The sequence below is a fragment of the Glutamicibacter sp. NPDC087583 genome (assembly GCF_044743685.1).
GTDB lineage: Bacteria > Actinomycetota > Actinomycetes > Actinomycetales > Micrococcaceae > Glutamicibacter.
Genome location: NZ_JBIUWY010000002.1, coordinates 513,459 through 571,129 on the forward strand (window position 1 = coordinate 513,459; position 57,671 = coordinate 571,129).

Below are 57,671 nucleotides of genomic sequence, written 5' to 3' on the forward strand. Positions count from 1 at the left end.
TGATGGGCATGAGTCAATCCTCCGGCCAGAAAGGGGTGGCCGCTACGCCATTTACAGGCAGTTGAACCTATCCTTTCGGATAGTGTCTGGTCCCCCGAGCTGCGATACACTCGCCTGCATGAGCATTCTGGACTCCTCTTTCGTCCCTGGCCTGCAAGCTGCCGAACCGGCACCAGGGGTGCTCGAATCGATCGCGCTGCTGGCCACGGCTGCGCTGCCGCAGATCGCCGTTCGCCTGCGTGATGCTCTGGCTCCGGAAATCCGTTGCGCGGCCCTGGCCATTTTCACCGAGGAGTGCACCGATAGGCCCAGGAAGCTTGCCGGCGACCAGCGCATCACGGATCTGGTGGGCATTGCGGAACTGGATCGGATCCGCGGTTCCCATCCCGGTGAGAACCGCTGGAGCAAGCGTGCCCAGATCGGCGGTGCTCCGCGGGAGATCCTCGCCCTGCGCTACCCGCCCAGCAATGCGCTGCTGGTGCTCATCGAGCCCCGCCCCGCCGGTGGACAGCCAGAGATGATCGGATACCTGTGGAATCTGGCCGCCAACCGTATCCGCGAGAAGGTGGCCGATGCCCCTCCGTCCTATCTGCGCGAATCGCGCGCGGTCTCGGCAGAGCGGGTCCGGGTCACCGGCGAGCTGGTGGAACAGTATGCGACGAGCCTCGATATCCTGCTGGCGACCTTGCGCTCCACGCAATTGGACGATGCGGCCGCGCGCGTTGCCGCCATCGACCTTGCGGCCAAGATCCTGGTTGGGCTCAAGACCGTGGATGACCGCACCAATAGCATCGTGGAGGAACCGGTCGCTTCGGCTTTCACCCGCTTGCGCGATGACCTGCGCCCGTTGACCAATTTGGGCGGTGTGGACCTGCAATTCGTCGAGCCGCCCAAGAACGGCAGGGCGCTGCCCGGAGAGGTGGCCCATGCCGCCCGGGCCATCGTGCGCGGCCTGGCCCTGGCGATGATGGAGCAGGAAGACATCCAGCGGATCCGGGTGCAGTGGAACTGCGACGGCGAGAATTTGCTGATCAATGTCCGCGACGATGCACGCGGCGGCATCGATCCCTCCGCGGCGGCCTTGGACCGCCTCGTGCGGCGTGTGGAGGCGCTGAACGGACTGATCGAGATCGAGGTCATGGGCGGATGGGGCACGGAGGTCGCGGTGCGGCTCCCGCTGGATGCCCCGCCGTCGGCCGTGGCGGAAATCGCCGAATGGAGCCTGGGCGGCCGGGAATTCGAGGTCCTGCAGCTCCTGGCAGCGGGGCAGCGCAACCGGGCTATTTCGCAAGCGCTGGGGATCAGCGAGAACACGGTGAAATTCCACGTGCGCAATCTCTTCAAGAAGATGGGCGTCAGCTCCCGCGCCCAAGCTGTCGCGCTGGCGCACAGCCATGGGGTGGCCAGCTCCACGTAGCCTGCCGGCATTGATGCTGGGCTTGGCGATAACCAGGACTGGGGGGGCAAAAACGGGTGCTGGAAAAATGCAGTAGTCGAGCCCTCATCGCTTTGGCCCTCCGACGGCTGGCCGCGCTCTTCGCCATGATCCGTGGCGTGTCATTTCATGTTGTTCCGGAGCAGGAAATTGCTCCACGGTCTCCAGCCACGGCCCGGCGTCCATCGGGTAAGCAATGGCAGGCATCATCCCGACGGTGATTCCAAGCTCTAGCAACTATGGGCAACGAGGTGCAGGATAGATTCCATGGATCCACAAGATGCTTTGATTCTTCCTGATGTCGCCGCTTGGCGCGCGTGGCTCGACGAGCACGAAGAAACCAGCGATGGCGTTTGGCTGGTAGTGGCAAAGAAGGGAACGACTTCCCCCACGTCGCTCGCTGTCGCACAAGCATTGCCCGAGGCGCTTTGCAGCGGATGGATCGATGCCATCCGTCGCAAACGCGATGAGACGACCTTCCTCCAGCGCTACACTCCCCGCCGGAAGAACTCTGTCTGGTCCCAGAAGAACACTGAATTCGCCCAGGAATTGATTGATCAAGGACGCATGCGGCCACGGGGCTTCGCGGAAATCCAGAAGGCCAAGGAAGATGGACGGTGGGAGCGTGCCTACCAAGGCCAGGCCACCGCCCAGGTTCCTCCGGATTTGCAAGAAGCGCTGGATCGCTCGGCCGTGGCGGCCAAGAACTTTGCGGCCTTGAAATCCCAACCGCGCTATCACATCCTGCATCAGCTGATGATTGCCCGAACGGAGAAAACGAGGACTGCCCGCTTGGCACGGTTCGTTGCAGAACTTGAGCAGGGTCCAGAAGGCTGATCCTTGCTCCGGTAGAGCAATACGCGGCCGGCGCTACTGTGCGCTAGCTCTTGGAACGGTAAATCGCTTCGGCGATCATTGCGCCTGCTTGCAGAATCGCTGCCGCGAGAATAAGCAGCGCCGCTGCAGTCGCTCCTCCAAGAATCAGCATGATTACTCCGACAAGGCCCAAGGTCCAGGCAATGAACATTGCTCCTGTAGTCATTCCCAGTCCGGCCTGCCGGGTTTTCTTCACGCTCTGAGTCATATCGCCAGTTTAGACGCAGGGCTGAGCTCTGGGGAAAATGGTTTCGGGAACTGATCATTTTCGCGGGGGCCTTGGTACCGTGGAATTCAACGCCCGGGCAACCCCGGCAAAATCTCATCTCACGATTGGACTCATGGTTTGCGTGTATTAGTTCCGTGGCAGAGCTTGGTCGACAGCATGCAGATTCCCGGGGTCGAAACCGTCTTGTGGAATATCAATGATGGCGAGCCTCCAGCAGCTGATGTGCTCGTTACCGAGCGGCCGCTGGATCCTGCGCATCGCTCGCGAGTCAGCAGAATCCCGGGGCTCAAGCACGTGCATCTGCTATCCCTCGGCTACGAGTGGGTGCTGGGGCATCTCCCCGGCGAAGCAGTCTTGTCGAATTCCCGCGGCGCGGTGGAAGACTCCACCGCTGAGCACTGCCTCGCCCTGGTACTGGCCGCATTGCGCGAGCTCCCTGCGGCCATGGCCTCGCAGAAAGAGCAGGAATGGCCTCGCTTGTGGACGTCCTCGCTTTTCGGCTCCAATGTCGTGGTGCTCGGAGTGGGCGGTGTTGGCGCAGCCACTATTGAACGGCTCAAAGCTTTCAAACCAGCCAGAATCACCGGAGTCGCCAGTTCCCCGCGAATCCTGGATGATGGCACCAATGTCGTCGCCCTGCGCGATGCAGCTGAGCTCCTGCCTGAAGCCGATGTCGTCATCTGCACTCTGCCGCATACACCCCAGACCCAAGACCTTATTGATGCAGCATTCCTCCAGCGCATGCGCGACGGCGCACTGCTGGTGAATGTCGGCCGCGGCCCTATTGTGAACACCGCAGATCTGCTCGACGAGCTGCGCTCGGGACGCCTGCGCGCGGCTTTGGATGTGACCGATCCCGAGCCGTTGCCCACGGGCCATCCCTTGTGGACCGCGCCGAACTGCATCATTACGCCGCATATGGCTGGTGATACCTCGGAATTCATGCGGTTGGTGTCGGATTTGGCGACGCAGCAAGTTCAGCTGCTATCCACCGGTTCGGCACCGCACAACATTGTTCGCCGCAACCTTGGCTAGGCCCTGCTTGCCGCCAAGGAATGCTCGACAATTTCATGAACCTTGTCGACGGTAACCGGAGCCAGGGTAACGCCGAGGGGTCCATGCCCCGCGGCTACTGTCAGGTTCTCGTATTTGCGTTGCCCAATGATCGGCACGCCGCTTGCAGTCATCGGCCGAGCGCCCTGCCAACGGCTAAGTTCCGGCAAATGCCTAAGCTCTGGCAGCAATGCTTCCGCGCCCTGGCGCAGGGCTGAAATATCCGAATCCGCTGGCACTGCATTGCTCATGCCGCCAAAACGCATTCCACCGGTAATTCGCACACGTCCAGGCATTGGACTAATGACCACATGATCTTCCATCCCCATCAAGGCACGGCTAACCAAGCGGTCCTGATCTTCCAGAGTCACCGACCAGCCGTATCCAGGCTCAACTGGCACACTGACTCCCAAGGCCTTGCCGGTTTCACGGCTTGAGGCCCCCGTTGCCAAAACCACGTGTCGCGCCGAGACCCTCCCGGAATCAGTGATCAAGGTGTGCAGGTTGGATCCGGTAGCTTCGTGGTCGATGACCTGACCGGCCTAACATCTTCAAGGGCACTGGGATGTCCTGGCAAGATCTGGTGGTTGCTGTCGGCGTTCACGAGCACTTCACCAATTAGGCGACAGCGAACAGGGATCCCGTACCGTTGGGCAGTTGCGCATGCATGCGCGACTGCCACGGCACTGGACGTTCGTCGCCCCGAAACGAAGTTACACCAATTCGCGTGGCTTCTCTTGCTCGATCGCCTAGGCTAGTTCATACGATGGAAACTAGAGCACAGACACATCAGACCGGCGGCCGCGACCGCGCGATCGCCGAACGGAATCGCACCGGTGAAGATGAGTTCCGCGTAGACATTGAGCGCATCCGCTTCTCCCCGTACTTCTCCCGGCTGTCCTCGGTGACGCAGGTAATTCCCCAGGCGGGTTCAGGCACCCTGGTCCATAACCGGTTGACCCATTCGCTCAAGGTCTCCGCGGTGGCGCGTTCCATTGCAATCAGCCTCAGAAGGAGTGACGAACCTACTAGGCGACTTATCTCCGATTTGGGAGGGTGCGACCCGGTAGTTGTCCAAGCAGCGGCAGCGGCCCACGATCTGGGCCACCCGCCCTTCGGGCATCTGGGAGAGCAGGAACTCGACCGGGTCGCCCGCGATACCTTGGGGCTTCCTGATGGGTTCGAAGGCAATGCACAGACCTTCCGGATCCTGACCGCCCTCGATAGCTGCGATGCCACACCGCGCGGCATGAACCTGACTCGCGCGGTTCGCGCGGCTGTGCTCAAATATCCCTGGACGCGCAATGAATGGCGCAGCCAGGCCCCGGTCGCCCCGGAATTGCTCCCCCGCGGCGTCGGCGCGAATCCGGCTGCTGGCGCCATGAAGTATTCGGCCTACGATATCGAGGCCGAGGAAATGGACGACGTCCTGTCGGTCTTCCCGGGCATCGGAAAATACCAGCAGACGCTGGAAAGCTCGGTTATGGATATCGCAGACGATATCGCCTACGCGGTTCATGACCTCGATGATTTCTATCGAGCTGGCATATTGCAATACACCAGCGTCTCCGCTGAACTGCGGGCGTGGCTGGATCAGTCCGTGCGCTTCCAAGCCCTGAAGGCTCCAGAGCTGGACCAGCGGCAACCGGGCCATGCGCTGGAAATTACGTGGCGCCATGTCCTGGCCAAGGATCCCTGGATTGCCAATCCTGAAGCATTCCGCGCCTCGGTGCAACGGGTCGGCCATGACCTCGTCGATGGCTTGCTCGCAGTTCCCTACGACGGCGGCCTGCAGGCGGACCGTGCGGTTACCGCCTTCACCCGGCGATGGATTGACCGGTTGCAGGAATCGATCACCGTTGAACGCACGCCTAATGTGCGCAGCGGCCATATCCGCTTGAGCGATGAAGCATGGCATGACGTCGTAGTACTCAAGTTCGTCCATGCCCGCTTCGTCTTGGACCGTTCAGACCTGGCGGTATACCAGCGTGGGCAAACGCGAATTATCCGTTCCCTGGCAGAAGGCTTCAACACCTGGCTCAATGATCCGGAGGATGCAGGGCGCGCACCGCGACGGTTGCTGGACTCGGTGGAAGCTACCACCGAGGAATACCGCCAGCTGCGCGAGAGCACCCCGGAGCTGTTCTCGCAGTCCGGCCCGCAAGAGATCCAACGGCTGGGCCAGGCCCGGGCCATCGTCGATTACATTGCTTCCTTCACCGATGCCCAAGCCGTCTCGTTGAATTCGCTGCTAACCGGCACCTCGGACAATCTCTGGGAAGCCGGCCGCGGACTCTAGCGGCCGGGTGCGGCATGTTTCATGCCGCGAGAGCCTGCTGTGACAGCTCCTCGAGCACGATCTTCATCATCATTGACTGTGTCAGTTGCGGATTGATCCGGGCGCTGAAATGCCGCGACATCAGGATGGCCATCCGGTTGGCCGCTTCGTTGTGCCGATTTCCATCGTGCCCTCGAACCCAGCGGGCTCGGGTGCGCCCGGTCCGAAGTTCAAGACTCTCGCGCAGCTCATGATGCACCTTCACAGTGCGCTGCCGTTCTTGCACAAGATCATTGACCGCTTTCACCAGGGCACGGCTGTCGCTGAAAATGGTCAGGTCCGAATCGAGCGGGGCGTGGGTCAGCGCCAGCAGGGCGCCTGTGGTTTCTGCCAGCAAGGTGTCCTGGACGTAGTGCTTCGGCGAAATCGCGCAGGCCCAATGGCCTTGCGAGGTCACCATCGCTCCAGCGCTGCGGAACTTCCTGTTCCGCGGCACCGAACCGTCTGTATAGGCAATGACTGGAAGGTTCGCCGTGTAGTCCTGTACCAGCGGGGCCAGCGCCTGGCTATTGGCCTCGTTGGCAACGCCCAGATCCAGCCCGAATTGCCACGACGGATTGAGGCAGAAAACGGGATTCATCGATAATTCTGCCATTCCGAGGTCGTCATAGTCCGGGACCAACAGGTCGATCGATGACGGCTGCGAGATTTTGCAGGTACCGGAGAACTCCGCGATAGCCTGCAGGATGGCCTGGTCCAATTCCCCGTTGACAGCAGTACCCGTGAGAGTCAGCAATGGACGGTTCACGAAATCGCACAAGGTCAGTGCAAAATCGAAGTGGAGACCGTGCGTGCTTCGCTGGGCGAGGTGCTTTTCCCCGACAATCCGTTCCGCAAATGGAACGTACTGCTGCTTCTTCCCGTGGGCATCTCGAATGAACGCTGAACGTTCGAGAACGGCGATCAGCCGTGAAGGCTGCGGCTGCCGCTGTACGCCGGCCAATCTCCGCACTCCATCCGGTTCGAGCGCAATGGGCATCTGCGGACGTGGAACTGGCACCAGCATTGAGATTCCTCCTGCCTGTTTTGTAGATGTCAGGCGATCCTATCGACTGTCACCTACGATTTAGCCCCGGGCCCGAATGTTCTGGTGGGGGCACCTGGTGAGGATATCGCGGACTTCGGTTTCCATGGACCCGCCGTATTACCTCGCCTGGTAGCCAGCGCCGGTCTCGAACAGGCCGACGCGAGCCAGCAGCAGATCGCTCGACAGGATCTTGGCCGAGATGGCAAGTTCCACCATCGGGAACAGGTCGGCCAAGTAGTCGCGCGGCGCGAAACATATTGAATAATGGATTCTTTTGCCAAAAGGATTCACTGAGGAATACTCCCCGCAAGTCAAACTCCTGATCCGGCATATCCGTTCAAGCAAGGCATTTATCTGCCGTGTTAAATTCATTGATCGCCACTCATTTTCACGAGTGGCGATCAATGGCATCGGTTCAATGACCGAGGCCTGAAGTTTACCGAGGTCTGAAGCTTAGAGACCCAGGCTGCGGATAAGTTCTACCAAGGCTGCAAGAAGTTCGCTCAACATCAAATTACCTCATTCATTTTCGTCTTATCTATGTTTCGTGTTGGTACGAGTGACTCGTTCCGACACGTATAACACTAACTCGACATAGTTCTGACAAGAGCAAATTTAGAGAATATTAGAAACTTTTTACACGGATGCAATGAACGATTTACATTAGAATTCTTGACTGCCGTACCAGCGACTGCTACTTGCCGTTTGGTAACCAGCTCGCATTGACTCCGACTTGCCCTATGGATACTGGCCTGCCGCCAGAATTCATGCAATCACTCACCGACCTTATTGGCCCGGGCAATTTCCTGATAACGGAATTAACCTGTCCACTGTCAGCGCCAGGGAATTCAGGAATAAACGGCGAAAATCGCAAGAAACCCGGAAAATGATTGTCCAGTTGCTGCCGCGCTAGTGGAACAACCAACGAGGAACTGACGGCCCGGGGCATCTCCACATGCAGTCAATCCCGATGTTCGGCATCCATAGCTTCATCGCGCGTTAAAGCAGCTGACCCCAATCCTCACTGAGGATTGAGGCCAGCTGATTGGCTGCAAGGACTACTTGGTCAGCAGTTCAAGAGCCTTGTTCAGGGTTGCGCTTGGGCGCATGGCCGCTGCGGTCTTGGCTTCGTCTGGGCGGTAGTAGCCACCCAGCTCGACAGCCTTGCCCTGCACCTCGGCAAGCTCGGCAACAATGGCTTCTTCATTCTCGCCCAGTGCCTTGGCAACTGCGGAGAAGGCCTCAGCCAGTTCTGCGTCCTTGTCCTGCTTGGACAGCTCTTCAGCCCAGAACTTGGCCAGGTAGAAGTGGCTGCCGCGGTTATCCAGCTCGCCAACCTTGCGCTTAGGCGACTTGTCTTCCAGCAGGAAGGTGCCAGTTGCAGCGTCGAGGGTATCGGCCAGCACCTGGGCGCGGGCGTTGCCGGTGGTCACTGCCAGGTGCTCGAAGGAAGCACCCAGTGCCATGAACTCGCCCAGCGAATCCCAGCGCAGGTGGTTCTCGTTGACCAGCTGCTGCACGTGCTTCGGAGCCGAGCCGCCGGCACCGGTCTCGAACAGGCCGCCGCCAGCCAGCAGCGGAACGATTGAGAGCATCTTGGCCGAAGTGCCCAGTTCCAGGATCGGGAACAGGTCGGTCAGGTAGTCGCGCAGCACGTTGCCGGTCACCGAGATGGTGTCCTCGCCCTTGCGGATGCGGTCGATCGAGTACTGGGTCGCCTCGACCGGGGAGAGGATCTCGATGGTCAGGCCCTCGGTGTCGTGCTCCTTGAGGTACTCGTTGACCTTGGCGATCAGCACTGCGTCATGGGCGCGGTTCTCATCGAGCCAGAAGACAGCCGGGGTCTGGGAGGCGCGGGCGCGGTTCACTGCCAGCTTCACCCAGTCGCGGATGGCTACATCCTTGGTCTGGCAGGCGCGCCAGATGTCGCCAGCGAAGACCTGGTGCTCGATGAGCACTGCATCGTTCTCGTCGACGATCTGCACGTGGCCGTTGCCAGCGATTTCGAAGGTCTTGTCGTGCGAGCCGTATTCCTCGGCCTTCTGCGCCATCAGGCCGACGTTCGGCACGGTGCCCATGGTGGTCGGGTCGAACGCGCCGTTGGCACGGCAGTCGTCGATGGCGACCTGGTAGATGCCTGCGTAGGAGGAATCCGGGAGAACGGCCAGGGTGTCTGCGGTGTTGCCCTTGGCATCCCACATCTTGCCGCCCAGGCGGATCATGGCCGGCATCGAAGCGTCGACAATCACGTCCGATGGAACGTGCAGGTTGGTGATGCCCTTGTCGGAATCGACCATGGCAACTGCCGGGCCCTCTTCCAGGCCCTTGGCGATCAGCTTCTCCACGCCGGCGCGCACCTCGTCGGACAGTTCGTCCAGGCCGCCGAGGATGGCTGCCAGGCCGTTGTTCGGGTTCAGGCCAGCTGCCGCCAGCTCGTCGCCGTAGGTTTCGAACAGCTCGGAGAAGTAGGCCTTCACCACGTGGCCGAAGATGATCGGGTCGGAGACCTTCATCATGGTGGCCTTCAGGTGAGCCGAGAACAGCACGCCCTCTTCCTTGGCGCGGGCCACGGAGTTCTTCAGGAACTCGGACAGGGCCGCGGCGTGCATGACGGTGCCGTCGATGACTTCGCCGGCCAGCACGTCGAAAGGCTTCTTCAGGACCTTGACTTCGCCGTCTTCGCCGACGAAGCGGATCGAGATCTTCTTGTCCGCGTCGATGACTATGGACTTCTCGTTGGCAGCGAAGTCGTCAACGCCCATGGTGGCCACGTTGGTCTTCGAATCAGCGGCCCACTCGCCCATGGAGTGCGGGTACTTGCGAGCGTAGTTCTTCACGCTCAGTGGTGCACGGCGGTCCGAGTTGCCCTCGCGCAGGACCGGGTTCACAGCCGAACCCTTGATCTTGTCGTAGCGTGCGCGGACGTCGGTCTCTTCATCCGAGGTCGGGTTATCCGGGTAGTCAGGCAGTGCGTAGCCGGCAGCCTGCAGCTCGGCGGTGGCAGCCTTCAGCTGCGGGATCGAAGCCGAGATGTTCGGCAGCTTGATGATGTTTGCATCCGGGGTCTTGGCCAGGTCGCCAAGTTCTGCCAGAGCATCACCGATGCGCTGCTCTTCGGTGACATAATCCGGGAAGGTAGCGATGATGCGACCAGCCAGCGAGATGTCGCGGGTCTCAAGTTCCACACCGGCGGTCGAGGCGAAGGCCTCCACGATTGGCAGGAACGAGTGGGTCGCCAGCATAGGCGCTTCGTCGGTGTGGGTGTAAATAATCTTTGCCATAGGTGTGGCGTCTCCCTGAACGTCGTGCGGAAGCGGTGTTACCGCCCTGAACTCAACGTTCCAAATCTACCTGATTTTGCTCTGCACCACACTTTGCGGCAGCGGGAAATACGCGCGGCAACGCCGTTTATTCACCGAAATGCCGGGCTGGACAGCCTGCAAGCAGTTCGTCACATTTAAGTTAATCAGCGATAACTCAACAGAGTTATTCGCTATTCGGCTCTTCCGCCGGCCAGCGCTTCGAGATTCGCCATGGCCTCATCGAAGAGCTCAACTGGATCTGCAGGCTCCCCGGCGCGTTCCGCCTGGCCGAAGCTCTGCCAGGCCACGCGCCAGAGGGCGGCCAAGGCTTCGCCAATCATCAAGGCGGGCATGGCCGGCACCAGCCCGCGGCGGAGCAGCTCCTGCGAGGTGGCAGCGCAGAAGGCTTGATCTTGCCGGGTGATGGCCAATAGCAGCTTCGGCTCCGTGGCAATCAACCGGGAAATGCGGCGGTATTCATTGCCGCGGATCTCGGCAACAAGGATCCGGCGGCATTCGTTGGCCAGCAGCCGGAAAATCTGCGCGCTCGTGGAGCCGTCAGCGATGGGGCATTTGGTCACGGCCTGGATCAATTCATGCTGCGCCGGCACCATGGCCGCTTCCCTGGATTCGCAGTAGCGGAAGAAGGTCCGCTCGGAAATGCCGGCCCGGGCAGCGATCTGCCCCACCGTCACCGATTCCAGGCCATGGAGTTCCACCAGGTCCAGGGTTGCTGCCCGGATGGACTGGATCGTTGCCTCTTTGCGTTCCTCGCGAATCCCCATGGCGCTCTCCGATGCTCCGGACTGCCTGTGCTGCGCAGGCCTCGTCCACCAAAATTGTTTCCTGTCACAGTCTGACAGATTCGCTTACGAAAAAGTGGCAGAGTGTGACAGTATTTAGCGGTTGACACTCCACAGGAAGAAGACTTCGTGACTACAAATCCCCCTAGAACCAGCGCCAGGCCAAGCGCGGCGCCCGCCGGGCAACTCTCCACCAAAACCCTGACAGGCATCATCGCCTCGCTGGCCCTGGCCGCTTTCATGATGATCCTGAACGAGACCGTGCTCACGGTAGCGCTGCCCGGCATCATGCAGGACATGGGCATTTCGGCGTCCACCGGCCAGTGGCTCACCACCGGATTCCTGCTGACCCTGTCGGTCGTCATCCCCACCACCGGTTTCCTGCTGCAGCGCTTCGCGCACCGGTCGCTGTTCTTCTTCGCCATCATCAGCTTCATCCTCGGCACCGTCATCGCGGTGCTGGCGCCGAGCTTCGGCTTCTTGCTGCTGGCACGCGTTATCCAGGCCGTCGGCACGGCCATCGTCCTGCCCTTGCTGATGACCACCACCTTGACGCTGGTGCCCGTCCACCAGCGCGGCACCGTCATGGGCCTGAACTCGATCGTCATCGGCGTCGGCCCGGCTATCGGGCCTACCGCTTCGGGGGCCATCGTGCACGCATTGGGCTGGCACTACATCTTCATCCTGATGCTGCCGATCGCCGTGGCGGTCCTGGTACTGGGCGCCATCTTCTTCAAGATCCCTTCCAGCGCACGCAAGATCAAGGTGGATTCCGCTTCGGTGCTCCTGTCCGCCTTGGCCTTCGGGTTCCTGGTATACGGCATTTCCAGCATCGAGCATGCCGCGGATAACGCCACGATGACCATCGCCAGCTTCGCCATCGGCCTGGTGGCCCTGGCCCTGTTCATCATCCGCCAGGTCAAGCTGGCCGCCAGCGGCCGCGAACTGCTGAACCTGACCCCGTTTGCCTCGCGCAGCTTCAGCTTCGCGATCGCGATGATCATGATTGCCTTCGGCACCCTGCTCGGTTCGCTGATGATCGTGCCGATCCTGCTGGAATCCGGGCAGGGCATCGACTCGCTGCAGATCGGCATCATGCTGCTTCCCGGCGGGCTGGCACAGGCCATCGCCTCGCCGATTTTCGGGCGGATCTACGACAAGCGCGGTCCGCGCCCGGTCCTGATCCCCGGCGCCGTGTTCCTGGCCGCCGGTCAGTGGATGTACACGACCGTCACCGCGCAGACCGAATTGTGGATGTTCATGCTCTGCCACATCGTCTTCTCCATCGGCTTGGCGCTGCTGATGACCGGCCTGATGTCCTCCGCGATGGCTTCGGTGGATCCGCGCCTGTTCGGCCATGGTTCAGCAATCTTCAACACCGCGCAGCAGCTGGGCGGTGCGATCGGCACCACGGTCTTCGTGACCGTGATGTCGCTGCTGTCAAAGGTCCAGCTGGACGCCGGGTCCGAGCTGGCCGAGGCCTTGTTCTCCGGCGCGCATATCTCGTTCATCGTCGGCGCCGCGCTGGCCACGATCGGCATCGTCTTCGCATTCCTGGTCAAGGGCGAAAAGCCTAACGCCAATCACTAACGCACTACCCCCGGCGCAGCACGCCAGGAAGGTCTGAAATCGCGCGGGCGCTGGTATCCAGAAGAGCGGCAGGCAGCACGGATAAGACTGCGATCAGCCCGAGCGGAGGAATTCCTCCGCTCGGGCTTCACTTGTCCTTGGAGGCACCTCGGACTGCAGGCCGCTTCCTTGCCCGTTGGGTTCTGGGCAGTTGCATGGCTACGACGACGTCATAAGTTCCCCAACGCAAGGCTGGCCAGGAAACCGCCTGGTCCGCGATTCATGTTGGGAAGCACACAGTTGCCTAGGCGCTTCTACTGGGCACCGGAAAGGGAACCCGATACCACATACGTCATAATCTGCTACCGACACTCGACGGCCACATTCTTTGCACACCTGGGTGCATACTGCCACGGACGCCGCCCGATTCCGCGCCGTTCATTAGCGAGCAGCGGCAGGTCATTGGTCGTTTTCCAACTCATTTATCCCAATAGCAGCTGAATTCTCACTCAACTGTCGGATCTGCCGAGACCAACTTTCCAGCGAACAGCCCTATTTCCCGGTAGGCAAGTGCACCCTTTAAGCGAAAGCTCTGTCCTTCTCACAAAAAACCCCACTGCATCGGGTTTAAACCATTACTATTTATTATAGCGACTCATACTGGGCTGAGTAGGGACTTTCGGACAATCCCGTGTCCGGAGTGCTGCCCTGGATGCATTTGCATCTGACATGAATGCAAAGTCGCTGGATATTCCTAGGCATGCCACAACCATGCACCCGGTATTCACCTGGCGCATAGGAAAGAAGAAAATGAATAGCACTTTGTTCCGCCGGACTCGTTCTCGGCTCCTATCGGCGATAGCCATCGCCTGCGCAGTCTCTGTAACTGCATCGTCAGCCAGCCTCGCGGACCCCTCCGAGCCGAGCCAAGTAACGACACAAGAGCTCCTGTCGGATGCTTTAGCGGCAGCGGGAGAAACTGAAGCCAATTTAGTTGAACCGACGCTGAACTCTGAAGTTCTGGAGTTCGGCACCGGCGAGGGCGCGGTATTCGTCCAAGCAACTGAAGAAGGTAAATCGCTTGTAATTGGCGCAGAGAATGTGGAACGGGAGTTCAGCTTCGGACTACCCATTGAGAGTGCGCCAAGTGATGTGCAAATGCTCGACGATGGCACTGCTGTATTCAGCGATGATGAAATAGATCTTGCACTGCAGACTCATGACGATGGAGCTATACGTGCACAGACAATTATTCACGATGCCGATGCGCCTCATGAGTTCCGGTATGAACTGGGGCTACCGGAAGGGTCATTCGCTGAGATTGCCCAAGATGGCGGAGTAGACGTCTTTCAATCTTTCCCCGATGAAAACGAATCCGTCCTGACCAGTCGATTTGAACCTGCATGGGCAGTTGATGCAAGTGGCGAAACAGTCAGAACTTGGTATGAGCTTCACGATGGTGACTTGGTCCAAAAAGTAGACATTGGGGAAGACCATGAATACCCAGTCGTAGCTGATCCGTTTTGGATCCCAGCAATTATTATCGCTATCAGGGTTACCAGCATCGTAATCAAGGTAGGCTCCAAAACCGTCAAGTACGCTAAGGCTCCCGCTTCACGAGTTGTCAACGCGTTGTCTTCCTTCAAGACCCTTTCTTACAGAACGGGTTCACATACGTTCAAACTTGATAAGAGCGGAATGAAGCATATTCTTCAGCGGCATCATCCAAAATATTGGGATGGTTCTTCTAAGAGCAGCCAAACATTTTTCAATCCGAAGATGTCAATCAGCGATGTACGAAATCTGGTTCATGGCGCCATGAAGCAGAACCAAAGTAAACTGAAAAGCGGTGGAACCAACAAGCGAATACAGCTCGAAGGAACCTATAACAACGTGAAGTACAAGATGGTCATTGACAGAGGCCGAGTTGTCCAATTCTACCCGCGATAAGAATCAAGGTGAGATGAAAGAACAAGCCGTACATAGCGAACCATACATTCTGGTTCCGCACACGGTCACGGATATCGAGGATTTCGTCGCTAATCCCGAAAACTACTTGGTAAGCATGTTTCAGGAACCCGAACGGGCTGCCGAGATGTGGCGGAATCGACTCAAAGAAAATCCCTACGGCAGTGAAGGTTTTCTTTCTCTGTCTTACTACGGGATCGATTTGATCTCGGGTGACCTGTGGGATGAAGTTACAGGAATCTGGTTTGAGCTCCTTGAGCTGGTAGAAGAGTTCATGGAGAAAGGGTCAGCTGAAAGGCTGTTTCCTGGCCAGCCAGTGCCCCTTCGACTGGAAGTGAAAGGACGATCTACACTTTTCACTGTTAATCGCCAAACAAACATTGTTGATCCCGACGACTTTATTCCGGGAATCCTGGATGAAGCTTACCGCTACTACTCATGGGTCGAAGAAAACATTGGAACCGACGAAAGCCAAGCCCTCCAGTCCGTGAATTCGTTGCGTCATCAGTTCCTTGAACGGAAGCATTCAAGCTAGCGGATCCTCCGCTCTCTCAAGCTGGGTCGCTACCAAGGGTGGCGACCCAGCTTTTGCTTTAACGAGGCACGGAAGGCAAACTAGAAAATCTAGGTAGAAATCTATATAGTTTTCATATGACTACTTTGAGCATCACCGAAGCATCACGCGCGGGGCTCTCTGCGCTTGTCGCCGCCGCCGAAGAGGGCCGGGATACCCCTTTGTCGCGCCATGGCAAGGTCGTGGCCGAAGTCGTTTCCGCCAAGGAAATCGCTCAGCTGCGTCATGACCGGGACACTCTTCGCGATGCTGCGCTGGTGATGGCACGCTTTGCCACTGATAGCGGCGTGCGCACGACGCTCGACCAAGCGATGGAATTCTTCAATTTGAACCGCGCAGAACTTGAGGCGGAAAATGTCGAAGAAGCCCAGTCTGATAATTCGTGAATCAGCCTCAAGACCGCCTGTGCATCGTCCGGCTAACTGAAGACGCAGTATCTGACCTACATCGTCTTCACAAAAAGGATCCGCAGATCGTGCGATCCGTTTTCAAGAAGATGCTGCTGCTCGAAAAATCTCCTGAGGCTGGCGAGCCCTTGCTCGGTGCGCTAGTCGGTTTCCGCAAGTTAGTCGTTGGGGATCGCGACTGGAGAATCGTATGGCGCATTACCGAAGACGCGTCCGGCCGCCCAATTCTTGATATTTCTGAGGTCTGGGCTGTTGGAGCTCGTTCGGATGGCGAGGTTTACGATGAGCTCACCTCACGGGTCGCACGCATGGGCGATGACCCGAAGATTCAATCGCTCAAAGACGTCGTTGTCCAGATGGGACGGCTCTACGAATCCGTTGAAGCTCAACCTGAACCCGCACGGGGATCTGTCTTGCCCGAGTGGATGGAAGCTGCGCTCGTAGAACAACTTCATCTGTCCACACAAGAGATTTCAGGATTGAGCGAACAGCAAGCCCAGCAAAGACTCATGCAGCATTGGTCCCGCAGCGCTGACAGCTAAACCTTCCGCCGGCACCGCCGAGCTCAGCGGCAACCGCACGGATCCGAACGTCTGAAGATTTCCGGTGATGCTCTCCCATCGGCAATGAATTATCGTTGCCCGCACTACTCGAATTCCAGGCTGCCTCGTCGCAAACCCGCACTGTTCACTATGTTGTATCAACATTCGCGGTGATGAACTTGCGCAGCGATGCCGACGAAGCATCAGGGATAATTGCCAGTCAGGCTCGGCCCCACCCATCATCTGAAATCTCAATAGCACCCGCCACCAGAGTCTTTCCGGACGCACCACGTCCTGTACGACCGGGGCGGGGGCCCCGAAAAGGCTCTCGTCTACTTCGACTCGTCCGGAGAGCAACGTGCTCTAATAGTTCATGGCAGCTCAGTCGTAAGGTTTTCAGTTGATCCTCGAATCACGTTATCGCTTCACCACTCTTCACTGCATCATTCCGCTTGGATCCGACAATCCGGAAACACTATGTCCGGGAACGTGAGCGCGGCAAACGTCCTAACCAAGCGCTCATCGTGTTGACCATCCGACGCCTATCAAGATTGCTTGCAATGACGCCTCACAGCTGGTTCTGTGCCGTTTCGGAGCTGAGAATCGCTGGCTTCAATAGAGGGGCACCTTCTCCGTGAAATGTGGAACAGGTATTGTTACCACTTCGCCAGGCCCGGCTCGGGTAGACACCGATCCACGTTCTGCCCAGCACAGCCTTCTCGCCTCGCCTGCAAGGTGATAGCTTGAAGGCGAATCAGGGAAAACCAGAAGCCTTGGGCTTCCTCACCCCCGGGTCACCGGGCAGCCAGACAGGGGACACAACATGGCAGCATTGCCGGAAACCGATATGAGCGATCTGGCCATTGCCTCGCGGGCAGTGCTCAGACCAATCTCCCGGATTGCCGAGGCGGCCGGAATCCCGCAGGACGCGCTGGAGCCCTACGGCAAGTACAAGGCCAAAATTGATCCTGCCCTGCTGCCGGCCAACGGAAACCGGCCCGGAAAAGTCGTCCTGGTCAGCGGCATGTCCCCGACGCCGGCAGGGGAAGGCAAATCCACCATGGTGGTGGGCCTGGGCGACGCGCTGGCTGCCACGGGGACCAAGACCATCATCGCGCTGCGCGAGCCCTCAGTCGGCCCGAGCTTCGGGATGAAGGGCGGAGCCACCGGTGGCGGCCAGTCCCAGGTGCTGCCCATGGACGAGATCAATCTGCATTTCACCGGGGATTTCCACGCCATCACCAGCGCGAACAACTTGCTGATGGCACTGGTCGACAACCACCTGCAGCAGGGCAACGCACTGGGCATCGACCCGCGATCCATCACCTTCAAGCGGGTGCTGGACATGAACGACCGGGCGTTGCGCAGCGTGGTGATCGGCCTTGGCGGTTCCTCCAACGGGGTCCCCCGCGAAACGGGTTTCGAGATCACCGCCGCATCCGAAGTCATGGCAGTTTTCTGCCTGGCCACCGGGCTGGCGGACCTGCGCGCCCGGCTGGGCAAGATCACCTTCGGATACACCTACGCCAAGGCCCCGGTCACGGTCGATGACCTGGGCGCGGCGGGTGCGATGGCGCTGCTGCTCAAGGAAGCCATCAAGCCCAACCTGGTGCAGACCATCGGGGGCACTCCCGCGTTCATTCACGGCGGGCCATTTGCCAACATCGCCCACGGCTGCAACTCGGCCATCGCCACCAACACCGCCCGCGCACTGGCCGACGTGGTGGTGACCGAAGCCGGCTTCGGCACCGATCTGGGCGCCGAGAAATTCATGGACATCAAGGCCCGCTACGCCGGGTGCCCGCCCGACACGGTGGTCATCGTTGCCACCGTCCGCGCACTGAAGATGCATGGTTCGGTCCCCAAGGAGGAACTGGGGGAAGAAAACGTCGCGGCCGTGCGGGCAGGGCTGCCAAACCTGGAACGCCACGCCTCGATCATCGCCAAGTTCGGCATCCAGCCGGTGATCGGCATCAACCGCTTCACCACGGACACCGACGCCGAGCTGGAAGCGGTCACCGGCTGGGCAGCGCAGCAGGGCATCGCCTGTGCCATCGCCGATGTCTGGGGCCAAGGCGGCGCCGGAGCAGGCGAGCTGGCCGCCGCGGTGCTGCGGGCCATCGACGAACCGGGCAATTTTGCCCCGCTGTACGAGCTGCAGCAGCCAGTCGAGGACAAGATCCTGGCCCTGGTGCGCGGAGTCTACGGCGGCGAAGGCGTCGAATACTCCCCCAAGGCCCGGCGGATGCTCCAGCAGATCCACGACAACGGCTGGTCCCACCTGCCGGTATGCATAGCCAAGACCCAGTACTCCTTCTCCGATGACCCGCAGCTGCTAGGCGCCGCCAGCGGATTCACCGTGCAGGTCCGCGAACTGATCCCCAAGACCGGCGCCGGATTCATCGTGGCCATCACCGGGGCAATCACAACGATGCCGGGCCTTCCGAAGGTGCCAGCCGCCATGCACATGGACGTCGACGAGCACGGCAACGCCATTGGACTGTCATAGCAGCCGGGCAATGCCGCGGATATCGCCAACGCGCAAGGATTCCACGGCGGGCGAACATGGAAATTCCCTGACCGCACCGCTTTTCGCCACGATTCACGGCTAGGCTGTGTGAACCAGCACCCGCTAGCTGGCAACTAAACAAGGCACGGATGAAGGGAAATAACCATGGGAACCGAAAACCACGACGAAACCACAGGTCCAGCTCAGACTCCGGACCCAGAGGACAAGAACACTACTGTCCCTGATCCGGATGCGGCCCAGAACGCGCCCATTCCGTTCGGGCATGAAGATTCCGACGGCGAAGAAGGCCAGTAGCCGCACCGCCAGTCACAAGACCTGCCCGAGGCCAGGATTCCGCAAGGATTCCTGGCCTCGGGCTTTGCTATTCCACGTGCAAAACGCCTGATCAGAAGAGAGGTGGGAGCACCGCTCCAGCAGAATTCCGGGAAACGATACTCAAAAACCCTGCCAAGATTGTTGAACAATTACCGAAAGTGGGGCATTCTTTTACCAAGAGGTTTTCACGAGACGGGGATCACAATGCCATACATAGACCTGAATTCAGACGTAGGCGAGTCGTTCGGCAACTGGACGATGGGCGACGACGCCGCCATCTTCACCTCCGTGTCTTCGGCCAATGTAGCTTGCGGGTTCCACGCTGGAGACCCCAGCACCATCGCCCAGACCTGCCGCGATGCGGTCAGCGCCAACGTCACCATCGGAGCCCATGTGGGCTACCGCGACCTGGCCGGTTTCGGCCGCCGCTTCCTGGACTGCTCGGCCACCGAATTGGCCGATGACATCCTCTACCAGCTAGGAGCCCTGCAGGCCCTGGCACGCTCCGCAGGCAGCGAAATCAAGTACGTCAAGCCGCACGGCGCCCTGTACAACACCATCGTGCACCACCAGGTGCATGCCCAGGCCGTCATCGATGCCATCAAGGCCTTCGGCACCGACCTGCCGGTCCTGCTGCTGCCAGGTTCTGTCGCCCTGCAAAAGGCCGAAGCCGCTGGCCTGCGCGGCGTCGCAGAAGCCTTCGCCGACCGCAACTACACCCCCGAGGGCACCCTGGTCTCCCGCCGCGAATCCAACGCCGTATTGCACGACCCCGTCCAGGTCACCGAGAACATGGTCCGCCTGGCCACCGAAGGCACCATTGTTGCCGTGGACGGCAGCACCATCAAGATGGAAGCCGAGAGCATCTGCCTGCACGGCGATACTGCCGGTGCAGTGGCCATGGCCAGCGCCGTGCGCGCAGGACTGGAACATGCCGGAGTGCAGATCCGGAGCTTCGCGTGAGCATCCGCGCCATTCACCGGGCAGGCTCCCATGACCTGCTCATCGACCTGGACTCGCTCGATGCTGTCTTGGCGCTCAACGCCGCCTTGGAAAGCTCTCCCCTGTCCGGACAGCGCGACCTCTTGGCCGCCGCGCAAACGGTACTGCTGAAATTCGATTCCGCGCAGAGCGCCGAACGGGCCATGGCAGCACTGCCAGAACTTGAAGTAGCTTCTGCACTCCACGCTGCGGGCAAGCTGGTTGAAGTACCAGTGAATTACGATGGCGAAGACCTCGCCGCCGTGGCCGAGCTGACCGGTCTGAGCACCGAAGCTGTGATCAATGCGCACACCAGCCAGAGGTGGCGTGCAGTATTTGGCGGATTCGCTCCCGGCTTCGCCTATCTGCTCGGCGAAAACCAGGACTTGAATGTCCCGCGCAGAGACTCCCCGCGCACCAAGGTGCCCGCCGGAGCGGTAGCGCTCGCCGGTGAGTACTCGGCCGTCTATCCGCGCCAATCCCCCGGAGGCTGGCAGCTGATTGGACATACCGATCTGCAAATGTGGGATTTACAGCGCGAAAATCCTGCATTGATCCGGCCGCAGGATACCGTGCAGTTCGTCCGGGCCACCCGGAAAATATCGGTGAGCCAGGCACCCGCCGCACAAGACGAAGCATCAGAGCAGGCACTTGCCGGTGGCCTGAAAATCATCGACGCCGGCCTGCAGTCCCTGCTCCAGGATGCCGGACGCATCGGCTACGGCAACCTCGGAGTTGGCGTCGCAGGAGCCGCAGACCCGGCCGCCTTCCACCAGGCCAACCGCCTGGTGGGCAACCAACCAGGCCAAGCCGTGATCGAGAACCTCGGCAGCCGCATCACCGTTGAAGCCGAGCAAGACCAAGTGCTGGCGCTCACCGGCGCCGAAGCAGAACTCTGGATCACCCCGGCCGAAGACGACCAGGTCCGCACCCCGCGCCAGGCCGCGGCCAATGCACCGTTCGCGCTGCTGCACGGCGAGCGCCTGGAGGTTGAACCCGCCGGCCGCGGGCTGCGCAGCTACCTTGCTGTGCGCGGCACCATCGAGCAGGAACCGGTCCTCGGCTCGCTGTCCACCGACACCCTTTCCGGCGTCGGTCCCCAGCCTTTGCAAGCCGGTGGCTTGCTGCCGGTGAGCCGCCCGCATCTGGGCCACATCGTTGGCAACAGCGAACCGAGCACCCTGCCGGTCCCAGACGATAACGGCGTGTACACGCTGCGCGCCATGCCCGGTCCGCGTGCCGATTGGTTTGGCCAGGCGGGCGTGGACCAGCTGGCCGCCCAGATTTGGGATGTCACCAGCGAATCCAACCGCGTGGGTGTACGCCTGGATACCGGGCAGCAGCCGCTGCAGCGCGTCCGCTCCGGGGAACTGGCCAGTGAAGGCGTAGCCCGCGGATCCTTGCAGGTGCCGCCCTCCGGCCTGCCGGTGCTGTTCCTCGCAGATCATCCGGTCACCGGCGGCTATCCGGTGATCGCCACCGTCATTGCCGAAGACCTGGGCGCAGCCGCGCAGCTTCCGCCCGGAAGCAGAATTCGATTCGAACTCCATCCCGCTGCCGGCCACGCCGCATCAGACGCCTAAGGAATTGCCATGAAAAAAGTTCTCATCGCCAACCGAGGCGAAATCGCGGTCCGCATTGCACGAGCGGCCACCGACGCAAATATTTCTTCGGTGGCCATCTACTCGGACCCGGATGCCGACGCCCTGCACGTGCGCCGCGCAGATGAAGCGTACCCGCTGCACGGTTCCACCGGCGCAGACACCTACCTGGATATCGACAAGATCATCAACATCGCCAAGCGCTGCGGCGCCGATGCGGTGCACCCCGGCTACGGTTTCCTCTCGGAGAACGCGAACCTCGCCAACGCCGTCATCGAAGCTGGCATGAGCTGGATCGGCCCGTCCCCCGCGGCCATCGAAGCCCTGGGCAACAAGGTCACCGCCCGCCAGATCGCGGTGCGCGCAGGCGCACCGCTGGCCCCAGGCACCGACGGCCCGGCAGCGGACGCCGGCGAGGTGCGGGCCTTCGCTGAAGAGTACGGCGTGCCGGTCGCCATCAAGGCGGCCTTCGGCGGTGGTGGCCGCGGCATCAAGATCGCCTACTCGCTCGATGAGATCTCCGATGCTTTCGAGTCCGCCACCCGCGAAGCCACCGTGGCCTTTGGCCGTGGCGAATGTTTCGTGGAACGTTTCCTGGCCAAGCCGCGCCACGTTGAAGCGCAGGTGCTGGCCGATACCCACGGCAATGTGGTGGTCGTCGGCACCCGCGACTGCTCCTTGCAGCGCCGCCACCAGAAGCTGGTGGAAGAGGCGCCGGCCCCGTTCTTGACCGATGAGCAGCGGACCCGGATCCACGAGTCCGCGAAGGCGATCTGCAAGGAAGCCGGATATGTCGGGGCCGGCACCGTGGAATACCTGGTGGCCCAGGACGGTCTGATCTCCTTCTTGGAAGTCAATACCCGTTTGCAGGTGGAGCACCCGATCACCGAGGAGACTTCCGGCGTCGATCTGGTGGCCGAGCAGTTCCGCATTGCCGATGGCCTGCCGTTGTCCATTACCGAGGACCCGCAGCCCACCGGCCATGCCATCGAATTCCGCATCAATGCCGAGGACCCGGCTCGCGGCTTCCTGCCTGCGCCCGGCACCGTGGAGCGGTTCGAAGCGCCAACCGGCGCCGGCGTGCGGGTGGACTCGGGCGTGCGCAGCGGCTCGGTCATTCCGCCGTTCTACGACTCGATGATCGCCAAGCTGATTGTGCGCGGGGCCGACCGGAACCAGGCGTTGCGCCGTGCCCGCCTGGCGCTGGAAGAAATCAGCATTGCCGGTGTACCTACGGTCCTGCCATTCCACCGCGCCGTCATCGAGCACGAAGCGTTCAACGGCGAATCCCTGGGCGTCTACACCACGTGGATCGAGGACGAGTTCCTCAACGAGGTGGAGGCCAGCGACGAGATGGATCTGGATCAGCGCGATACCAGCCGTGAAACCATCACCATAGAGCTCGACGGCAAGGCCGTCCAGCTGGGTCTTCCCGCTGCACTGACCAGCGCGTTGCGCAATACCCCGGGAGCCGGCACCGCCGCCGCCACCCAGGATGATGCTGCCGGCGAGGTCGATGCCGCCGCGGTACGCAGCACCATGGACGGGAACCTCGTCCGCTTCGCTGCAGAAGATGGCAGTGCAGTCGCCGAAGGGCAGAGCATTGCCATCGTCGAGGCGATGAAGATGGAATCCACCATCACCGCGCACCGTGATGGCATCTTCCGTGCAGCGGACTTGAGCGCAGGGTCAGCCGTACGCCGCGGCGACACCTTGGGCACCATCGGCTAGCGTCCAGGCCATGAAGTCCGTACCCGCAAGCCAGTTGGGATAAATTGGAAGCATGAAAGCCACCAGCAGCACCTCGCATCCAGCCAAGGCCCCTCACGCGCACAGCGGGCTCTGGGCTGCCAATGAGCTGCGCCGCCGCATTGCCGAAGGCGAGCTATTGCCCGGTGACAAGCTTTCCGAACAGACCCTGGCTGAATCGTTGGGGCTCTCGCGCAATACCTTGCGCGAGAGCTTCACCTTGCTCAATAGCGAGCTGATCATCACCCGGATCCCCAACCGGGGTGTTTTCGTGGCTTCTCCGGATGCTGATGATGTGCGGGAAATCTATGCGGTGCGCCGCACGGTCGAGCCTGCATGCCTGGCATGGGGCCAAGACATTGATCTGGACCGGTTGGGCAAAATCATCGAGGAGGCTCGCACAGGTCTGGCTGCCGGCGACGTGCCGCGGATGGCCAATGCCAATCAGGCTTTCCACAAGCAGCTGGTGGCCTCCTCCGACAGCGAACTGCTCCAGGAGCTGATGAGCCGCGTGCTGGCTCGTATGCGCCTGGTCTTCCACGCCATGAGCGACGCCCCGGATTTCCATTCGCACTACGTAGAGCGCAATGCGAATCTGCTGGCCATGCTCCGCGCCGGAGAGCGCCTGGAAGCCGCCCAGACCCTGCGCGGCTATCTCGACACCGCTGAAGCTGAATTGCTCAGCCACATCGCCCAACGCTCGGAGTAGGCATGGAGCAGGGCCTTGGCCCATGCCACTTGCGATTTCCATCTCATCCGCGCCGTGCATTCCTCACTGCTTTGCGGCAAATGCCAGCCTCCAGCGCTTGCCTCATCGCGTTGTGCACCCTTGTTTTCCAAGGATGCCCCCGACGCCAAATCCGGGTTTGCTCCGCGGAATTTTCACTGCGATCACCGGTTTTTCCGGATCCTTGATGCTATCGCCGCCGCCTGCCTGCCGGTGCGGACAGCCGCAAGCCCAGCGCCCTGCGGGTTTCCTCGACGCACGGACAAACCAAGCAAGCACATAGATAGCCAACGTATGGTTTAACGAAACCATTGCGCGCCACCGCCGTTTCATCACGGCCTAGGCCCTCGTCCCCTGCTTGGAAGGTCGCACCACCCGTGAAATTGCCTGTAGCCGAATTGCACATCCACCTTGAGGGAACGCTGGAGCCAGAAATGATCATGGCGCTGGCGGCAAAAAACGGTGTTGAGCTGCCCTATGCCACCGTTGACCAGCTGCGTGCCAAGTACCAGTTCAGCAATCTGCAATCCTTCCTCGACCTGTTCTATGCGAATATGGCGGTCTTGCGCACTGCTGGAGACTTCCACGAAATCACCGTGGCCTACCTGCAGCGCGCCCATGACTCCGGCGTGCGCCATGTGGAATTGTTCTTCGATCCGCAGGCTCACATCCAGCGCAGACTGGGCCTGGGCGAGGTCATCGCCGGCATCCGTTCCGGCCTGGCCGAGGGCGCAGAACGCTGGGGGATCTCCCACAAGCTCATCGCGTGCTTCTGGCGCCATGCCCCAGCGGAAGAAGCGATGGACTTGATGAAGGTGCTGGTCGCCGAGAAGCACGATATCGATGGCATCGGCCTGGATTCCTCGGAGGTGGGTTTCCCGCCCGAGCTGTTCCAGGAAGTCTTTGCCTATGCCCGCGCCCACGGCCTGCACGTCGTTGCCCATGCGGGCGAGGAAGGCCCTGCTGACTACATTTGGCAGGCACTGGACTTGCTGGAGGTTGAGCGCGTGGACCACGGCATCCGTTGCCTGGACGACCCGACGCTGGTTCAGCGCTTGGTCGACGAGCAGATGCCTTTGACTGTCTGCCCGCTATCCAACATCCGCTTGCGTGCGGTGGACACCATGGCCGATCATCCGTTGCCGCAGATGCTCGAAAAGGGCTTGAAGGTTTCGGTGCATTCTGATGATCCTGCCTATTTCGGCGGATACATGGATGCCAATTTTGCCTCGCTCATGGCAAGCTTCAACTTCAGCACCGGGCAGTTGGCTACGCTGGCAAGGAATTCCTTTGAATCCGCATTCCTGGATGAAGAATCCAAGCAGGTACTGCTTGCCGAAGTCCAGGCCTGGGTTCAGCGGCAAAGCCTTTAGACATGGGAACGCGGCGGCCTCTTGGGGGAAGGCCACCGCGTTCGATCCAGTGCCAAAGGCCCTGGTGGGAACTTGGCGGCCCCCTTGGGGTGAGGCCGCCTCGTTCGGTCTATGGGCTAGGGAACCTGGTATTGGGAATCCCTGATATCCGTAATGAGCATGTGCCCCGGTGCGTGGCCGATGGCCAAGGCCGGGCGGGACTCCATCACGGCTGCCTGCGGCGTGACGCCGCAGGCCCAGAACACCGGAATCGTCCCTTCCGGGATCTGCACTGCATCTCCGAAGTCCGGTGACCCCAGATCTGCTATGCCCAGCTCTTGGGGGTTCCCGATATGCACCGGAGCCCCGTGCACAGCTGGATAGCGCGAGGTAATGCGTACCGCGTCGGCAACCTGAGAGGCTGGAATCGGACGCATGGAGACCACCATCGGACCGGACATCGCTCCGGCCGACTGCGAGCGGATATTGGTCTTGTACATTGGCACGTTCACGCCCTGGTCGATATGCGCGATGGAAATGCCGCTTTCCATCAGTGCGCTCTCGAAGGTGAACGAGCAACCGACAATGAAGGTCACCAGATCATCCCGCCAGTACTCTGACAGGTCGGTGGGCTCATCCACCTTGACCCCGTTTTCGTAAACCATGTACTTCGGCACGTCGGTGCGGATATCTCCGCCTGCCAGCAATTCATTGCTGGTTTGCCCCGCCTCCAGGACACCGAGGATCGGGCAGGACTTGGGATTGCGCTGGGCAAAGAGCAGCACATCGAAGGCCAGCTCCTGGGGAACGATGATCAGATTTGCCTGCGCATATCCAGCGCTGATCCCGGCGGTAGGCAGCACCTGCCCGGCACGGAACAATTCGCGGGCTTCGCTTGGGGCCATCGCCGCACGTTCGGAATGCCCGAGACTCTTCAGGTCCTTCATGATTGCTTGGCTCCTAGCCGTTCCAGAGGGCTGCCAGACCCGAAATCGAGTTCCAGCCGAGGTAGACGCTGAGCAGCCAGGTCAAGGCACCGATGACCAGCAGGGCCTTGGGGTAGTTGTATCCGTTCATCAGGTCGCGGCGGCGCCATGCGACCCAGAGCAGTACTGCGAAGCCCACAGGAAGGATCAGACCGTTGAAGGCTCCGGCGAAGATCAGCAGGGTTGCCGGCGCCTTGCCCAGGAACAGGTAGATGATCCCGCAGACCACGATGAAAGCCACGGTGATCAGGTTGCGGGTGCGCTCCGGTGTGGTGCGCTTGGTGATGAAGGAAACCGAAGTGTAGGCGGCACCGATCACACTGGTCAGCGCGGCAGCCCAGAGGATGATGCCGAAAGCACGGATGCCGATGGGGCCGGCGGCGTGGCCGAAAGCTTCGGCAGCCTTGTTGTCGCTGGTCAGCGCTACGCCGCCAGCCACAACGCCGAGGATCGCCAGGAAGAGCAGCACGCGCATGACACCGGTGACGATGATTGCCAGGGTCGAGATGTTGGAGATCGACTTGACATGCTCCACGCCCGATGTGCCCGAATCGATCATGCGGTGGGCGCCGGCGTAGGTGATGTAGCCGCCAACGGTGCCGCCGATCAGGGTGGTGATGATCAAGAAATCGATTTTCTCGGGGAGCACCACGTTGCGGATCGCATCGCCCACCGGTGGGGCGGCGACAATTGCCACGTACAGCATCAGCAGGATCATGACGGCTCCCAGCATCACCACAATGCGGTCCAATGCCATGCCGGCTTTCTTTGACAGGAAGACCAGAATGGCGATGGCCGCGGAGATGGCGCCGCCAATTTTGGCATCAACACCCAGCATGGCGTTCAGGCCCAGGCCAGTGCCGGCGATATTGCCGATATTGAAGACCATGCCGCCGATGAATACCAGTGCGGCCAGTACCCAACCGATGCCAGGGACGACTTTGTTGCCCAGTTCCTGGGCACGCATTCCGGATACCCCGATCACGCGCCAGACGTTCAGCTGGACCGCGATGTCCACAAGGATGGAGACGACAATGGCGAAGGCGAAGGCCGCGCCAATTTGGACCGTGAATTCTGTGGTTTGGGTGATGAAGCCCGGTCCGATGGCGCTGGTGGCCATCAGGAACATGGCGCCTAGGAGCGCCGTGCGCCGCGCCTTGCTGCTTTGGGATGTTGACTCAGGAAGTGCCATGATGACGTTCCAATGCGATAGTGGTGACAACCGTCACAAGGTCAATGTGATGGACAAGACTTTACAGGTTGTTGAACAACCTTGGCAAGATGTTGTTGAACAATATTTGCCCATTTCGCAATAGACATGATTCCAGCGAATTCAATACGCATACTCAGTATCTATATTTAACGTATACTCAGTATGCAATCATTTCGCGTACCCATCGCATCCTCCGGAGGTCTCTTGTCTATCCGACATTCTCTTCTTGCCCTATTACACGACCAGCCGATGTATGGATACCAGCTTCGCAGCGAGTTCGAAGAACGCACAGGTTCCACCTGGCCGTTGAATATCGGCCAGGTCTACACGACACTTGACCGTTTGGAGCGCGACGGCTTGGCCCTCAAGGACGGGGATGACGGGGAGGGCCACGTGTTCTACCGAATCACCACGGCAGGCAAGGCCGAGGTTTCCCAGTGGTTTGCAGATCCCGTCGTCGCAACAAACCCGCCCCGCAACGAATTGGCCATCAAGTTGTCCCTGGCAATGACCCTGGACAATGTGGACGTGGAAAAACTCCTGCAGGCGCAGCGCACCGCCTCGATGCGCAACTTGCAGACCTACACCCGGCAGCGTCGCGAAGCAACGAAGTTCGACTCCAACGACTCGCACGATGTTGCCTGGATTCTCGTGCTGGATTCATTGGTCTTTGCCGCCGAGGCCGAAATCCGCTGGCTCGATCACTGTGAAGGATGGCTGAGGAAGTACCGCTTCCGCACCTCGAAAAATCCTGCCGTCCACGCAGCAGAAGCGCTCAATGACTCGAAAGAGGTGACGCGATGAGCAATCAGGTACTCCAGCTTCGCAAAATCTGTATGACATACGGTAGTGGAGCGACGTCCGTGGGAGCCCTGCGGGATATCGACCTAGACGTTTCTGCTGGCGAGTTTGTCGCGGTGATGGGCCCCTCAGGTTCTGGCAAGTCATCGTTGCTGACTCTGGCCGGCGGTTTGGACAAGGCCACTAGCGGTGAAATCTACGTCGAAAACACGCCATTGGGCGCACTGAACATCAATGACCTGGCCCGTCTGCGCCGACGCGCCATCGGGTACGTCTTTCAAGATTTCAATCTTGTGCCGTCTTTGACGGCGGTTGAAAATGTCGCATTGCCCAGAGAGCTGGACGGCGTGCCTTTTCGTAAAGCCCGTCGACAAGCCATGGACGCACTACGCTCCGTGGGGATCGACAAACTGGCGGACCGCTTCATGGACCAAATCTCCGGTGGCCAACGGCAAAGGGTAGCTATCGCCCGGGCCATAGTTGGCGAGCGCCGCCTAATTCTGGCCGATGAACCGACCGGCGCGCTAGATACTGCATCTGGCGACGGAATCATGGAAGCACTACGCCAACGGGCAGATGCCGGATGCGCAGTCGTCCTGGTGACCCATGAAGCCAGACATGCCGGGTGGGCCGACAGGGTACATTTTCTCAAGGACGGAAGAATCGTGGACCAGACAGCGCAATCCTATGATCCGACGGTGCTGCTGGAGCTTCCCGCGAACTAATCATGCCACTGAACTTAGAACCACAACACGGCGACAAAAAACAGCAACTGAAACTCGCGCTTCGCATAGCGTGGCTGGATATCAGGAGAAATCGTGGCCGCTCAGCACTCATTGCGGCGCTCATCGCTGTGCCCATCTTGATGATTTCGGCAGCGCTTGTCGCCGGATTCAGCAAGATGCCCAGCACCGAAGAAACTATAAGAACCGAACTAGGCCAGAGTGCCGGCCGCATCAGCCTCCAATACTCGGATCTTGCCAGCTTAACCCAAGGCCCCAAAGGCGACTTGAGCAGCGTTATGAGCGATTCTGAAGCAGAACCAGAACAACGCAACGGAACGCTTGATGATTTCAAAGATCTGGTACTCTCCGACTACGACGTCCTGCCACTGAGCTCCAGCCCGCTGGCGACCGAACGCGGGGATGCAACGTTGAGTTTCAATGCGGTCATTGGAGACGTCCTGAACCCTGCTTTCGATGGGAAATACAACCTACTCGAAGGGCGCGCAGCCACCGGCAACAGGGAAGCCCTGGGAACCCCCGGCTTCATGCAGCGATTCGACCTGCAGCTAGGCGACCAGTTCTCGAACAATGCAGGGGATTTCACCATGGTCGGCACGGTACGCGATAGCAGTACCAATGATTCGATTCCCACGTTCTTTGCCGCTGAGAGCGACATGCCGGAGAACTTTGCGCCCGGGCCCAATGAAACCATGTATTACCTTCTCGGGCAGAAACCTGCCACCTGGGCGCTGGCTACCGAGCTGAACCAGCACGGAGCAATTCTCACCTCTGCTGAACTGCTGCGCAATCCGCCGACAGCCGAACAAATTGGAGCACCCGAGGATCGCTTCGCGGATGCGCCGAGCGGCAATGGCCTCGACCTCATCGCGACTGGCGCATTGATTGCCACGCTGGCGATGGTGGAAGTGGCGCTGCTGGCTGGCGCCGCGTTCGCGGTAGGAACACGCAAACAGCGGCATGACCTTGCCCTGCTAGCGGCAACAGGTGCCGAAGCGGGCACCCTCAAATCGGTGGTGACTGCCAGCGGCCTATGGCTGGGCCTCATCGGTGGAGTTGCCGGAGCATTGGCGGGGACGGGCGTGGGCATTGCCTGGGTTCTTCTCAAACTCCGCAGCGGAGAAAACCAGCTCTGGCTGCATATCCCCTGGCCGCTGATGCTCGGAGTCATCCTGTTGGCGCTCATCGCCGGCCTGGTATCCGCTTACGTTCCCGCCCGTGCGGTGGCGAAACAAGCTTTGAATGATGCCCTGAGGTCAGGCCGGACAACGAGCAACCACAGTCGCAGGAATCTTCGGCGCGGTATCCTCTGGCTGGCACTTTCGATCCTGTTGCTGGCGTTATCAGCCTCGCTGTCCGTCTTTGGCATCATCCAAGATTTTGAACTTCGCAGTTATCTTGCACTGGTCCTGGTCATTGCGGGAAGCATCGGACTGATTAGCGCATTCATCTTGCTCAGCGCCCCGTTGCTCAGGCTAGTGGCCGCAAAATCCGCTTGGCTTCCGCTGCCGCTGCGTTTGGCAACCCGTGATTCGGCTAGGAATACAGGAAGAACCGTTCCCGCCGTGGCCGCAGTGCTGGCCGCTGCAACGCTATCGAGTGCGCTGTTGATCTACTGGTCGAGTGCCTCGCACAGCGAGAACGAAAATTACCAGTGGAGTTACAACCTCAACCAGATGGCGTTGCCGCTGTCGGTGCAGGAATATTCGCCGAGCGCCGTCGGCTCCGTGAAGATGGCTTCTGCCGACCCATTCACCACGAGAAGGATCAACGCCGAGGATGTGTCGAATGCTGCGGTCAAGGCTTTGGGACCACGCACTAGTGCCCAAACTATTCCGGGTGCTATCGACCAGGGGGAATGCACCAGGCTGGATCCAGACTCCGTTGAGCTCGATGGAATCCTGCATTCTCCGCATTGTTCGACGTGGGCTCTTATGGAACCTAGTGGACATCAATGCTTCGTAGCTCCCGATGGGAAACCTGTTGATCTGCAAGATTGGCGTTGCCACGGATCCATGGCGTCCGATTCAGGTTTTAGCAGCCTTCCCACCATCGTCGTCGGTGGTGAAGAAATACTAGAAGCTCTGCTCGGACGAAAACCTAGCAGTGAAGCGCTGCAAACGTTGAGGGCGGGCGGGGCGGTGATTAGCAATCCGGTGTATCTGAACGAGGACGAGACAACAACGTTGATTTCCTACGACGCCGACGCAGACCCCCAAGAATCGGCAGATGCCTCCCAGCAATGGTCTTCGCAGCGTGCTTCATTCAGTCCTCAAAGCAGTTTCCCCTTGCTGGCCACCGTTGAAGAACCGGCCAAGCCCATTCCGTACTACGCGGTCATTTCACCGGAGACTGCCTCAAGAATTGGGATGCCTTACGATGAGCGGTTGGTATTGCTATCCCTGGGTGAACTTCCCAGTGATGCCGTCAACGACACGCTATTAGTCGCACTGGCTGAAGCGGCAGGAGAAAGCTACGGACCAGAAAAGCTGGAAACTGGCCCGAACTCCAGCGTAGCCACCGCCTTGTGGCAACTGGTCGGTCTCTCCGCTTTGGTCACCTTCAGCGCTACAGGCATTACCGCCGGGTTGGCGTTGGCCGATGGGCGCGAAGACCATTCGGTCTTGGCCAGCATCGGCGCGGATCCACGGCTGCGCAAGTCTCTGTCAGCGGCCCAGCTGTTCTTAACCTCCATATTCGGCACGTTGTTTGGAATCATGGCCGGCATCGTTGCCGCAGGGACGCTGCAATTGCTTTTCAGGGACATGGCGCTAATCATTCCGTGGACGCAGTTGGCGATCATGCTGCTAGTAGTCCCCTGTGCAGGTTCGGCGATGGCGTGGCTACTGACCAAGGGACGGCTGCACGTATTGCGGCACAGGACGCTGGCCTAGCCGGATCGGCTAAGCCACCCTTTGAAACACTCCAGGCCCGAGGTTCAACAACTCTTGAACCTCGGGCCTTTGAGTGCTCTGGGCTGAGGCTTTGCCCCGGCGGATCACTTGGATTGGGTTCCGTCTTCACTGCCGGTTTCGGTGCCAGTCGTGAAGAGGCCCTTCTCACTGGCCAACAGGGCCACAACCTCGGCCACCGAGTCGGGGCTGCCGTAACCCTGGCCCTGTGCCGGCATGAGCTTGCCAAACAGCGGCGAATCAGCGTCTTTCGGCAGCCCGGCACCCTTGCTTGCACCGGGTCACCACACATTCCAAAACACACTCGGGCAAGACTATTGCAGGGACCCGAAACCGAGCTAGGCCAGAGCGCTGCCAAGATCTGGGCCGTGATTACCACCTGTGCCATCCACCTGGCGCTCGAGGACTGCGCCGAGGAGTAGAAGGGGGGACCATGAACCTGGCGACGATTACGCATCAGAATTTCGCCTGGCTCGGTGCCAGGATTCAATAGCATTGTCACTTTAAAGAACCTCAGGCCATGAACCCGTGGAGGGTTCATGGCCTGAGGTCTATACGACTTGCTACCTAGTGTTCCTAGTGGAAGAAGTGGCGTGCACCGGTGAAGTACATCGTGATACCGGCTTCGTTCGCTGCCGCGATGACTTCCTCATCGCGCACCGAACCACCGGGCTGTACGACAGCCTTCACGCCGGCATCGATCAGGATCTGCAGGCCGTCGGCGAATGGGAAGAAAGCATCCGAAGCGGCCACGGAGCCCACGGCACGCTGTTCCGAAGCAGCCGCGTCAGCGTTCTCTGCACCACCGGCGGCATCCGCGCCGGATTCGACCTTCACGCCCAGGGTGTTGGCGCGCTCCACGGCCAGCTTGCAGGAATCGATGCGGTTGACCTGGCCCATGCCAATGCCCACTGCAGCGCCGTCCTTGGCCAGCAGAATCGCGTTGGACTTCGCGGCGCGCACGGCGCTCCAAGCGAATTCCAGATCTGCCAGGGTAGCAGCGTCAGCAGCTTCACCGGCAGCAAGGGTCCAGTTCCCCGGGTTGTCGCCCTCGGCGTCGATCTTGTCGCCAGCCTGGACCAGCATGCCACCGCTTACCTGGCGGAACTCGTTCTTGTTCCGGCCATAGCCTTCTGGCAGGGCCAGCAGGCGGATGTTCTTCTTGGCCGAGAGGATCTGCACGGCTTCGGCCTCGAAGTCCGGGGCAATGACCACCTCGGTGAAGATGCCCTTGACGGTTTCTGCCATTTCCTTGGTGACCGTGCGGTTGGCGGCGATGACGCCGCCGAATGCGGACACCGGGTCGGTAGCGTGGGCCTTGCGGTGCGCATCAGCGATTGGATCTGCCGCGTCATCCGAAGCGACGGCCACACCGCAAGGGTTGGCGTGCTTGACCACAGCCACAGCCGGCTTCTCGAAGTCGTATGCGGCACGCAGTGCAGCATCTGCATCCACGTAGTTGTTGTAGCTCATTGGCTTGCCGTGCAGCTGATCAGCCTGGGCGATGCCGGCTGGAGCGGCTTCGTCAACGTAGAGCGCTGCCTGCTGGTGCGGGTTTTCGCCGTAGCGCAGCACATCGGCTCGCTGCAGGGCCACGCCTGCGTAGGCTGGCCAGTCGATGACGCCGTCGCCGTCCTCATCCAGGAACTGGCTTGCGGTCCACGAGGCTACCGCGGTGTCGTAGGCTGCGGTGTGAGCGTAGGCCTTGGCGGCCAGGCGCTGGCGGGTCTTCAGATCGAAGCCGCCCTCGGCTGCTGCGGAGATGACCTGCGGGTAGAAAACTGGATCAACCACGATGGAAACGGCGGCGTGGTTCTTCGCTGCCGAGCGGACCATGGCTGGGCCCCCGATATCGATCTGCTCGACAACTTCATCCTGCGAGGCACCCGAGGCGACGGTCTGCACGAAGGGGTACAGGTTCACCACCACCAGGTCGATCTGCTCGATATCCATCGAGGAGAGGGTGTCCATGTGCTCGGTGACGCGGCGGTCCGCAAGGATGCCGCCGTGGATGCGCGGGTGCAGGGTCTTGACGCGGCCATCGAGCATTTCAGGGGAACCGGTCACCTGCTCGACCTCGGTCACGGGAATTCCAGCGGCAGCGATCTTCTTGGCCGTGGAGCCGGTGGATACCAGCTGCACGCCTGCGGCGTGCAATCCAGCGGCCAGCTCCTCCAAGCCGGTCTTGTCATAGACGGAAATCAGTGCGCGACGGATAGCGACTTTGTCCAGCACGGTCTTACTCACGAAATTTTTCTCCCGGCGGTGAGAATGAATGGGGCGGGCAGCGCAGAGGCCACCGCCTTCATTCTAACCAAGGAAGGCACCGGAATTTCAGTTCGTGTCAAGCCCCTTCCGGCAATGAGGAAAGGTGCGGGAAATATGAAGAAAGCTGCTTGTCAGTCAGGCAAAGCTGCAGAAGTTTTTCTGCATGTTCTTCATCTGCGACATAGGCCACGAGATCTGCCTTGGTCCGTTCGCCCAACTCTTCGCGCAACGACCGGGCTACCGCAACCAGCGTGTGATAGTAGCGCTTGATAGTAGGTTCCCAGCCATCACGCGCTGCCAGTCCGGTCATCGCCTCGGACCATAGCGTGGCCGCGGGATCTTCGCATAAATCAATGGATGACCAGTGCCAATCGCTGGGTTCCCACTTATCCGAGTAGAAGCTCTCCTCGTCGCTGTCTTCCAGATCCGCTTCCAAGGAGGCCAAGACGTCGTCGAGATCTTCCCCGTCGGAATCCTCGTCATCCGGCTGGTCTTCGTCTTCATCATCGGAATCCGTGATCAGCAGCGAATCGTCTTCCAATGTGACGGTTTCAGGTTCAAGGCTTCCATCGCCGTCGGCATCGGGACGGTCCTCGTAATCGGCAGGCTCATCGGCGTCTTCACCGCGTTCCACCAATTGCTCGCGAGACTCCGTGAGGCGATCTCGTTCCAGGGCCTGCACCGAGTTCAAGGCCAGCAACGGCATGGCGATGCTTTCGCTTTCCTCGGTGCTGACTCCATGCAAGGCAATGGCATAGAAGTCCTGGTCGGGGTGTCCAGCTATCACTTCCGCTGCGTGTCGAAGGGCAGTCACCCGTATAGCCTCTTCGAGAGCGGTCCAATCTACTCCCATGTCCAGAGATTACCCCCTTGCCGGCGCAGACAACAGGCCTTGACGTGGCGGGAGAAGAAGCGTAGAGAGCTACACCTGGAACCTGGTTTTCGGCTATGCTTCACGCGGTACAAACCATTTCTGCTCGCACACCGAAAGGTGCACCACTGTGTCTTCCGCACCCCTGCCTTCTGGCACATCGATCGTGCAAGAGCTGCCGTTCAAATGGAAGGTGCAGGGCACCATTTTCATTATCGGCGGACTCGGCTTCATGTTCGATGCCTGGGACGTGACCCTCAACGGCGCGTTGATTCCATTGGTCGCCGAAGAGTGGGGGCTTGACCGTCCCACCGCGGCCTTGCTGGGCACTTCCAATCTGGTGGGCATGGCCGTGGGCGCCTTCCTCTGGGGCGGGATCGCCGACCGCTATGGACGCAAGAACGCCTTCAGCCTGACGCTTCTGATGTTCTCGCTATTCACCATCCTCGGCGCGCTGTCTCCGAATTTCGGCTTCTTCGTCGCCTTCCGCTTCCTGGCCGGCGTCGGCCTGGGAGGCTGCATCCCGGTGGACTATGCGCTCGTCGGCGAGTTCACCCCTGCCAAGCTGCGCGGACGCGTGCTCACCGCCATGGATGGCTGGTGGCCGGTGGGCGCGGCACTGTCCTTCTTCGTTTCGGGGTGGGTGATGGCCACCGCCGATAATTGGCGGCTGATCCTGGCAGTCATGATCCTGCCCGCATTCATGGTGTACCTGGTACGACGCTCCATGCCCGAATCCCCGCTGTTCTTGGCAGCCAAGGGCCGCGATGCCGAGGCCCGTGCGGTCATCGACCAGCTCGTGGAACGCACCGGGGCCACTGCGCGCGAGTACGTAATTGCACCTGTGGAATTGGAAAAGGCTCCGCGCTGGTGGGAGCAGGTCGCCTCGCTGTGGCGGTACTCCTGGAAGATCACCGCCACCAGCTGGCTGCTGTTCATGACCATTTTGCTGGTCTACTACCTGGCATTGACCTGGTTGCCATCGATTCTGACCGAGGCCGGAATGGCCCAGTCAGCGTCGTTCTTCGCTACCGCGGTGATGGCCCTGATGGGGCTGGTGGGCGTTGTTCTGGCAGCATTGCTGGTGGAGCGGGTAGGCCGTAAATGGCTGCTGGCGATCTCCGCGCCAATCTCAGGCATCGTGCTTGTGATCGTAGCCCAGAACCTGCATATCCCAGCGACCGCGATTGCCTGGGTGCTGGTCTTCGGCGTGGTGGTCCAGGTCGCTATTCCGGTGCTGTATGCCTACGTTTCCGAGCTGTACCCCACCGAATTGCGCGCCAGCGGTTTTGGCTGGGCCTCGACCATGTCCCGCTTTGCCGCCGGCTTCGGTCCCCTGCTTTTCGCGGCGCTGTGGCCAGTGGTCGGGCTGGGCTGGCTGTTTGCCGGCGCGACTGCGCTGGTGCTGGTAGCCGTCGTCTTCATGGCGCGATTCGCTCCAGAAACCCGCGGCATGAGTTTGGATTAAGGATCATCGGCCAGCGGCGAATGCCAGCACCTTCTGGTGCTGGCATTTGCTAGTCCTGCGTAGTTTGCGGGCGCAAGCCATCGCGCATGATCTGCACGATGCGGTCCTCCAAACCAGGCTGGCTCTTGCTGAAGGCCCGCGGCAGTGGACGGGTCATGGCCCCGATGGTGGCAATCAGTTCTATCTCCGTTACGTCTTTGCGGACCAAATTCGCGTTCTTGGCCAAGTCCAAGGCGGAGTGCAGGGACTGGCCGGCCTCTGCCTGGACCTCCAGAATGCGGGGGCTGATCTTCCGTGGCAATTGCAGCCCGAGCGCTTCGCTCAGTGCCCCGAGATTCTGCTGGACCAGCGTGCCAAGCAGAACTTCCCAAGCGTCCGTGTCACCGTCTTCAAGCCGCTGAACCGCTGATTGGGAAGCGATTCGGATATCCCCAAGCGTGCCGAGGGTGACTTCTTCAACCAGCGCATTCCGGTCAGCGAAGTTTCGATACAGTGTGCCGATGCCCACTCCGCTGGCCTCTGCAATAGTTTCCATCGCAATCTGGGCGCCGTGTTCTGCAAATAATTCACGAGCTGCTCGAAGGATGTTCTCACGTCGCCGAAGAGCATCTGAACGCATGAGTGGAATCCGATCTGAAGGAAATTCTGGCGCACGACTTGCCACCTGACGATTTCACGATAGCGGACAGGCAGTGCTCTGACGAAGCGGAAATCAACTTTCCAGAACGAAAAGTTTGCTCCCCGCGCCCGCGCCCAGCCATTCCGCATTTCCAGAAACCGTGCTATCCCTAGGATCTAGAACCTCAAGGCCAAGGAATCCTCGGATATGCGTTTTCAGCTCATCAGGCACGGACAAACCCCATCGAATGTTGCCGGGCAGCTTGATACCGCTTACCCGGGTGCCAGCCTCACTCCGCTGGGGCATTGCCAGGCTCGTGCCCTGCCGCAGGCATTCAGTGGCGGGCAGCTGCAGGCCATCTACGCCTCGACGCTGAACCGCACGCAGCTGACGGCCCAGCCATTGAGCGAATCCACCGGACAGAAGCTGCAGGTCATTGACGGCCTCGAGGAGATTTCAGCCGGGACCTTGGAGATGCAGGCCGACGAGGCCTCACGCTATGCCTACGGCATGTGCCTGCATTCGTGGATGCATGGCGACTGGGAGCAGAAGATGCCCGGCGGGCCGAACGGCTACGACTTCATTGAAAGATATTCCAAGGCCCTGGAAACCATCGCCCGGGCACAGGACTACTCCGGCACGGTCGCGGTATTCAGCCATGGTGCCGCCATTCGCGTCTTCAGCGCATGGGCTACGAAGATGGCGCCTGCCGATGCCGCAGAGCTGCATATCGAGAATACCGGTGGCTCCTTGCTGGAATTGGGCATCGGCGGAACGTGGGCCTTGGAACGGTGGAATCCAGAACCGCTCGGTGGCGACTTCGTTCGCGATGTTCTCACCGAGGACGTGACGGGTGGCGAGGACGGCATCCCCTGAGTACCCCGCTCCACCGGGGATCGCGAGTTGCACCAACTCAGCATCTATTTTTTCGGTAGTCTGGCAGGGGAGCTCATTTTATGCTGAGCGCACAAACGGAAGGCCCTCATGCACGACGACATTTCCCTGACCACCGGACGCGTCCGCCGCGTTCTGACCGAACGTATCCTTCCAGCGATATATTCGGAAACCATGCCATTGACCCTCTCCTGGCACGAATTGCCAGGAGAGCCGATAGCTCCTGCGCAGGGCCTTGCACTGGACTACCAGCCCACAGAGGTTGGTACCCCGTGGGGCGCGGCTTGGGGCACCACATGGTTCCATTTGCAGGGCCAGGTTCCGGCGCATTGGGCCGGACGCCGGGTGGAAGCCGTGATTGATCTGGGATTTGACGTCAACATGACCGGCTTCCAGTGCGAGGGCCTGGTTTACCGGCCCGATGGCATCACCATCAAGGCGATCAACCCGCGCAACCAGTGGGTGCCCATTGCCGGTCAGGCCGAAGGCAATGAGGTCATCGACTTGTACCTGGAAGCGGCATCCAACCCGGTGCTGCTGGACTACCACCCGTTCCTTCCCACCGAGCAGGGCGATATCCTTACCTCGTCTTCGCGCCGGCTGTACACCACCCGCCGCATGGACCTGGCGGTCTTTGAATCCGTAGTACACGAGTTATCGCTGGATCTGGAGGTGCTGCTGGATCTGCAAGAGCAGCTGCCGGCCGGCCCGCGCAAGATGCAGGTGCTGCAGGCCATGGACAACGCGTTGGACGTGCTCGACCTGCAGCGGATTACCGAGACCGCGCAGGCCGCCCGCAAGGAGCTGGCAGCGGTCCTGGCCGCCCCAGCCGAGCACAGTGCGCACCAGATTTCCGCGATTGGCCACTCGCATATCGACTCGGCCTGGCTGTGGCCGCTGCGCGAAACCATCCGCAAGGTCTCCCGCACCTGCTCCTCGATGGTGGAGCTGCTGGGCGACGAGGAAGAATTCCTCTACGGCATGTCCAGCGCCCAGCAGTACAAGTGGCTCAAGACCCATCGCCCCGAGGTCTGGGATCGGGTGAAGAAGGCCATTGCCGACGGGCGCTTCCTGCCGCTGGGCGGCATGTGGGTCGAGTCCGATACCGTGATGCCCTCGGGTGAATCGCTGGTCCGCCAGTTCCTCTACGGCCAGAAGTTCTTCCGCGACGAATTCGGCATCGCTTCAAAGGGCGTCTGGCTGCCCGATTCCTTCGGATACTCCCCTGCCCTGCCCCAGCTGATGCGCCGGGCCGGCTTCGAATGGTTCTTCACCCAGAAGATCTCCTGGAACCAGCAGAACAAATTCCCGCACCACACCTTCGATTGGGAAGGCATCGACGGCTCGCGCGTATTCAGCCACTTCCCGTCGATGGACACCTACAACTCGCAGCTCTCCGGGGAGGAAGTCGCCAAGGCCTCGCGCCAGTTCCGCGAAGCCCGGCTTGCCAACAACTCCATCGCACCGGTCGGCTGGGGCGATGGCGGCGGCGGCACCACCCGGGAAATGACCGGCAAAGCCAAGCGCCTGGCCAACCTGGAAGGCAGTGCCAAAGTCCGGTGGGAACACCCGAACGACTTCTTCGACCGGGCCAAGGCCGAGCTGCCCAACCCTCCGGTATGGGTGGGAGAGCTCTACCTGGAGCTGCACCGCGCCACGCTGACCAGCCAGCACCAGACCAAGTCGGGCAACCGCCGCACCGAGCAGCTGCTGGTCGAGGCCGAACTGTGGGCGGCTACCGCAGCCATCCGCACCGGGGCCGAGTACCCGTACGAGCAGCTCGACGAACTGTGGGAAACCGTGCTGCTCCACCAGTTCCATGACATCCTGCCCGGCACCTCCATCGCCTGGGTGCACCGCGAAGTGGTGGCACGCTACGCCCAGGTCATCGAGCAGGCCGAGGCGCTGATCCGCGCCGCCCAGCAGCAGCTGGCTGGCGAGGGCTCCACCCCTATTGCATTCAACGGTGCGGCGTTCGCGCGCAATAACCTGGCCTTCGGCCAGGCCAGGGAAGTGGAAGCCGTTCCTGTTTCCGCGGTCCGGGCAACGGCAGCCGATGGCGGCTACATCCTGGATAACTCGGTCATCCGGGTGGCGGTCAATGCCCAGGGCCTGATTGCCTCCGCGGTGGATCTGGCTACCGGCCGTGAAACTATTGCCGAGGGCCAGGAAGCGAACCTGCTGCAATTGCACCAGGACTTCCCGAACATGTGGGATGCCTGGGACGTGGACAAGTACTACCGCAACCAGGTCACCGACCTGCGCGAGCTCGATAGCCTGGAGCTGTCATCGCGCGAGGACGGCAGCCAGGTCATCACGATTGCCCGCAGCTTCTCCAAATCCACGCTGGTCCAGGAACTATCGCTGGCGCCAGGCTCGCGGACCGTGCAGATCTCGCAGAGTACCGATTGGCATGAGGCAGAGAAATTCCTCAAGGTCGCCTTCCCGCTGGATATCCGTGCCGAGCATGCAATTGCCGAAACCCAGTTCGGCTACCACAAGCGCGCCACCCACGTGAATACCAGCTGGGAAGCGGCGAAGTTCGAAACTTCCATGCACCGCTTCGTGCTGGCCGAGGAACCCGGCTTCGGCGCGGCACTGGTCAATGATTCCATCTACGGATTCGATGTCACCCGCGATGCCAAGGACGCGGCCGTCACGACAACCATGCGCCTGTCATTGCTGCGAGCCCCGCGCTTCCCGGATCCTGAAACCGACCAAGGCCTGCAGGCCCACCGCTACGGTTTGGTCATCGGCGCGGACGTGGCCATGGCAACAGAAGCCGGCGCCTTGCTCAACAGCGCAGAGCGAGTCGTCCATGGCGCCCACGGCGTGGACCCGCTGGTATCGGTCACCGGTGAAGGCCTGGTGATTTCCAGCGTGAAGCTGGCTGCGGACCACTCCGGCGATTTGGTGGTGCGGGTCTATGAATCCCTGGGGCGCCGTGCCAGCGGCAGCCTGTTGGTCAACGCGCAGGCCTTGTCTGCAGCCACCGCGAGCCTGCTGGAAGATGAGCTGGCGGGGCAGGCCATCGAGCTTTCCGATGGTGCTGTGCCGCTGAAGCTGGGCGCTTTCGAAGTGCGCACCCTGCGCTTCGCCCTGGCCAGGTAACCGCGGGTTCCGGGGCTGGACCTTCGCACGCCATGGCGTGCGAAGGTCCAGCCCCGCTGCAATCCACGGTCCTGGCTTGCTGGAATCACTGGATCAGTCTCCCGTCCGGAGCAACCGCATACCAGACCCCGCCTACGCCCTGGCCGTTGGTATCACCGGGCTTGGCGTCCTAGCCGGGGAGGATTCCGCCGACCCCTACCAGGGCGATGGCTCATAGTCCTTGAGGAAGCAGCCATACAGGTCAATGCCGCGTTCCCCGTCAACGATCGGCTGGTACACCCGGGCCGCGCCATCAATCAGGTCCAAGGGGGCGTGCCATCCGTCGGCAACTTTCCGGACCTTCGCATCATGCGGGCGCTCATCGGTGATCCACCCGGTGTCCACCGCGCTCATGAGGATCCGGTCGGTCTTCAGCATCTCTTCCGCGCTGGTGCGGGTGAGCATGTTCAGCGAGGCCTTGGCCATATTGGTGTGCGGGTGCCCGGCCCCCTTGTAGCGGCGGGAGAACTGGCCTTCCATCGCCGAGACGTTCACGATGTACTTGCGCCGGGCCCCGCTGGCGGCCAAGGCCGGGCGCAGCCGCGAAGCGAGCAGGAACGGGGCGGTGACATTGCACAACTGCACTTCGAGCATTTCCAGGGCATCAACATCACCCAGGATCTGCGTCCAGGAATTATCCGTCACCACGTCCGGGATCAAGCCCCCGGCATCGATTGCGGTTCCCGCTGCGATTCGTTCCAGCGATGCGGAGCCGGCCCTCATGGCCAGATCGGCCAGCTGCTGCGCATCGTAGCTTTCCGATGCCGCCGGGGCCAGCAGGGCTGATTCTTCCAGGCGGAAGGCACTGGCCAGGGCCTTGGGATGCTCGGAGGGCGGGTTCGCTTCGCCCCACAGCTCCGGTCCCCCGTTGCCAGGCAGCAACTGCGCGGTCAGGGGCTGCTGCTCGGATTCGACCAGATGCTGGTAGGAGTTGGCCGTGCGCCGCACGGTCTGGGCGGCGTTGTTGATCAGGATATCGAGCGGTCCTTCGGCAGCGACGCGGTCGGCCAGGGAGATGACCTGTGCCGGGTCGCGCAAGTCGATGCCGGCAATGCGCAGCCGGTGCATCCATTCGGCACTGTCCTCCAGTGCCGCGAAGCGCCGTGCGGCGTCCTTGGGAAAACGCGTGGTGATGGTGGTGTGGGCTCCATCGCGCAGCAGCCGCAGCGCGATGTGCATGCCGATTTTGGCTCGCCCGCCGGTCAGCAAGGCGCGCTTGCCGCTCAGGTCCGCGCGCGCGTCTCTGCGTTCGCGTCCCTGTGCGGCGCAGTCAGGGCAAAGATAATGGTGGAAGGCATCCACGGTGGTGTAGCGCTGCTTGCAGATGTAGCAGCCACGCGGCTTGCGGAATTCCCCGGCGCTTGCGCTTCCGGTTGAACTGCTCAGGTCCAGGCCGAGGGTTTCGTCATCCAGCCGTTGCGGCGAGCCGGTGGCGGTGCGCTCGATCACTGCCCTGTCCGCGGCACTGATCTCGGCACGCTTTTGGGACTTGCGGTAGCGCTTGGCCGCCTTGAACATGTTGCTGGTGGCCCTGCGCACGGCAATGTGCCGTTCATCCTCGGGATCCAGCTGGTGCACCACCGACAGGACCTTCAAAGCGGCGGATAGTTCTGCTTCGGTAAACAGTTCGGTTTCTGGTGCCTGCAAAGGCAGCGGCGTAGGTTCAGTCATCTCCCCACCAATTTTACGCGGTGGGCAGCGCCCTATTTTCCCTTGGCGAGATCGGCGAGCGTGGCAATGAGCAGGCGGCGCTCGACGAGCTTGATGCGCTCATGCAGCGATTCCTCGGTGTCGTGCTCTTCAATCGGCACGGCTTCCTGGCGCAGGATCGGACCGGTATCAACCCCGGCATCGGCAATGTGCACGGTGCAGCCGGTGACCTTCACGCCGTAGGCCAGCGCATCGCGCACGCCGTGGGCGCCGGGGAAGGACGGCAACAGCGCAGGGTGGGTGTTGATGTAGGTGCCGTCGAAGGCATTGATGAATTCCTCGCCGACGATGCGCATGAAACCGGAGGAGACAACATAGTCCGGGGCGTAGGACAAGCACTTTCCGGTGAGCGCATGGTTCCATTCGCCGCGATCCGCGTAGTCCTTGAAGTTCACGACGAACGTTTCGATTCCGGCTTCATCCGAACGCTGCACGCCGTAGGTGCCGTGCTTATCCGCTCCCACGGCCGCAATCTCGACATTGTCCAGCTGGCCGTCGGCCACTGCATCGATGACTGCCTGGAGATTAGAACCGGTACCTGAAACCAAAACCACAATGCGCATGAATTCAATTCTACGGTTCGCCGGGGCCGGCGCTTCATCCCGGACGCAATGTTGCATGGCGTTTCGATCCGCAAGCCTTTTCCCGGCACCGTTGTCGCGCGCCGGCCCTAAACTGGCCTTGAGAGTTCCATTCGAAGTGGAGATGCTGATGAGCCAGATAGTTCCCGACGGCAAGGACTGGACCGTTGTCCTGGAGACGGTATGCGCGCAGTGCGCCGTCGATGTGCGCGGCATCTCGCCCGGCGATGCCATGACCCAGCTTCCGGTGTGCGTGGACCGCTACATCGAGGTGCTCGCGCGCCCCGATGCGCAGACCCGCACGAACCCTGCCCGCTGGAGCGACCAGGAGTACGTGGCCCACGTCGCCGAAATGCTGCAGGTGATGACCGGGCGCCTGGACCTGATGCTTGAGCACGATGACCCGACGTTCCCCAACTGGGACCAGGACCGGGCCGCCGATGAGGGAAACTACAATTCGCTGCCTGCAGGGCAGGTCGCCGAGCTGTTGCGAGAAAGCGCCGCCCGCTACGCCGCGAAGCTGTCGAGCATCGACCCGGCGCAGTATTCCCGCCGCGGCCTGCGCTCGAACGGTGCCGCGTTCACCATTGAAACGCTGAATCAGTATGCCTGGCATGACGTCATGCATCATCTGTGGGATCTGGCTCCGCAGACCAGCTAGGCGCGCCCGACACAAACGAAGGGGCCAAATGGCAGGTGCACTGCCCTTTGGCTAGACTTCTTGGCGTACGCGCGAAAACAGTTCTACATAAGGAGCCAGGCAGTCATGCCCAAGGCATATTTCGGGAAAATTTCTGCACTGGCTTTCACCGGGCTGCTGTCCTTGACCGCGTGTTCTGCCGGGATTCCGGAGACCGGTGAATCCGCTGCTCCAGTCCCATCGGCTGAAGAATACATGCCGCTGCTGGTGCAAACGCAGGATGATGATGACAAGCTTCCCGAAGGCTTTGAGGATACCGAGTCCTACGACGCGGAAACCCGCCACCTGCTGGCCACCTCGGACTTCGGCAGGCACTACGTTGCCGTAGGCAGCGAAGGCCAGCTGTGCATGATCGCCGTTCCCAAGCCTGTGGAAGAAGATGGCGATTACGAGATCGCCGGGACCACCTGCCCGACGATGGATTATGTGGTCCAGAACGGTATTCCGCTCAAGGTCGATGGCGGTGAAAACAGCTTCAAGACCGTCACTTACCTGATGCCGGCTGGCATCAGCGACGTGACGGTGGAGAACTCCATCTCCGAGCTTCGCGCCAAGCATCCCGAACTTGAAGCCGAGGATATCCAGGTAGTTGCCGAGAATGATTCGGTGCTGCTGGTGATGGAGGAGTCGACTGCCAGTGTGCTGGGGACGATCACCATCAACCGCCCCGATGGCGATCCGCTGGTCCTGGCCAGCCTGACCTAGGCCAACAGCGGCAAGCCTCTAGCCTTCGAGTACCGGGTCGGTCTCGAACAGCGGGGCAATCAGGTAGCCGATCGCGGTGCCCACGCCGATTTGCAGTGCCAGGGCACCTGCGGTCGCCCACATGTTCGGGCCGATCTCTACCAGTCGCCCAATGGCCAGGGAGCCGGATGACAGCCAGGAACCGATCAGGCTCAGCAGCCCGCAGACAATGCCGGTGAAGACCGCCAAGGACGCGGTCGATGCCGCCAGCGACAGGGCATTGAACGGAATGCGACGGGCAAACCAGTCTTCGAGGTGGTTCTCGCCAACGCGCAAGAAGTACCAGCCGGCCACGATGCCCGCGGCCACGGGAATCAGCAGGAACAGCCATTGATGGGCCATCTCTCCTGAAGGAAGGGAAACCAGCATCGGAATCGACGGCAGCGGACCCACCGTGGTTTCCAAGGTGGACAGGGTGCTGCCGGTACCGATGCTGAAACCGCCACCGCTGATCCAGGACAAGACCCAGAACACTGCGTTCGGGATGAAGGACAACTGCACCGTGGTCAGCGCGGCCGAGCCGATCGGGCCGGGGCGCAGCTCCTGCGACACGTTGGCGACGTCGGTCCAGTGCACGCCCAGGTTGATGGCCAGCAGCAATCCGGAGATTCCCACGGCAGCGACATAGCCGAGGAACCCGGCCACGATCACATGCCATACGTAGGATCCGGCCCAGCGGCGATGCGGTGAGATCCGCTGGATATAGGCGGCCGTATCGACACCGAAAAGGCGAGCCCAGGAGCCTGCTTCGCGCCGCGCGCCAATGATCAGGCCCACGAGCGCGATGATCAGCGGAATGAAGGTCGCCGCGATGATATTGACCCGCGCATGCGCGTTATTGGCGAGGAACCCGATACCGGTACTGATGGCCCCGTAGGCCACGAAGGCGCCGAGCAGCCCTTGCCAGAGCTGGTCGGTGTAGGAAGCGCGAGCGATGCGCCGTCCTGCACGCAAGCAGAACAAGAACGGCAACAGCGATAGCCCCAACGGGATCAGCGTGACCCATCCGGTCACTGAACTGGGGTCAGCTTCGGGGCCGAGATTCAGGATCTCCACCGGCACGCCGTGGATAAGCAGCCAAATGAGGCCGCCGAACTGCAAGATGGCCTCAAACGAGTCTTCGAGGAAGCCTCCGCTGAAATAGACGGCGACCAGCGGCAGGGTGATCAGGGCAAGGCAAAAGACCACGGATTGCAGTATCTCGAAGACCCCCTGCAACGCCAGGGGCATTGGCCAGCCGTTGCGCAGGCGCAACATCACTGCCTTCATGGGTTTCTTTTCGCGGCTCATCATCTTCAATGTTGCCATCATTGGCGCCGACCGGCCTCGATCGACGCGCAATGATGACCTGAAGGGTTGCCTAGAACACTGGGCTAATAGCTGTCCGGAGCAGCGCTTTGGGCCTCGGAATTGAAGCTTGCAGCCAGTGCTTCGGTGGCACGCGCCAGCAGTGCCACGTCGGCACCCACGCCTACGTAATCCGCGCCGGCGGCCATGTATTCGCGGGCGCTCTTCTGGTCGAAGGCGTTGACCCCGGCATACTTGCCTGCGGCCTTGGCGGCATTGATGGACTTGATCACCGCAGCGACCACGTCCGGGTGGCCCTGCTGGCCGATGACGCCCATGGAGGCGGCCAGGTCCGATGGACCGATGAAAATCCCGTCAACACCTTCGGTGGCAACGATTTCCTCGACGTTCCGCACCGCTTCATCCGCTTCGATTTGAACCATGATGGTGATGGTCTCATCAGCGCGGGTCAGGTACTCGGGGATGCGGTTCCAGCGAGCCGAGCGGGCCAGGGCGGAACCGACACCGCGTACGCCCTTGGGCGGGTACTGGCAGGAGGCGACGGCAGCGGCGGCTTGCTGGGCATCATTGACCATCGGGATGATCAGCGACTGCACGCCCAGGTCCAGGAACTGCTTGATCACCACCGGATCGTTGACCGCAGGGCGGACCACTGGAACGACCGGGTAGCTGCGCACGGCCTGCAGCTGGGCCAAAATGTTCTGCAGGTCGTTGGGCGAATGCTCGCCATCGATGAACAACCAATCGAACCCTGCACCTGCGCAGATTTCAGCGATCAGCGGGGAAGCTGAACAGACCCAGATGCCTGCCAACGAGTGGTCGGCGTCCTTGAGCGCATCCTTCAGCGACGGATCCGCTTCTACTCGAAATGACATGTCACAGTTCCTAGCGGTCCGTAATCGGCAAAGACGGTATCCCCTGCATTGACCCACATCGGGCGGGTGAAGGATCCGGCCAGGATGATTTCCCCGGCCTTGAGCTTGTCGCCGTGCGGGGCAATCTTGTTGGCGAGCCAGTACACGCCAGCGGCAGGGTGGTTCAGCACACCGGCTGCGACACCGGTTTCTTCGACGGTCTGGTTCTTGAACAAGATCCCGGAGACCCAACGCAAATCGATGTTCTCCGGCTTGACCGGGTTGCCGCCGATCACCATGGCACCCATGGCGGCGTTGTCGCTGATGGTATCCACAATGGTGCGGCCTTCCATCTCCACGCGGGCATCGAGGATTTCCAAAGCGGGGATGACGTATTCGGTAGCTTCGAGCACATCGAAAATGTTCGCCCTCGGGCCTTCGATGTCCTTCTTGAGCTTGAAGGCCAGCTCCATCTCTACGCGGGCACCGGTGAAGTCTTCCCACTTCAGCTTCGCGCCGGAGTCGTAGACCATGTCATCGAAGATGATTCCGTAGTCAGGCTCGGTGATTCCGGTAGCCATCTGCATGGCGCGGGAGGTCAGCCCGATCTTGCGGCCGACCAGCACGCGGCCAGCGGCTTCGGAGCGCTGGCGCCACAGGTTCTGGACCCGGTAGGAATCTTCTACCGTCATTTCTGGATAGCGTGCGGTCAGACGCGGCACGGGAGTCCGTGTCTCGCCGGCCTGGACCAGCTCATCGGCAATGGCCGTGATTGTTTCCTCGGATAGCATCGACGGCTACACCTTTCACTACTGTTCAAACCTCTTGGGGCTGCCGCCATCTCGAGGAGATGACTTAGCTCACGGTTCTTGATCGTACCGAGGTTCGAGATTGAAGGCACATCGTACTAACATTCTGCTCGACTTTTCGTGGCCTTTCGGGCTCCTTTTCGCAAAAGATTTGGCCCACCGCCATGCGCCCCGGTGCGGGTACATGGCCGTGGGCCCAACCTGGCGGAACGACCGTCTCAGGATCCGGATTTGAGGTTTGCCAGCATCGCTTCGAAGGGCAGTGAGGAGAGTTCATCATCGGGGTCGGCGAATTCGCTGACCGAGGGAGCGATGGAACGGGTATCCCCCAAATCCGCATCAGCAGAGAATTCCCCTTCGTTCAGGGACAGCGCCAGGACGACTTCTCGCGCAACCCGGCGAGCGCGATCTGCCAGCGTGCCGGTCAACCCCTGTCCCCCGAAGTCTTCCGAAGCCGCGAAAACCGTTGTCGGCATGATGTGCGCCCTGAGGTAGGAGAAGATCGGACGCATGGCGTAGTCAACCGCGAGCTGGTGCCGCTGGGTTCCCGCGGTGGCAGCGAGCACGACCGGTTTGCCGTTGAGCGATTTAGGGTCCAGGATATCGAGGAAGGACTTGAAGAGGCCTGAGACCGAGGCCGTGAAGACCGGGGTGACGGCAACGAGCACGTCGGCATTCACCACTGCGTCGATAACTTTTTGCAGGCCCGGGGCGGCGAAACCGGTCAGCATATTATTAGTGATTTCACCAGCATGCTCACGCAGTTCGATATTGCTCACGTCGGCTTGCACGCCGGCGGCAGCTAGCTGCGCGGCAATATTCTCTCCGATTTGCTGGCCCAGCAGCGAGGAGCTCGATGGGGTTCCCAGCCCACCGCTGATGACGACTACTGACTTGCTCACTGTTCTTGCCTTTCACTATTTATATGCGTATGCATGTATCAACAGCGGGGGCGCCGGACGTATTCCCGGCATCGGCAGATCTTTTCGCCTCGTCGGCTCAATTCGGTTTTTCACTATTGTGACGGTCGCAATCTTATTGATAATATCTGCATATGAGCACTCCGAAGCCACAGACCGAGAATCAGCGCGCGATTGAAGATGGCGTCCGCACTGACTTCAAAAACACGATGTCCTACGGCGGCTACCTTGATCTGGAACGCATCCTGTCAGCGCAGCATCCGGTCAGCGTTCCCGAGCACCACGATGAAATGCTCTTCATCATCCAGCACCAGACCAGCGAACTGTGGCTCAAGCTCATGCTCCATGAACTCCTCGAAGCACGCCGCCTGCTGGGCCTCGATGACTTCGGCAAGGCCCTGAAATGCCTTGCCCGTGTAAAGCACATCCAGAAGACCCTGACCGAGCAGTGGTCGGTCCTGGCGACCTTGACGCCGCGCGAATATGCACAGTTCCGCGACTTCCTCGGCTCCTCCTCCGGTTTCCAGTCCTTCCAGTACCGCGCCGTGGAGTTCATTCTGGGCAACAAGCATGAAGGCATGCTCAAGGTCCACGAGGCAGATCCAAAGGCCCACGAGCTACTGTCCAAACTGCTTCACGAGCCAGGTCTCTACGATGTGTTCCTGGCGGCCTTGTCCCGCCACGGTTACGACATTCCCGAAGAAGTGCTTGCACGGGACGTCACCAAGCCTTGGGCATTCCAGGAGGCACTGGTGCCAATATTCAAGGATATCTACGAGTCCGAGGACACCCGCTGGGGCTTCTACCAAGCCTGCGAGGACCTGGTAGACGTCGAGGACAACTTCCAGGCATGGCGCTTCCGCCACATGCGCGTTGTCCAGCGCACCATCGGATTCAAGCGCGGCACCGGTGGCTCCTCGGGCGTTGACTTCCTCAAACGCGCCCTGGACCTGACCTTTTTCCCAGAGCTGTTCGCGGTGCGTACCGAAATTGGCAAGTAGCACCTCCCTCACGGCTCTGAGCCTCGATGATTTCGAGGCGAGATGCGGAAGCGCCACCTCGATTATCCGCACGATTACCGGCCTTTATATACGGCATGAGAAAACTCCGGTGGCGCGCACCAGAATAGTGGAACTGGCACATGCTGCCGGAGTTTCGGTCCCTGCGGCGCAAACCGCCATCTCCCGACTGATTGACCGGGAAGTGCTGGAAGCAGCGCAATCTTCCACCTTGCGCGTTTCGAGCGCGGCGCAACAGATGTTCGAACGTGGCACCAGAAGAATATTCACCCCGCGCCAAATGTCAGGCAGCGATCCCTGGTGCCTGGTGGCCTACTCACTGCCGGAGACCTTGCGCTCCCTGCGCCACCAGGTACGCAAGCATTTCGTGCAGCTTGGCGGCGGCACGCTCGGCTCCGGATTATGGATTTTCCCCGAGTACCTGCGAGAGGAAGTATCGGCGGTGCTCAATGCCCTGGGAGCCAGGGAACACGCGACGCTTTTTACCGCCCAGCAACCATACTTCCCCGGAACACCGCAGCAGGCTGCCGGGCAGTGGTGGGATCTTGAGCGCCTGGGCACGTTGCATCGAGCGTTCCTGGAGAGCACCGCTTCCCTGGATTCCAGCGACATTGCTCCGCCCAGTGCTTATCGGGGGTATGTCACGATGGTCGATTCATGGCGTGCTCTGCCCTACCTTGACCCCGGCTTGCCGGAGTTCATGCTGCCCGCCCACTGGCCTGGCGATGAGAGCAGGGAACGTTTCTTGGCACTGTCCACCGCATTCCAGGAATCGGCCTTGCTCTTCGCACGCTCGCTTCTGGCTTCCTAGTTCCAGACTGGTTCATCTTCTCCATACGGAGCAGGCGGACCAGGGTAGTCCAGCCCCTGGCCTGCCATGCTGAAGGGCGGCGGGACATACTCAAGGGTGCCGAAAGTACTTTCCACCCGCTTCAGCCGCACGCCACCGTCGAATTGAGCGGGGCGTTGCGGGGCGTCGAAGGCGAACAGCGCATGAGCGGTCCGAGCCAAGGAGAATCGCACCGACCCGGTACGCCCTTGGACACTGCGCGCCCGAACCAAAGCGATGACGGCAGCAGCGAGCCCGTAGCCAGTGGCGTGGTCCAAAGCCTGCACCGGCAATGCGCCCGGTGATTGCCCGTTACCACGGTAAGCCTCCGAGATGCCGGTGGCAGCTTGCACGATACTGTCGAACCCGCGCCGTTGGGCCCAGGGTCCTTCGAAGCCCCACGCACCTAATTCAGCAACAACGAGCTGCGGGTACCGCTGGGCTAATTCATCCCCGCCAAGCCCTGCCTTGGCCAAAGCCCCGGGGCGATAGCCCAAGAGGACGGCATCAGCATCCTGCAGCAGTTCGTGGATCCGCGCCTGCCCTGCTGCGTTTTTCAAATCCAGCAGCGTGCTGCGCTTGCCGAATCCGGTATCAACATATTGCCAAGGCAATTCGGGGAGCAGCGGTCCGTCCACGCGCAAGACCTGGGCACCAAGTGCTGCCAACGCCCTGGTTGCGGTGGGGCCAGCGATGACCCGTGTGAGGTCCAGAACCTTCAACCCTCGAAGGGGCATTGCTGCACGCGGGTCAAATTTCCAGACCGGAGCCGAACCTGTTGGGCGCATGCGGAATTGAGCCCAGTGCCCGCTGCCGGCCGCTTGGCCCTCTGCCGAGCTGAGCCACTGTTGACGGGATCGCACCTGCGCGGCTATTCCACCAGCGGCAATAATGCGTTCTTGGGCATCGTGGGCACAAAGGCTTGCCACTGCGTCGGCGATGTCAATCCCCGAAGATGTTCCCAATGCAGAGTGGAGCGAGCGTTCATGGTGAGGGTAATTCGCGTGGGTTCTGATCCAGCCGTCGGCCGTTCGGTAGAATCCCGAATATCGAGCAAAACCTTGTGGTTTCTGCCCCGCGATGCGCAAGTGGGCAGAGGACGCGAAGGCAGCTGCGATATCCGGCGTCGCCGTGGCGAGCCATGGTGAGGCAGCGGCAAGATCATTAAGGGCGGAACATACCAAGCCAACGGATCGAGCTGCGAGCTTCTCCGCGTTCAAAGGACCAGCCCACCAAACCGCGGGCCCAGTAACAGGGCAATCACCTGCCGTCTCGAGCAATCGGTGTGCGGTAAACCCCGAACCCAGGATATGGCCCTCGGCCACGCGCTCATCTTCGGAATGCAGCATGAACCTCAGCCTATACGCGGAAAATCACCACTTCGATCCAGGCAGTCGGTAAACGGAAAACCCGCGTCGCGTAAAAATACACGACGCGGGTTATCTGAAGCTCTGCGGAATTAGTTGGCTGGAACGTTCAGGGTCTGCCCGACCATGATCAGGTCTGGGTTGCTCAGCTGGTCGTCATTCAAGACGAACAGGCCACGCCAGTCCTTGACGCCAAGCTGGTCGGCAACCTTAGCCAAGGTGTCGCCGGACTTGACGGTGTAGTCCTTGCCCGAATCGGTCACGTCAATGTTGAACACTGGTGCCTTTGGAGCTGGAGCTGCGTGCTTTGGAGCTGCTTGCTGCTTAGGAGCCTGCTTCTGGACCGGAGCTGCCTGCTGCTTAGGAGCGGCCTGCTGCTTAGGAGCGGCCTGCTGCTTAGGAGCGGCCTGCTGCTTTGGTGCTGCCTGCTGCTGAGGAGCCTGCTTCTGCGGAGTCGCGGAACCCGAAGGGGAACCGCTAATGCCCAGCTTTGCGGTACATGCTGGCCATGCGCCCCAACCCTGGGATGCCTGGACCTTGGTTGCAACGCGAATCTGCTCGGCCTTCGAAGCCTGGTGAGGCATGCCCGAACCGCCAAACGCCTTCCAAGTGGACAGCGAGAACTGCAGGCCACCGTAGTAGCCATTGCCGGTGTTGATGGACCAGTTGCCACCGGACTCGCACTGAGCCAGCTTGTCCCAGGTGCCTGCGGCATTAGCTGGTGCGGAAGCTGCAACGATTGCGGTGCCGGCAACTGCAACGGCGGCCAGCGAGGCTCCACCGCGGCGGATCAAGTTCTTGGTCTTCTGCTGGATCATGATTCTCCAGTTGCTCTTCCCGCGCTCAGGTCTTCCTAGACCATCCTCGTGCACCACTCAGCGTCGCATTTCGACTTTGATTAAATACTGCCCTGGTGAGTGGTTTGGAAGTCCCGGCAGTACCTGTTTCCCCATAACACTGCGAGTGTTATCGAAACGTTATGAATGACCATAACGCACCAACCCACCACCCTCGCAACTCAGGAAACGGTCAGAAACCCCGTAAATACAGGTCAATTGGCCAGAAAAAAATTTTGAATCGGGTCGGAAAATCACCATGATCCCCATATCAAGCAACGAAAATGTTACTTTCCAAAAGTGGAGATTATCCAGCTCGCTGTGATATAGCTTGCAATACATTTCTGGGCCGTGCCCAGCTCCCTTCAAGGTTGCATTCCGCCTTCGCCAAAGCTGGAATAGCTGCGTCCTAAACCCAAGGCGTCGGGCAATCCGAAGGGGCAATTTTTCTCCGGCAGACGGCCTTTTCCTCGCTACCACCTGCAAGGCCGCCCGGGCGATGGACGCACCGCGACGTTCAAGCGACAGGACAGCTGAATTGCCCTGAGGTAATTTGTTTCAAGAAGCCAGCGCTGTAGGTTTGATTTCATCAGTCAGACAGGGGAACTCAATGCCAGTACGAGGCAGCACAAGCAAAGACCGATTCATGGAATCCTTGACCTGCTACCCCCGGGCCCTGCGGGAATTCTTTCGCAACGATGGACTAGACGTTGCAGCTTCCCTGTCCTATTTCATGGTTCTTGCCATGTTCCCCGGATTACTGGCATTGATCTCGCTCCTGTCTTTGGCCGGTGCCAGCGAAAGCGGCACCAAATGGATTATGGAGCTGCTAGAGCAGAGCCTCGCCCCGAACGGACAATCTGCAAGTAGCGACTCCCAGCAATTGCTCGACACGGCCGAACAGTTGCTCGCTGGCTTGGCATCCCAAGCTAGCGGAACGTTCTGGGCAATCCTGGCCGGTTCACTCGGCGCGCTGTGGAGTACATCTGGATATGTCACGGCATTCAGCCGCGCGTTGAACCGGCTGTATGGGGCACCGGAAGGCCGCCCCCAGTGGAAACGCCGTCCTCAGATGTTCCTGATTACCGTGCTGATCATGCTGGTTGCCGTCGTGACCCTGGTGCTGCTGCTCGCTTCTGGCTCCGTCGCCCGCGGAATCGGCAATATTATTGGCATGGGCGACAGCTTTGTGCTCGTGCTGAATATCGCCAAGCCGCCATTGATGCTCATTATGCTGCTCCTGGTTCTAGCCTTGCTTTACTACTTCACCCCCAACGTCAAGCCAACGAAATTCCGCTGGTTCTCGCCCGGCACACTGACAGCTCTGGTGATCCTGGGACTGTCGGTATTCGGTTTCAGTATTTATGTTTCGCAGTTCGCCAGCTACTCCGCCACCTACGGAACCATTGGCGGCGTGATCATCTTGATTCTTGCTTGCTGGATCAGCAACATCGCTTTGCTCCTCGGAGCCTTGGTAGATATCGAATTCATCCGCCTCCGCCAGCTTCGCACGGGCATGCCTGCCATAGATGACGTACTTCTTCCACTGCGTGATGACACTTTGGTAGCCAAGCAGGAATTGGCAACATACAAGGATCTCGTCCAGGCCCAGGAAATCCGTATCAAGCACGGTGGCGACCCGCTGCAAGATATGGAGAGGGATCCATCCACGAAGCTTAAGCGCAAGACGAAGTTGCTCCCCATGGGGCTGGTTGCCGTGGCGGCCTGGACCGCTAGCCGCATGAAAACCAAACGCGATCTGCGCAGGGGCTCAGAATAGTCCCGACAAGCTCTGCAGTGCCCACCACAGGCCGCCGGAACCCAGAACAAGAATCACCACAACCCACAATGAGGCGAAGGTCCGGGTAGCCTCGGCGATCAGGTACGCATCGGACTGGGCGATATCGTGGCGTCTCCAAACATGTACCGAAAGAAGCTTGACGAAGTCTTTTAGGCCAGCCAGCAGCAAGAACCCGGCGATAAGCAAAGCCAGGTACAGGTACGCTTCGACCGGCGCAAAGAAGACCACTGCCAATGCCACGAGTGCACTAATAGTGCACACAATAAAGGCCGGCCAATTTCGGACAAAGATCAGCGCCAACAGGAACAGCAACGCGTAGATGCCGAGCGCCCGCCCGGAATAGCCCGTGGATATGCCCCACAGCATCAAAGCTGAAACCCATATCGGTGCGGGGTACCCGAAAATCCCGGAGATGATGACAGAAATCTTGCCCCGTCCAATGCTCCGCACTTCTCCGGAATGATCCCAGCCCAGCCGCAAGCCAGCCACGTATCTGCCCGTGAATAAGGCCGCGATGATATGGCCGAGCTCATGAATCAGCGTGGAGTACAAGCCGGTGATCCGCCAGACCGGACGAGGGACCACCAATAGCAGGATCAAGAACGCAACGATCAGCCACTGCCACTGGTTCAGGGCCACGTTCACCGGCTGCGAGAGCCGCTCCCAGGCCTGGGCAATATCTAGATTCATTCCTGCTCCTCATCGGCGTTCGGTATTACTCATTCTTGCAAGCCCCATCGGCCACAAAGTGACCGGCGAGTGCATTTCCCGACTTTCTGGGAAACATCACAGGTGACGGGCATAGTCTGCAAAGCGGAACACTGTGCCGTATATCTGGAGGAGTCTCATGTCTCGCATCGTTTCAACCGCCTTGGCCACCACCGGTTTAGTGGGCGGTTACGCTACCGGTCGTGCCACCAAGAAGCGCCCGCTGGCTGCCGTTGTGCTCGGTGCTGCAGGTGCCGGCGCCTTCCTGCTTTGGAAGAAAGATGCTGGAACCGCTAAAGCCATTGCCTTGATCAGCGCCTATCTCGGAGGCTTCGGCGCTTCGCATCCGCTGGCCAAGAAAATCGGTGCGTGGCCAGCGGTGAACTCGGTGACTGCCGGCGTTGCCATTCTCTCGCTCGTTCTTGGCGGCCCCAAGAAGAACAAAGACGAGCTGTCCTAAGCGGCATCAGCGAATCTGTCGGGGTCTGGTGCTACGTTGACTAGGTAGGAAACAAGTCAACGAAAGGCCCAGGCCCCGTGTTCTTTCTAGATGATGCGTTCATCTTCTCAGCGAGTGACCTGTCAGTCTCCGTTGACTGCAATTACCAGTCCCTGTACCTGCTGGACGTGAAACTCGGCCTGCGTCCCAAGCCTGACAAGGCACGAGACGAGATGCTGGAACGAACAGCGGTGCTCGGCGACGCCCATGAGCAGAACGTCCTCAAAGACCTGATAGCTGCCTATGGCGAATACGACCCGGTGACGGGAACCGGCGTCAAGCAATTCACTGATCGCCCGCAGATGTCTGCGGCCGGTCTTCGGGCAGCCCACGAGGCGACCATGCACGTGCTTCGCAACGGCGCCGATGTCATTTTCCAGGCCACCTTCTTCGATGGGGCTTTCATTGGCTTTGCCGACTTCCTGGTCCGCCAGGAGGACGGCACCTGGGCCGTATGGGATACCAAGCTCGCCCGCCATGCAAGGGTCAGCGCCCTGCTCCAGATCGCAGCCTACGCGGATCAGATGCTGGCAGAAGGGCTCCCCGTGTCCACCTCGGCAACCCTGGTCCTCGGCGACGGGACGCATTCGGTGCATCGGGTTGACGAAGTGCTGCCAGTCTTCCGGGCCCAGCGTGAACGATTCGTGAAGATGGTGCAGGAACACCGTGCGGCCAACCAGCCAGTTCGGTGGAACTCCGATGAACTGCGCTTATGCGGCCGTTGCGATTATTGCGAAGAGCAGGCCCAGGAAACCCGCGACCTTCTACTGGTCGCTGGCATGTCCATGGTGCAGCGAGAAAAACTTCGCGCCCGCGGCATTTCCACCATTGACCAGCTCGCCGGGCTAGAGGCTGAACCAGGCACCTCGCTGCACCGTGCCGCGGAGCAGGCCAGAATGCAGCTGGGGCTGGCCCAGAGCGATGGCATGGTCCACGGCGTCTCCTACCGGGTGAAGAACGAAGGCCCGATCTCTTCGCTGCCGCGGCCTGATCAAGGCGACATCTTCTTCGATTTCGAGGGCGACCCGCTCTACCAGGAACCTTCCGACGGCTCCTGGGGCCTGGAATACCTCTTCGGCGTCATCGAATATGACACCGGGGTGCCGGTGTTCAAACCCTTCAGGGCCCATAGCCGCGCCGAAGAACGCCAAGCCTTCCTGGACTTCATTGCCTATGTCGAAGAACGCCGCCAGCGGTTCCCGCGCATGAAGGTCTACCATTATGCGCCCTATGAGAAAACTGCCCTGCGCAAGCTCTCGCAGGTGCACATTGCCGGTGAGGACGAAGTCGACCAGTGGCTGCGTGAGAACCTGCTTGTCGATCTCTACGAGACCGTGCGTAACGCCCTGGTAGTTTCCACCCGCTCATACTCCATCAAGAAGCTTGAACCGTTGTACATGGGAGAGCACCTTCGCTCCGGGGATGTCACCGATGCCGGAGCATCGGTGGTCGCTTATGCCCAGTACATGCTGGCGCGGGATTCGAAGAACGACGGGGCCGCTGAAGCGATCCTCGAGTCGATTGCCGATTACAACGAGTACGACTGCCTTTCCACTTTGCGCTTGCGGGATTGGCTGCTTTCGCTCAGCGATGAGGCGCCTGGCACCCTGCCGGATATGCCTGAGCCAGGCTCGGCCGCAGACGAATACGAGCCCACCGCCGAAGAGCTTCGGCTGCAAAACT

At 60.6% G+C, this 57,671-nt stretch carries 51 protein-coding genes and 2 pseudogenes (1 of these 53 only partly in view); 30 read left to right on the forward strand and 23 right to left on the reverse strand.

Going from position 1 to position 57,671, the window contains the following annotated elements; translation table 11 throughout:
- The first annotated feature begins 118 nt into the window (after positions 1-118).
- Positions 119-1,417: a LuxR C-terminal-related transcriptional regulator gene (locus ACIOU9_RS08535; protein ID WP_402696570.1), complete on the forward strand. Its 1,299-nt coding sequence runs from the start codon at positions 119-121 to the stop codon at positions 1,415-1,417.
- A gap of 285 nt (positions 1,418-1,702) precedes the next feature.
- The gene (locus ACIOU9_RS08540; protein ID WP_402696571.1) at positions 1,703-2,272 is read left to right on the forward strand and encodes a YdeI family protein; all 570 of its coding nucleotides are present in this window, start codon (positions 1,703-1,705) and stop codon (positions 2,270-2,272) included.
- Between the two features lie 43 nt (positions 2,273-2,315).
- Here ACIOU9_RS08540 and ACIOU9_RS08545 read toward each other — a convergent pair whose 3' ends face one another.
- On the reverse strand, positions 2,316-2,519 hold the full coding sequence (locus tag ACIOU9_RS08545; RefSeq protein WP_402696572.1) for a hypothetical protein: 204 nt from the start codon (positions 2,517-2,519) through the stop codon (positions 2,316-2,318).
- A gap of 138 nt (positions 2,520-2,657) precedes the next feature.
- On the opposite strand from ACIOU9_RS08545, the gene ACIOU9_RS08550 reads away from it, so the two are divergent.
- On the forward strand, positions 2,658-3,575 hold the full coding sequence (locus tag ACIOU9_RS08550) for an NAD(P)-dependent oxidoreductase (RefSeq protein WP_402696573.1): 918 nt from the start codon (positions 2,658-2,660) through the stop codon (positions 3,573-3,575).
- Here the strand turns inward: ACIOU9_RS08550 and ACIOU9_RS08555 are convergent.
- Positions 3,572-4,123, reverse strand: coding sequence for an NAD(P)/FAD-dependent oxidoreductase (locus tag ACIOU9_RS08555; RefSeq protein ID WP_402696665.1), 552 nt, complete (start codon positions 4,121-4,123; stop codon positions 3,572-3,574). The genes ACIOU9_RS08550 and ACIOU9_RS08555 overlap by 4 nt on opposite strands.
- A 236-nt stretch (positions 4,124-4,359) precedes the next feature.
- Here ACIOU9_RS08555 and ACIOU9_RS08560 point away from each other — a divergent pair, with 236 nt between their 5' ends.
- The gene (locus tag ACIOU9_RS08560) at positions 4,360-5,892 is read left to right on the forward strand and encodes a deoxyguanosinetriphosphate triphosphohydrolase family protein (protein ID WP_402696575.1); all 1,533 of its coding nucleotides are present in this window, start codon (positions 4,360-4,362) and stop codon (positions 5,890-5,892) included.
- 19 nt (positions 5,893-5,911) lie between these two features.
- Here the strand turns inward: ACIOU9_RS08560 and ACIOU9_RS08565 are convergent, their stop codons facing one another.
- From ACIOU9_RS08565 to ACIOU9_RS08580, 4 genes are all read right to left on the reverse strand, one after another.
- Complete coding sequence (locus ACIOU9_RS08565; RefSeq protein ID WP_402696577.1) at positions 5,912-6,937, reverse strand: RNase H family protein; 1,026 nt, start codon at positions 6,935-6,937, stop codon at positions 5,912-5,914.
- A 138-nt stretch (positions 6,938-7,075) separates the two neighbouring features.
- Entirely contained in the window at positions 7,076-7,249 is a 174-nt protein-coding gene (locus ACIOU9_RS08570) for an NADP-dependent isocitrate dehydrogenase (protein ID WP_402696579.1), read from the reverse strand.
- A gap of 767 nt (positions 7,250-8,016) precedes the next feature.
- The gene (locus ACIOU9_RS08575) at positions 8,017-10,239 is read right to left on the reverse strand and encodes an NADP-dependent isocitrate dehydrogenase (RefSeq protein ID WP_402696581.1); all 2,223 of its coding nucleotides are present in this window, start codon (positions 10,237-10,239) and stop codon (positions 8,017-8,019) included.
- Between the two features lie 212 nt (positions 10,240-10,451).
- Entirely contained in the window at positions 10,452-11,045 is a 594-nt protein-coding gene (locus ACIOU9_RS08580) for a TetR/AcrR family transcriptional regulator (RefSeq protein WP_402696583.1), read from the reverse strand.
- 147 nt (positions 11,046-11,192) lie between these two features.
- On the opposite strand from ACIOU9_RS08580, the gene ACIOU9_RS08585 reads away from it, so the two are divergent.
- From ACIOU9_RS08585 to ACIOU9_RS08605, 5 genes are all read left to right on the forward strand, one after another.
- Positions 11,193-12,653, forward strand: a complete 1,461-nt coding sequence (locus ACIOU9_RS08585; RefSeq protein WP_402696584.1) for an MDR family MFS transporter — start codon at positions 11,193-11,195, stop codon at positions 12,651-12,653.
- 708 nt (positions 12,654-13,361) lie between these two features.
- Positions 13,362-14,582 carry a hypothetical protein gene (locus ACIOU9_RS08590; protein WP_402696586.1) on the forward strand — a complete coding sequence of 407 codons (1,221 nt, stop codon included), beginning with the start codon at positions 13,362-13,364 and terminating at the stop codon, positions 14,580-14,582.
- A 13-nt stretch (positions 14,583-14,595) separates the two neighbouring features.
- Positions 14,596-15,135 carry a hypothetical protein gene (locus ACIOU9_RS08595; RefSeq protein ID WP_133833179.1) on the forward strand — a complete coding sequence of 180 codons (540 nt, stop codon included), beginning with the start codon at positions 14,596-14,598 and terminating at the stop codon, positions 15,133-15,135.
- Between the two features lie 116 nt (positions 15,136-15,251).
- Positions 15,252-15,560 (forward strand): type II toxin-antitoxin system Phd/YefM family antitoxin, encoded by a 309-nt coding sequence (locus ACIOU9_RS08600; RefSeq protein ID WP_133833180.1) that lies wholly within the window; start codon positions 15,252-15,254, stop codon positions 15,558-15,560.
- Positions 15,557-16,123, forward strand: a complete 567-nt coding sequence (locus ACIOU9_RS08605; protein WP_402696588.1) for a type II toxin-antitoxin system RelE/ParE family toxin — start codon at positions 15,557-15,559, stop codon at positions 16,121-16,123. Before ACIOU9_RS08600 ends, ACIOU9_RS08605 begins: the two co-directional genes overlap by 4 nt.
- A 160-nt stretch (positions 16,124-16,283) precedes the next feature.
- Here ACIOU9_RS08605 and ACIOU9_RS08610 read toward each other — a convergent pair.
- Positions 16,284-16,486: pseudogene (locus tag ACIOU9_RS08610) on the reverse strand (transposase); the annotation flags it as partial.
- A 460-nt stretch (positions 16,487-16,946) separates the two neighbouring features.
- Between ACIOU9_RS08610 and ACIOU9_RS08615 the strand changes: the two are divergent.
- From ACIOU9_RS08615 to ACIOU9_RS08645, 7 genes are all read left to right on the forward strand, one after another.
- Positions 16,947-18,632, forward strand: a complete 1,686-nt coding sequence (locus tag ACIOU9_RS08615; protein ID WP_402696589.1) for a formate--tetrahydrofolate ligase — start codon at positions 16,947-16,949, stop codon at positions 18,630-18,632.
- 165 nt (positions 18,633-18,797) lie between these two features.
- A complete protein-coding gene (locus ACIOU9_RS08620) occupies positions 18,798-18,947 on the forward strand; it encodes a hypothetical protein (protein ID WP_181148833.1) in 150 nt (49 codons plus the stop codon).
- 225 nt (positions 18,948-19,172) lie between these two features.
- Positions 19,173-19,931, forward strand: a complete 759-nt coding sequence (locus ACIOU9_RS08625) for a LamB/YcsF family protein (protein WP_402696590.1) — start codon at positions 19,173-19,175, stop codon at positions 19,929-19,931.
- Positions 19,928-21,532: a carboxyltransferase domain-containing protein gene (locus ACIOU9_RS08630; protein WP_402696591.1), complete on the forward strand. Its 1,605-nt coding sequence runs from the start codon at positions 19,928-19,930 to the stop codon at positions 21,530-21,532. Before ACIOU9_RS08625 ends, ACIOU9_RS08630 begins: the two co-directional genes overlap by 4 nt.
- Before the next feature lie 9 nt (positions 21,533-21,541).
- Positions 21,542-23,281, forward strand: a complete 1,740-nt coding sequence (locus ACIOU9_RS08635; protein ID WP_402696593.1) for an acetyl/propionyl/methylcrotonyl-CoA carboxylase subunit alpha — start codon at positions 21,542-21,544, stop codon at positions 23,279-23,281.
- 52 nt (positions 23,282-23,333) lie between these two features.
- Positions 23,334-24,008: a GntR family transcriptional regulator gene (locus tag ACIOU9_RS08640; protein WP_402696595.1), complete on the forward strand. Its 675-nt coding sequence runs from the start codon at positions 23,334-23,336 to the stop codon at positions 24,006-24,008.
- A 395-nt stretch (positions 24,009-24,403) separates the two neighbouring features.
- Positions 24,404-25,399: an adenosine deaminase gene (locus tag ACIOU9_RS08645; protein ID WP_402696597.1), complete on the forward strand. Its 996-nt coding sequence runs from the start codon at positions 24,404-24,406 to the stop codon at positions 25,397-25,399.
- 116 nt (positions 25,400-25,515) lie between these two features.
- On the opposite strand, the gene ACIOU9_RS08650 is transcribed toward ACIOU9_RS08645, so the two are convergent.
- Complete coding sequence (locus ACIOU9_RS08650; protein ID WP_105661645.1) at positions 25,516-26,325, reverse strand: putative hydro-lyase; 810 nt, start codon at positions 26,323-26,325, stop codon at positions 25,516-25,518.
- 13 nt (positions 26,326-26,338) lie between these two features.
- Complete coding sequence (locus ACIOU9_RS08655; RefSeq protein WP_105661644.1) at positions 26,339-27,556, reverse strand: NRAMP family divalent metal transporter; 1,218 nt, start codon at positions 27,554-27,556, stop codon at positions 26,339-26,341.
- Between ACIOU9_RS08655 and ACIOU9_RS08660 the strand changes: the two genes are divergently transcribed.
- From ACIOU9_RS08660 to ACIOU9_RS08675, 4 genes are all read left to right on the forward strand, one after another.
- Positions 27,510-27,680 carry a hypothetical protein gene (locus ACIOU9_RS08660; protein WP_287041205.1) on the forward strand — a complete coding sequence of 57 codons (171 nt, stop codon included), beginning with the start codon at positions 27,510-27,512 and terminating at the stop codon, positions 27,678-27,680. The two genes, ACIOU9_RS08655 and ACIOU9_RS08660, sit on opposite strands and share 47 nt — an antisense overlap.
- A gap of 101 nt (positions 27,681-27,781) precedes the next feature.
- A complete protein-coding gene (locus ACIOU9_RS08665) occupies positions 27,782-28,381 on the forward strand; it encodes a PadR family transcriptional regulator (protein WP_402696599.1) in 600 nt (199 codons plus the stop codon).
- Positions 28,378-29,103: an ABC transporter ATP-binding protein gene (locus ACIOU9_RS08670; protein ID WP_402696600.1), complete on the forward strand. Its 726-nt coding sequence runs from the start codon at positions 28,378-28,380 to the stop codon at positions 29,101-29,103. The genes ACIOU9_RS08665 and ACIOU9_RS08670 overlap by 4 nt, the downstream gene beginning before the upstream one ends.
- Before the next feature lie 296 nt (positions 29,104-29,399).
- The gene (locus tag ACIOU9_RS08675) at positions 29,400-32,015 is read left to right on the forward strand and encodes an FtsX-like permease family protein (RefSeq protein ID WP_402696602.1); all 2,616 of its coding nucleotides are present in this window, start codon (positions 29,400-29,402) and stop codon (positions 32,013-32,015) included.
- A gap of 104 nt (positions 32,016-32,119) precedes the next feature.
- Here ACIOU9_RS08675 and ACIOU9_RS08680 read toward each other — a convergent pair whose 3' ends face one another.
- The 3 genes from ACIOU9_RS08680 to ACIOU9_RS08690 form a co-directional block, all read right to left on the reverse strand.
- The gene (locus ACIOU9_RS08680; RefSeq protein WP_287041195.1) at positions 32,120-32,251 is read right to left on the reverse strand and encodes a hypothetical protein; all 132 of its coding nucleotides are present in this window, start codon (positions 32,249-32,251) and stop codon (positions 32,120-32,122) included.
- Positions 32,252-32,609: 358 nt separating this feature from the next.
- On the reverse strand, positions 32,610-34,280 hold the full coding sequence (purH, locus tag ACIOU9_RS08685; protein WP_402696603.1) for a bifunctional phosphoribosylaminoimidazolecarboxamide formyltransferase/IMP cyclohydrolase: 1,671 nt from the start codon (positions 34,278-34,280) through the stop codon (positions 32,610-32,612).
- Positions 34,281-34,377: 97 nt separating this feature from the next.
- Positions 34,378-35,115 carry a hypothetical protein gene (locus ACIOU9_RS08690; protein ID WP_146112261.1) on the reverse strand — a complete coding sequence of 246 codons (738 nt, stop codon included), beginning with the start codon at positions 35,113-35,115 and terminating at the stop codon, positions 34,378-34,380.
- A gap of 187 nt (positions 35,116-35,302) precedes the next feature.
- On the opposite strand from ACIOU9_RS08690, the gene ACIOU9_RS08695 reads away from it, so the two are divergent.
- Positions 35,303-36,640 carry an MFS transporter gene (locus tag ACIOU9_RS08695; protein WP_402696605.1) on the forward strand — a complete coding sequence of 446 codons (1,338 nt, stop codon included), beginning with the start codon at positions 35,303-35,305 and terminating at the stop codon, positions 36,638-36,640.
- 49 nt (positions 36,641-36,689) lie between these two features.
- Here the strand turns inward: ACIOU9_RS08695 and ACIOU9_RS08700 are convergent, their stop codons facing one another.
- Complete coding sequence (locus ACIOU9_RS08700; protein ID WP_133833191.1) at positions 36,690-37,259, reverse strand: TetR/AcrR family transcriptional regulator; 570 nt, start codon at positions 37,257-37,259, stop codon at positions 36,690-36,692.
- A 207-nt stretch (positions 37,260-37,466) separates the two neighbouring features.
- On the opposite strand from ACIOU9_RS08700, the gene ACIOU9_RS08705 reads away from it, so the two are divergent.
- Positions 37,467-38,135, forward strand: coding sequence for a histidine phosphatase family protein (locus ACIOU9_RS08705; protein ID WP_402696607.1), 669 nt, complete (start codon positions 37,467-37,469; stop codon positions 38,133-38,135).
- Between the two features lie 108 nt (positions 38,136-38,243).
- The gene (locus ACIOU9_RS08710) at positions 38,244-41,264 is read left to right on the forward strand and encodes an alpha-mannosidase (RefSeq protein ID WP_402696609.1); all 3,021 of its coding nucleotides are present in this window, start codon (positions 38,244-38,246) and stop codon (positions 41,262-41,264) included.
- An 85-nt stretch (positions 41,265-41,349) separates the two neighbouring features.
- On the opposite strand, the pseudogene ACIOU9_RS08715 reads toward ACIOU9_RS08710, so the two are convergent.
- The 3 genes and pseudogenes from ACIOU9_RS08715 to purN all read right to left on the reverse strand — a co-directional run.
- A pseudogene (locus ACIOU9_RS08715) lies at positions 41,350-41,430 on the reverse strand (hypothetical protein); the annotation flags it as partial.
- A gap of 29 nt (positions 41,431-41,459) precedes the next feature.
- Positions 41,460-42,974: an SDR family NAD(P)-dependent oxidoreductase gene (locus tag ACIOU9_RS08720; RefSeq protein ID WP_402696611.1), complete on the reverse strand. Its 1,515-nt coding sequence runs from the start codon at positions 42,972-42,974 to the stop codon at positions 41,460-41,462.
- A 32-nt stretch (positions 42,975-43,006) separates the two neighbouring features.
- Positions 43,007-43,576, reverse strand: a complete 570-nt coding sequence (purN, locus tag ACIOU9_RS08725) for a phosphoribosylglycinamide formyltransferase (RefSeq protein ID WP_105661636.1) — start codon at positions 43,574-43,576, stop codon at positions 43,007-43,009.
- Positions 43,577-43,724: 148 nt separating this feature from the next.
- Between purN and ACIOU9_RS08730 the strand changes: the two genes are divergently transcribed.
- Both ACIOU9_RS08730 and ACIOU9_RS08735 read left to right on the forward strand, forming a co-directional pair.
- Positions 43,725-44,255: a DinB family protein gene (locus ACIOU9_RS08730; protein ID WP_181149021.1), complete on the forward strand. Its 531-nt coding sequence runs from the start codon at positions 43,725-43,727 to the stop codon at positions 44,253-44,255.
- Between the two features lie 105 nt (positions 44,256-44,360).
- Entirely contained in the window at positions 44,361-44,999 is a 639-nt protein-coding gene (locus tag ACIOU9_RS08735; RefSeq protein ID WP_402696613.1) for a hypothetical protein, read from the forward strand.
- An 18-nt stretch (positions 45,000-45,017) separates the two neighbouring features.
- Here ACIOU9_RS08735 and ACIOU9_RS08740 read toward each other — a convergent pair whose 3' ends face one another.
- The 4 genes from ACIOU9_RS08740 to ACIOU9_RS08755 all read right to left on the reverse strand — a co-directional run bounded on the left by ACIOU9_RS08740 (position 45,018) and on the right by ACIOU9_RS08755 (position 48,911).
- The gene (locus tag ACIOU9_RS08740) at positions 45,018-46,328 is read right to left on the reverse strand and encodes a DUF6350 family protein (RefSeq protein ID WP_402696615.1); all 1,311 of its coding nucleotides are present in this window, start codon (positions 46,326-46,328) and stop codon (positions 45,018-45,020) included.
- A gap of 83 nt (positions 46,329-46,411) precedes the next feature.
- Positions 46,412-47,221: an aldolase/citrate lyase family protein gene (locus tag ACIOU9_RS08745; protein ID WP_402696616.1), complete on the reverse strand. Its 810-nt coding sequence runs from the start codon at positions 47,219-47,221 to the stop codon at positions 46,412-46,414.
- Positions 47,206-47,991 carry a 2-oxo-hept-4-ene-1,7-dioate hydratase gene (hpaH, locus tag ACIOU9_RS08750; protein ID WP_105657357.1) on the reverse strand — a complete coding sequence of 262 codons (786 nt, stop codon included), beginning with the start codon at positions 47,989-47,991 and terminating at the stop codon, positions 47,206-47,208. Before hpaH ends, ACIOU9_RS08745 begins: the two co-directional genes overlap by 16 nt.
- A 236-nt stretch (positions 47,992-48,227) precedes the next feature.
- On the reverse strand, positions 48,228-48,911 hold the full coding sequence (locus ACIOU9_RS08755; RefSeq protein WP_402696618.1) for a CE1759 family FMN reductase: 684 nt from the start codon (positions 48,909-48,911) through the stop codon (positions 48,228-48,230).
- Between the two features lie 152 nt (positions 48,912-49,063).
- Here ACIOU9_RS08755 and kynA point away from each other — a divergent pair, with 152 nt between their 5' ends.
- A complete protein-coding gene (kynA, locus tag ACIOU9_RS08760; protein WP_400343604.1) occupies positions 49,064-49,930 on the forward strand; it encodes a tryptophan 2,3-dioxygenase in 867 nt (288 codons plus the stop codon).
- A 109-nt stretch (positions 49,931-50,039) separates the two neighbouring features.
- On the forward strand, positions 50,040-50,759 hold the full coding sequence (locus ACIOU9_RS08765; protein WP_400343605.1) for a PaaX family transcriptional regulator C-terminal domain-containing protein: 720 nt from the start codon (positions 50,040-50,042) through the stop codon (positions 50,757-50,759).
- Here ACIOU9_RS08765 and ACIOU9_RS08770 read toward each other — a convergent pair.
- Complete coding sequence (locus ACIOU9_RS08770) at positions 50,756-51,640, reverse strand: CoA transferase (RefSeq protein WP_400343606.1); 885 nt, start codon at positions 51,638-51,640, stop codon at positions 50,756-50,758. The genes ACIOU9_RS08765 and ACIOU9_RS08770 overlap by 4 nt on opposite strands.
- A gap of 596 nt (positions 51,641-52,236) precedes the next feature.
- Positions 52,237-52,962: a transglycosylase family protein gene (locus tag ACIOU9_RS08775; RefSeq protein WP_105657352.1), complete on the reverse strand. Its 726-nt coding sequence runs from the start codon at positions 52,960-52,962 to the stop codon at positions 52,237-52,239.
- 664 nt (positions 52,963-53,626) lie between these two features.
- Here ACIOU9_RS08775 and ACIOU9_RS08780 point away from each other — a divergent pair.
- The gene (locus ACIOU9_RS08780; protein ID WP_402696619.1) at positions 53,627-54,760 is read left to right on the forward strand and encodes a YihY/virulence factor BrkB family protein; all 1,134 of its coding nucleotides are present in this window, start codon (positions 53,627-53,629) and stop codon (positions 54,758-54,760) included.
- On the opposite strand, the gene ACIOU9_RS08785 is transcribed toward ACIOU9_RS08780, so the two are convergent.
- Positions 54,752-55,471 (reverse strand): M50 family metallopeptidase, encoded by a 720-nt coding sequence (locus tag ACIOU9_RS08785; protein WP_105657350.1) that lies wholly within the window; start codon positions 55,469-55,471, stop codon positions 54,752-54,754. The genes ACIOU9_RS08780 and ACIOU9_RS08785 overlap by 9 nt on opposite strands.
- Before the next feature lie 157 nt (positions 55,472-55,628).
- Between ACIOU9_RS08785 and ACIOU9_RS08790 the strand changes: the two genes are divergently transcribed.
- A complete protein-coding gene (locus ACIOU9_RS08790; RefSeq protein ID WP_105661629.1) occupies positions 55,629-55,949 on the forward strand; it encodes a hypothetical protein in 321 nt (106 codons plus the stop codon).
- A 77-nt stretch (positions 55,950-56,026) separates the two neighbouring features.
- A protein-coding gene (locus ACIOU9_RS08795; RefSeq protein ID WP_402696620.1) for a TM0106 family RecB-like putative nuclease crosses the window boundary here: on the forward strand, positions 56,027-57,671 show its beginning. The gene runs 1,811 nt beyond the window's last position; 1,645 of the gene's 3,456 nt are visible here — the first part of the coding sequence; its start codon is at positions 56,027-56,029; the stop codon falls past the right edge of the window.

Bases quoted from the DNA above. Each gene is read 5' to 3' on its own strand.
- ACIOU9_RS08705 (WP_402696607.1), top strand. From the start codon at position 37,467: ATGCGTTTTCAGCTCATCAGGCACGGACAAACCCCATCGAATGTTGCC.
- ACIOU9_RS08735 (WP_402696613.1), top strand. From the start codon at position 44,361: ATGCCCAAGGCATATTTCGGGAAAATTTCTGCACTGGCTTTCACCGGG.
- ACIOU9_RS08740 (WP_402696615.1), bottom strand. From the start codon at position 46,328: ATGAGCCGCGAAAAGAAACCCATGAAGGCAGTGATGTTGCGCCTGCGC.
- ACIOU9_RS08790 (WP_105661629.1), top strand. From the start codon at position 55,629: ATGTCTCGCATCGTTTCAACCGCCTTGGCCACCACCGGTTTAGTGGGC.
- ACIOU9_RS08730 (WP_181149021.1), top strand. From the start codon at position 43,725: ATGAGCCAGATAGTTCCCGACGGCAAGGACTGGACCGTTGTCCTGGAG.
- ACIOU9_RS08595 (WP_133833179.1), top strand. From the start codon at position 14,596: ATGAAAGAACAAGCCGTACATAGCGAACCATACATTCTGGTTCCGCAC.
- ACIOU9_RS08535 (WP_402696570.1), top strand. From the start codon at position 119: ATGAGCATTCTGGACTCCTCTTTCGTCCCTGGCCTGCAAGCTGCCGAA.
- ACIOU9_RS08675 (WP_402696602.1), top strand. From the start codon at position 29,400: ATGAGCGATTCTGAAGCAGAACCAGAACAACGCAACGGAACGCTTGAT.
- ACIOU9_RS08600 (WP_133833180.1), top strand. From the start codon at position 15,252: ATGACTACTTTGAGCATCACCGAAGCATCACGCGCGGGGCTCTCTGCG.
- ACIOU9_RS08565 (WP_402696577.1), bottom strand. From the start codon at position 6,937: ATGCTGGTGCCAGTTCCACGTCCGCAGATGCCCATTGCGCTCGAACCG.
- ACIOU9_RS08655 (WP_105661644.1), bottom strand. From the start codon at position 27,556: ATGGCACTTCCTGAGTCAACATCCCAAAGCAGCAAGGCGCGGCGCACG.
- ACIOU9_RS08700 (WP_133833191.1), bottom strand. From the start codon at position 37,259: ATGCGTTCAGATGCTCTTCGGCGACGTGAGAACATCCTTCGAGCAGCT.
- ACIOU9_RS08720 (WP_402696611.1), bottom strand. From the start codon at position 42,974: ATGACTGAACCTACGCCGCTGCCTTTGCAGGCACCAGAAACCGAACTG.
- purN (WP_105661636.1), bottom strand. From the start codon at position 43,576: ATGCGCATTGTGGTTTTGGTTTCAGGTACCGGTTCTAATCTCCAGGCA.
- ACIOU9_RS08580 (WP_402696583.1), bottom strand. From the start codon at position 11,045: ATGGGGATTCGCGAGGAACGCAAAGAGGCAACGATCCAGTCCATCCGG.
- ACIOU9_RS08620 (WP_181148833.1), top strand. From the start codon at position 18,798: ATGGGAACCGAAAACCACGACGAAACCACAGGTCCAGCTCAGACTCCG.
- ACIOU9_RS08545 (WP_402696572.1), bottom strand. From the start codon at position 2,519: ATGACTCAGAGCGTGAAGAAAACCCGGCAGGCCGGACTGGGAATGACT.
- ACIOU9_RS08625 (WP_402696590.1), top strand. From the start codon at position 19,173: ATGCCATACATAGACCTGAATTCAGACGTAGGCGAGTCGTTCGGCAAC.
- ACIOU9_RS08710 (WP_402696609.1), top strand. From the start codon at position 38,244: ATGCACGACGACATTTCCCTGACCACCGGACGCGTCCGCCGCGTTCTG.
- ACIOU9_RS08670 (WP_402696600.1), top strand. From the start codon at position 28,378: ATGAGCAATCAGGTACTCCAGCTTCGCAAAATCTGTATGACATACGGT.
- ACIOU9_RS08650 (WP_105661645.1), bottom strand. From the start codon at position 26,325: ATGAAGGACCTGAAGAGTCTCGGGCATTCCGAACGTGCGGCGATGGCC.
- ACIOU9_RS08640 (WP_402696595.1), top strand. From the start codon at position 23,334: ATGAAAGCCACCAGCAGCACCTCGCATCCAGCCAAGGCCCCTCACGCG.
- ACIOU9_RS08680 (WP_287041195.1), bottom strand. From the start codon at position 32,251: ATGCCGGCACAGGGCCAGGGTTACGGCAGCCCCGACTCGGTGGCCGAG.
- ACIOU9_RS08635 (WP_402696593.1), top strand. From the start codon at position 21,542: ATGAAAAAAGTTCTCATCGCCAACCGAGGCGAAATCGCGGTCCGCATT.
- ACIOU9_RS08745 (WP_402696616.1), bottom strand. From the start codon at position 47,221: ATGTCATTTCGAGTAGAAGCGGATCCGTCGCTGAAGGATGCGCTCAAG.
- ACIOU9_RS08785 (WP_105657350.1), bottom strand. From the start codon at position 55,471: ATGAATCTAGATATTGCCCAGGCCTGGGAGCGGCTCTCGCAGCCGGTG.
- ACIOU9_RS08615 (WP_402696589.1), top strand. From the start codon at position 16,947: ATGGCAGCATTGCCGGAAACCGATATGAGCGATCTGGCCATTGCCTCG.
- ACIOU9_RS08575 (WP_402696581.1), bottom strand. From the start codon at position 10,239: ATGGCAAAGATTATTTACACCCACACCGACGAAGCGCCTATGCTGGCG.
- kynA (WP_400343604.1), top strand. From the start codon at position 49,064: ATGAGCACTCCGAAGCCACAGACCGAGAATCAGCGCGCGATTGAAGAT.
- ACIOU9_RS08775 (WP_105657352.1), bottom strand. From the start codon at position 52,962: ATGATCCAGCAGAAGACCAAGAACTTGATCCGCCGCGGTGGAGCCTCG.
- ACIOU9_RS08540 (WP_402696571.1), top strand. From the start codon at position 1,703: ATGGATCCACAAGATGCTTTGATTCTTCCTGATGTCGCCGCTTGGCGC.
- hpaH (WP_105657357.1), bottom strand. From the start codon at position 47,991: ATGCTATCCGAGGAAACAATCACGGCCATTGCCGATGAGCTGGTCCAG.
- ACIOU9_RS08560 (WP_402696575.1), top strand. From the start codon at position 4,360: ATGGAAACTAGAGCACAGACACATCAGACCGGCGGCCGCGACCGCGCG.
- ACIOU9_RS08590 (WP_402696586.1), top strand. From the start codon at position 13,362: ATGAATGCAAAGTCGCTGGATATTCCTAGGCATGCCACAACCATGCAC.
- ACIOU9_RS08780 (WP_402696619.1), top strand. From the start codon at position 53,627: ATGGAATCCTTGACCTGCTACCCCCGGGCCCTGCGGGAATTCTTTCGC.